The sequence below is a fragment of the Acidithiobacillus ferridurans genome (assembly GCF_003966655.1).
Taxonomy (GTDB): Bacteria; Pseudomonadota; Gammaproteobacteria; order Acidithiobacillales; family Acidithiobacillaceae; genus Acidithiobacillus; species Acidithiobacillus ferridurans.
Genome location: NZ_AP018795.1, coordinates 2127672 through 2184604 on the forward strand (window position 1 = coordinate 2127672; position 56933 = coordinate 2184604).

Annotated in this window: 53 protein-coding genes, 1 tRNA gene, 1 other RNA gene and 2 pseudogenes (1 of these 57 only partly in view); 43 read left to right on the top strand and 14 right to left on the bottom strand. The window is 58.2% G+C overall.

Annotation, left to right across the window (positions count from 1 at the left end):
• The first annotated feature begins 24 nt into the window (after nt 1-24).
• Nucleotides 25-627 (top strand): peroxiredoxin, encoded by a 603-nt coding sequence (locus AFERRID_RS10950; RefSeq protein ID WP_113526659.1) that lies wholly within the window; start codon nt 25-27, stop codon nt 625-627.
• 98 nt (nt 628-725) lie between these two features.
• Here AFERRID_RS10950 and AFERRID_RS10955 read toward each other — a convergent pair whose 3' ends face one another.
• The gene (locus tag AFERRID_RS10955) at nt 726-1451 is read right to left on the bottom strand and encodes a hypothetical protein (RefSeq protein ID WP_113526658.1); all 726 of its coding nucleotides are present in this window, start codon (nt 1449-1451) and stop codon (nt 726-728) included.
• Nucleotides 1452-1555: 104 nt separating this feature from the next.
• Between AFERRID_RS10955 and AFERRID_RS10960 the strand changes: the two genes are divergently transcribed.
• The 9 genes from AFERRID_RS10960 to AFERRID_RS11000 all read left to right on the top strand — a co-directional run bounded on the left by AFERRID_RS10960 (nt 1556) and on the right by AFERRID_RS11000 (nt 8328).
• Nucleotides 1556-2416, top strand: coding sequence for a PHP domain-containing protein (locus tag AFERRID_RS10960; protein WP_113526657.1), 861 nt, complete (start codon nt 1556-1558; stop codon nt 2414-2416).
• A gap of 99 nt (nt 2417-2515) precedes the next feature.
• Complete coding sequence (locus AFERRID_RS10965; RefSeq protein ID WP_126605191.1) at nt 2516-3556, top strand: AI-2E family transporter; 1041 nt, start codon at nt 2516-2518, stop codon at nt 3554-3556.
• Between the two features lie 105 nt (nt 3557-3661).
• Nucleotides 3662-4084, top strand: coding sequence for a hypothetical protein (locus tag AFERRID_RS10970; protein WP_172959370.1), 423 nt, complete (start codon nt 3662-3664; stop codon nt 4082-4084).
• A 53-nt stretch (nt 4085-4137) separates the two neighbouring features.
• Nucleotides 4138-4605, top strand: coding sequence for a hypothetical protein (locus tag AFERRID_RS10975; RefSeq protein ID WP_126605192.1), 468 nt, complete (start codon nt 4138-4140; stop codon nt 4603-4605).
• Nucleotides 4598-5365 (top strand): 23S rRNA (guanosine(2251)-2'-O)-methyltransferase RlmB, encoded by a 768-nt coding sequence (gene rlmB / locus AFERRID_RS10980; protein ID WP_126605193.1) that lies wholly within the window; start codon nt 4598-4600, stop codon nt 5363-5365. The genes AFERRID_RS10975 and rlmB overlap by 8 nt, the downstream gene beginning before the upstream one ends.
• A complete protein-coding gene (locus tag AFERRID_RS10985; protein ID WP_225981974.1) occupies nt 5362-6162 on the top strand; it encodes a TatD family hydrolase in 801 nt (266 codons plus the stop codon). The genes rlmB and AFERRID_RS10985 overlap by 4 nt, the downstream gene beginning before the upstream one ends.
• Nucleotides 6159-6917, top strand: a complete 759-nt coding sequence (locus AFERRID_RS10990) for an MBL fold metallo-hydrolase (RefSeq protein WP_126605194.1) — start codon at nt 6159-6161, stop codon at nt 6915-6917. The genes AFERRID_RS10985 and AFERRID_RS10990 overlap by 4 nt, the downstream gene beginning before the upstream one ends.
• Nucleotides 6918-7005: 88 nt before the next feature.
• A tRNA-Ala gene (locus tag AFERRID_RS10995) sits at nt 7006-7081 on the top strand.
• A 137-nt stretch (nt 7082-7218) separates the two neighbouring features.
• Nucleotides 7219-8328: an FIST signal transduction protein gene (locus AFERRID_RS11000; protein WP_126605195.1), complete on the top strand. Its 1110-nt coding sequence runs from the start codon at nt 7219-7221 to the stop codon at nt 8326-8328.
• Nucleotides 8329-8499: 171 nt separating this feature from the next.
• Here AFERRID_RS11000 and aroF read toward each other — a convergent pair whose 3' ends face one another.
• The 9 genes and pseudogenes from aroF to AFERRID_RS11045 all read right to left on the bottom strand — a co-directional run.
• Complete coding sequence (gene aroF / locus AFERRID_RS11005; protein ID WP_126605196.1) at nt 8500-9549, bottom strand: 3-deoxy-7-phosphoheptulonate synthase; 1050 nt, start codon at nt 9547-9549, stop codon at nt 8500-8502.
• Between the two features lie 30 nt (nt 9550-9579).
• Nucleotides 9580-10470: a sugar phosphate isomerase/epimerase family protein gene (locus tag AFERRID_RS11010; protein WP_126605197.1), complete on the bottom strand. Its 891-nt coding sequence runs from the start codon at nt 10468-10470 to the stop codon at nt 9580-9582.
• A gap of 64 nt (nt 10471-10534) precedes the next feature.
• A complete protein-coding gene (locus AFERRID_RS11015; protein ID WP_126605198.1) occupies nt 10535-12019 on the bottom strand; it encodes a UbiD family decarboxylase in 1485 nt (494 codons plus the stop codon).
• Between the two features lie 55 nt (nt 12020-12074).
• On the bottom strand, nt 12075-12527 hold the full coding sequence (locus AFERRID_RS11020; protein WP_126605199.1) for a VOC family protein: 453 nt from the start codon (nt 12525-12527) through the stop codon (nt 12075-12077).
• A gap of 31 nt (nt 12528-12558) precedes the next feature.
• Nucleotides 12559-13437 carry a hypothetical protein gene (locus AFERRID_RS11025; RefSeq protein ID WP_126605200.1) on the bottom strand — a complete coding sequence of 293 codons (879 nt, stop codon included), beginning with the start codon at nt 13435-13437 and terminating at the stop codon, nt 12559-12561.
• A 62-nt stretch (nt 13438-13499) separates the two neighbouring features.
• The gene (locus tag AFERRID_RS11030; protein WP_126605201.1) at nt 13500-14144 is read right to left on the bottom strand and encodes a YceI family protein; all 645 of its coding nucleotides are present in this window, start codon (nt 14142-14144) and stop codon (nt 13500-13502) included.
• Between the two features lie 33 nt (nt 14145-14177).
• Complete coding sequence (locus AFERRID_RS11035; RefSeq protein WP_225981975.1) at nt 14178-14408, bottom strand: CDGSH iron-sulfur domain-containing protein; 231 nt, start codon at nt 14406-14408, stop codon at nt 14178-14180.
• 103 nt (nt 14409-14511) lie between these two features.
• Nucleotides 14512-15003, bottom strand: a complete 492-nt coding sequence (locus AFERRID_RS11040; RefSeq protein ID WP_126605202.1) for a MarR family winged helix-turn-helix transcriptional regulator — start codon at nt 15001-15003, stop codon at nt 14512-14514.
• A gap of 103 nt (nt 15004-15106) precedes the next feature.
• Nucleotides 15107-15777 (bottom strand): annotated as a pseudogene (locus AFERRID_RS11045) (IS110 family RNA-guided transposase); the annotation flags it as partial.
• Between the two features lie 218 nt (nt 15778-15995).
• Between AFERRID_RS11045 and AFERRID_RS11050 the strand changes: the two are divergent.
• The gene (locus AFERRID_RS11050; RefSeq protein WP_126605204.1) at nt 15996-17303 is read left to right on the top strand and encodes an IS701 family transposase; all 1308 of its coding nucleotides are present in this window, start codon (nt 15996-15998) and stop codon (nt 17301-17303) included.
• A 197-nt stretch (nt 17304-17500) separates the two neighbouring features.
• Nucleotides 17501-21007 carry a thiol reductant ABC exporter subunit CydD gene (cydD, locus tag AFERRID_RS15700; protein ID WP_232027537.1) on the top strand — a complete coding sequence of 1169 codons (3507 nt, stop codon included), beginning with the start codon at nt 17501-17503 and terminating at the stop codon, nt 21005-21007.
• Here cydD and AFERRID_RS11065 read toward each other — a convergent pair.
• Both AFERRID_RS11065 and ygfZ read right to left on the bottom strand, forming a co-directional pair.
• On the bottom strand, nt 21004-21351 hold the full coding sequence (locus AFERRID_RS11065; RefSeq protein ID WP_126605205.1) for a hypothetical protein: 348 nt from the start codon (nt 21349-21351) through the stop codon (nt 21004-21006). The genes cydD and AFERRID_RS11065 overlap by 4 nt on opposite strands.
• Before the next feature lie 3 nt (nt 21352-21354).
• The gene (ygfZ, locus tag AFERRID_RS11070) at nt 21355-22320 is read right to left on the bottom strand and encodes a CAF17-like 4Fe-4S cluster assembly/insertion protein YgfZ (protein WP_126605206.1); all 966 of its coding nucleotides are present in this window, start codon (nt 22318-22320) and stop codon (nt 21355-21357) included.
• On the opposite strand from ygfZ, the gene AFERRID_RS11075 reads away from it, so the two are divergent.
• Nucleotides 22304-22834 (top strand): hypothetical protein, encoded by a 531-nt coding sequence (locus tag AFERRID_RS11075; RefSeq protein ID WP_113526791.1) that lies wholly within the window; start codon nt 22304-22306, stop codon nt 22832-22834. The genes ygfZ and AFERRID_RS11075 overlap by 17 nt on opposite strands.
• Here the strand turns inward: AFERRID_RS11075 and nadB are convergent.
• Entirely contained in the window at nt 22779-24368 is a 1590-nt protein-coding gene (nadB, locus tag AFERRID_RS11080; RefSeq protein WP_113526648.1) for an L-aspartate oxidase, read from the bottom strand. The two genes, AFERRID_RS11075 and nadB, sit on opposite strands and share 56 nt — an antisense overlap.
• A gap of 115 nt (nt 24369-24483) precedes the next feature.
• Here nadB and rpoE point away from each other — a divergent pair, with 115 nt between their 5' ends.
• From rpoE to AFERRID_RS11200, 24 genes and pseudogenes are all read left to right on the top strand, one after another.
• The gene (gene rpoE / locus AFERRID_RS11085) at nt 24484-25110 is read left to right on the top strand and encodes an RNA polymerase sigma factor RpoE (protein ID WP_113526647.1); all 627 of its coding nucleotides are present in this window, start codon (nt 24484-24486) and stop codon (nt 25108-25110) included.
• Nucleotides 25107-25769, top strand: coding sequence for a sigma-E factor negative regulatory protein (locus AFERRID_RS11090; RefSeq protein ID WP_113526646.1), 663 nt, complete (start codon nt 25107-25109; stop codon nt 25767-25769). The genes rpoE and AFERRID_RS11090 overlap by 4 nt, the downstream gene beginning before the upstream one ends.
• 182 nt (nt 25770-25951) lie before the next feature.
• Nucleotides 25952-27378 (top strand): annotated as a pseudogene (locus AFERRID_RS11095) (Do family serine endopeptidase).
• Between the two features lie 104 nt (nt 27379-27482).
• Nucleotides 27483-29285: a translation elongation factor 4 gene (gene lepA / locus AFERRID_RS11100; RefSeq protein ID WP_126605207.1), complete on the top strand. Its 1803-nt coding sequence runs from the start codon at nt 27483-27485 to the stop codon at nt 29283-29285.
• Between the two features lie 66 nt (nt 29286-29351).
• A complete protein-coding gene (lepB, locus tag AFERRID_RS11105) occupies nt 29352-30143 on the top strand; it encodes a signal peptidase I (protein WP_113526643.1) in 792 nt (263 codons plus the stop codon).
• Between the two features lie 205 nt (nt 30144-30348).
• Nucleotides 30349-30660 carry a DUF4845 domain-containing protein gene (locus AFERRID_RS11110; protein WP_225981976.1) on the top strand — a complete coding sequence of 104 codons (312 nt, stop codon included), beginning with the start codon at nt 30349-30351 and terminating at the stop codon, nt 30658-30660.
• Between the two features lie 60 nt (nt 30661-30720).
• Entirely contained in the window at nt 30721-31401 is a 681-nt protein-coding gene (gene rnc / locus AFERRID_RS11115; RefSeq protein ID WP_113526641.1) for a ribonuclease III, read from the top strand.
• Nucleotides 31394-32308 (top strand): GTPase Era, encoded by a 915-nt coding sequence (gene era, locus AFERRID_RS11120; RefSeq protein ID WP_126605209.1) that lies wholly within the window; start codon nt 31394-31396, stop codon nt 32306-32308. The genes rnc and era overlap by 8 nt, the downstream gene beginning before the upstream one ends.
• Nucleotides 32298-33065 (top strand): DNA repair protein RecO, encoded by a 768-nt coding sequence (recO, locus tag AFERRID_RS11125; RefSeq protein WP_113526639.1) that lies wholly within the window; start codon nt 32298-32300, stop codon nt 33063-33065. The genes era and recO overlap by 11 nt, the downstream gene beginning before the upstream one ends.
• Entirely contained in the window at nt 33062-33787 is a 726-nt protein-coding gene (pdxJ, locus tag AFERRID_RS11130; protein ID WP_113526638.1) for a pyridoxine 5'-phosphate synthase, read from the top strand. Before recO ends, pdxJ begins: the two co-directional genes overlap by 4 nt.
• Entirely contained in the window at nt 33784-34173 is a 390-nt protein-coding gene (gene acpS / locus AFERRID_RS11135; protein WP_113526637.1) for a holo-ACP synthase, read from the top strand. Before pdxJ ends, acpS begins: the two co-directional genes overlap by 4 nt.
• Nucleotides 34174-34176: 3 nt before the next feature.
• Complete coding sequence (locus AFERRID_RS11140; protein ID WP_113526636.1) at nt 34177-35499, top strand: UDP-glucose dehydrogenase family protein; 1323 nt, start codon at nt 34177-34179, stop codon at nt 35497-35499.
• The gene (rfaE1, locus tag AFERRID_RS11145) at nt 35480-36451 is read left to right on the top strand and encodes a D-glycero-beta-D-manno-heptose-7-phosphate kinase (protein ID WP_225981977.1); all 972 of its coding nucleotides are present in this window, start codon (nt 35480-35482) and stop codon (nt 36449-36451) included. Before AFERRID_RS11140 ends, rfaE1 begins: the two co-directional genes overlap by 20 nt.
• Nucleotides 36441-37223 carry an ATP-binding protein gene (locus AFERRID_RS11150; protein ID WP_225981978.1) on the top strand — a complete coding sequence of 261 codons (783 nt, stop codon included), beginning with the start codon at nt 36441-36443 and terminating at the stop codon, nt 37221-37223. The genes rfaE1 and AFERRID_RS11150 overlap by 11 nt, the downstream gene beginning before the upstream one ends.
• Complete coding sequence (gene hslO, locus AFERRID_RS11155; protein WP_126605210.1) at nt 37216-38058, top strand: Hsp33 family molecular chaperone HslO; 843 nt, start codon at nt 37216-37218, stop codon at nt 38056-38058. The genes AFERRID_RS11150 and hslO overlap by 8 nt, the downstream gene beginning before the upstream one ends.
• A gap of 109 nt (nt 38059-38167) precedes the next feature.
• Nucleotides 38168-38531: a transfer-messenger RNA gene (ssrA, locus tag AFERRID_RS11160) on the top strand.
• Nucleotides 38532-39092: 561 nt separating this feature from the next.
• Nucleotides 39093-39371: a type II toxin-antitoxin system TacA family antitoxin gene (locus AFERRID_RS11165; RefSeq protein WP_126605211.1), complete on the top strand. Its 279-nt coding sequence runs from the start codon at nt 39093-39095 to the stop codon at nt 39369-39371.
• A gap of 90 nt (nt 39372-39461) precedes the next feature.
• Nucleotides 39462-40511 carry a Fic family protein gene (locus AFERRID_RS11170; RefSeq protein ID WP_113526633.1) on the top strand — a complete coding sequence of 350 codons (1050 nt, stop codon included), beginning with the start codon at nt 39462-39464 and terminating at the stop codon, nt 40509-40511.
• Nucleotides 40512-40861: 350 nt separating this feature from the next.
• Nucleotides 40862-43672 (top strand): type I restriction endonuclease subunit R, encoded by a 2811-nt coding sequence (locus AFERRID_RS11175; protein WP_113526632.1) that lies wholly within the window; start codon nt 40862-40864, stop codon nt 43670-43672.
• Between the two features lie 79 nt (nt 43673-43751).
• Nucleotides 43752-44051 (top strand): KilA-N domain-containing protein, encoded by a 300-nt coding sequence (locus tag AFERRID_RS11180; protein ID WP_113526631.1) that lies wholly within the window; start codon nt 43752-43754, stop codon nt 44049-44051.
• 2 nt (nt 44052-44053) lie between these two features.
• Entirely contained in the window at nt 44054-45712 is a 1659-nt protein-coding gene (locus tag AFERRID_RS11185; RefSeq protein WP_126605212.1) for a type I restriction-modification system subunit M, read from the top strand.
• Nucleotides 45713-45717: 5 nt separating this feature from the next.
• Entirely contained in the window at nt 45718-47310 is a 1593-nt protein-coding gene (locus AFERRID_RS11190) for a restriction endonuclease subunit S (RefSeq protein ID WP_126605712.1), read from the top strand.
• Nucleotides 47307-49103: a restriction system-associated AAA family ATPase gene (locus AFERRID_RS11195; protein ID WP_126605213.1), complete on the top strand. Its 1797-nt coding sequence runs from the start codon at nt 47307-47309 to the stop codon at nt 49101-49103. The genes AFERRID_RS11190 and AFERRID_RS11195 overlap by 4 nt, the downstream gene beginning before the upstream one ends.
• Nucleotides 49103-50161: an HNH endonuclease gene (locus AFERRID_RS11200; protein WP_126605214.1), complete on the top strand. Its 1059-nt coding sequence runs from the start codon at nt 49103-49105 to the stop codon at nt 50159-50161. The genes AFERRID_RS11195 and AFERRID_RS11200 overlap by 1 nt, the downstream gene beginning before the upstream one ends.
• A 423-nt stretch (nt 50162-50584) precedes the next feature.
• On the opposite strand, the gene AFERRID_RS11205 is transcribed toward AFERRID_RS11200, so the two are convergent.
• Nucleotides 50585-51406, bottom strand: coding sequence for a UDP-2,3-diacylglucosamine diphosphatase (locus tag AFERRID_RS11205; RefSeq protein WP_113525719.1), 822 nt, complete (start codon nt 51404-51406; stop codon nt 50585-50587).
• Nucleotides 51407-51606: 200 nt separating this feature from the next.
• Between AFERRID_RS11205 and AFERRID_RS11210 the strand changes: the two genes are divergently transcribed.
• The 6 genes from AFERRID_RS11210 to AFERRID_RS11230 form a co-directional block, all read left to right on the top strand.
• The gene (locus AFERRID_RS11210) at nt 51607-51852 is read left to right on the top strand and encodes a DUF2934 domain-containing protein (RefSeq protein WP_172959371.1); all 246 of its coding nucleotides are present in this window, start codon (nt 51607-51609) and stop codon (nt 51850-51852) included.
• 146 nt (nt 51853-51998) lie between these two features.
• Nucleotides 51999-53183 carry a glycosyltransferase family 4 protein gene (locus AFERRID_RS11215; protein ID WP_225981979.1) on the top strand — a complete coding sequence of 395 codons (1185 nt, stop codon included), beginning with the start codon at nt 51999-52001 and terminating at the stop codon, nt 53181-53183.
• Nucleotides 53184-53216: 33 nt separating this feature from the next.
• Nucleotides 53217-54431 (top strand): glycosyltransferase, encoded by a 1215-nt coding sequence (locus AFERRID_RS11220; protein ID WP_126605215.1) that lies wholly within the window; start codon nt 53217-53219, stop codon nt 54429-54431.
• A gap of 572 nt (nt 54432-55003) precedes the next feature.
• Nucleotides 55004-55417, top strand: a complete 414-nt coding sequence (locus AFERRID_RS15705; protein WP_232027540.1) for a hypothetical protein — start codon at nt 55004-55006, stop codon at nt 55415-55417.
• Nucleotides 55418-55497: 80 nt separating this feature from the next.
• Nucleotides 55498-56439, top strand: a complete 942-nt coding sequence (locus tag AFERRID_RS11225) for a hypothetical protein (protein WP_232027541.1) — start codon at nt 55498-55500, stop codon at nt 56437-56439.
• Between the two features lie 14 nt (nt 56440-56453).
• Nucleotides 56454-56933 carry the 5' portion of a c-type cytochrome gene (locus tag AFERRID_RS11230; RefSeq protein WP_126605216.1) on the top strand. The gene runs 162 nt beyond the window's last position, so 480 of the gene's 642 nt are visible here — the first part of the coding sequence; it begins with the start codon at nt 56454-56456; its stop codon lies beyond the right edge, outside the window.

The following is a 56933-nucleotide window of genomic DNA, read 5'->3' on the forward strand; positions in this document are numbered from 1 at the left end:
TCGTTTCAACAGAGGAGAAACCCAATGGCCGTATTAGTAGGAAAAGCTGCCCCCGATTTTGTAGCCCCCGCAGTCATGCCAGATAACAGCATCAATGAAAAGTTTCAGTTTTCTCAGCATATTAAGGGAAAATATGCGGTTCTGTTCTTTTATCCCCTCGATTTTACCTTTGTCTGCCCCTCGGAAATTCTGGCGTTCAATCACCGCCTGAACGAGTTCAAATCCCGCAATACGGAGGTCATCGCCTGCAGCGTGGACTCCCATTTCACCCATCTGGCCTGGAAGAACACGCCGGAAGAGAAGGGCGGTATCGGCCATATCCAGTTGCCTATGGTCGCCGATCTCTCCAAGAGCATCGCCCGCAACTACGATGTCCTGATCAACGATGAAGTTGCCCTGCGCGGTTCCTTTTTGATCGACCGTGAAGGCATCGTGCGTCACGAGGTGGTCAATGACCTGCCCCTGGGCCGCAACATCGACGAAATGATCCGGATGGTGGACGCACTGCAATTCTCGGAAGAACACGGCGAAGTTTGCCCTGCCCAGTGGCAGAAGGGTAAAGCAGGCATGAAGCCGACCAGCGAAGGTGTCGCCGACTTTCTGGCGCATCACGGCAAAGAGCTCTGACTGCCGGTCACTGTTGAGGTCCCCGGTCTGGACGGACGCGGGGATGTGCCGAAGTGAGAAGAGCCCGGACGCCAGTCGTCCGGGCTTTTTTCCGGGTCTCAGTGCAGGCCGTGTCCGGCCCCTTCCGCCGCTTCCATCATCACCGCCCTTACCGCGTCGGGAAAATCCCCCTGTGCCATCTGCTGTGTTCCCTCCTGAAAGAAGCGGGGGGCATCGGCGGGCAAGTGGTGAATGATGGCCGCAAAAGCCTTGCGCATTTCCACAGGGTCATGGGCACGCGTCGCGGTAATCCCCCAGTTCAGCAGCAGGATGCGCCAGGGGCGGTGCGGGTCTGCGCCTTCCAGATCGGCAGCGTAGTCCGCTGCGGCGGCTTCTTTCACCTCGCCCGTCAAGCGAGCGAGGGGCCGCAGTTCGGCGGGCTCGGCGCGGCCGTTGGCCAGAATGGCCAGACCGTTGACCACCGGTTCCAAGGTATGGATGAGGCCGTGTTGATGGCATACCCACGCGGCGATACTGACGGTGATCATTTCCAGGGCGGTTTTCGCCGGGCGTTCACCCAGACGGTCGGCCCAGGTGGCGAGATCCATCAGCAAACCGATGGCAAGGTCACCGACGCGCTCCGCTTCGTCGTCGGGCAGGGTAGGATCCCAGGAGGCCACATCCGTCGTCAGCACCTTGAAAAGCTGGCGCAGGGCGTCCACGATGAGCGGCGGGGTGATCTGTTCTCCGGTGGCAATGCCGCTCGCCGCAAAGGCACCGAGAACGGGTTTGGCGTATTGTTCAAAGCGCTGTTGTGCGCCCGCTATGTCCAGAATGAGAGCCACTGCTGCCTCCGATATGCCCCGATGAAGTTGAGCATGTTATGCTAGCACGGAATGTCGCCAGGTTTTGCAAAGGGCGACTCCCCATTTTATCCAGGAACTTCCTCATGGCGCAGCAATATCCTGTTTCTCCGGTCGATTTGCATATGCACTCCATGGCCTCCGATGGCACCATGACGCCTGCTGGCTTGGTGCAGCGGGTGCATGGGGCGGGAGTGCGTGTCATGGCACTGACGGACCATGACAACACGGCGGGGTTGGAGGAGGCCGCGTTAGAGGCCGAGGCACTGGATATCCGACTCATCCCCGGCGTGGAAATCTCCAGCGAATGGGAAACCCAGGGCATCCATATCGTCGGTCTCTTCGTTGATCCGAAAAACAGCGTCTTACAGGAAGGACTGAGCCGGATCATGGCGTTCCGCGACTGGCGCGCCATGGAGATCGACCGCTTGCTGGCAAATGCCGGTATTCCCGGCGCAGAAGCCGGAGCGCGGGCGATGGCGGGCAGTCGGATGGTGGGGCGCAGCCACTTTGGGCGCTGGCTGGTGCGCGAGGGGCGTTGTGCAGACGCGAATGAGGCCTTTGGCAAATATTTGGGGCGTGGTTGCAAGGCCTATGTGCCCAGTGACTGGATTCCCATGACCGAGGTGGTCGGCTGGATCCATGCAGCGGGCGGATATGCCGTTCTCGCCCACCCCGGTCGCTATAAGCTCAGCGGAACCAGATTGCGCGCTCTGCTCAGCGCATTTCGGGACGCGGGCGGCGTCGGTCTCGAGGTCTGTACCGGCAGTCAGGCAGCCGGTGATCGTGAGCATCTCGGGCGCCTGGCACAACAGTTGGGCATGGCCGGTTCCGTGGGTTCCGACTTTCATGGTCCGGACGCCGGCCACGCGGCCATCGGCCATCTGCTACCCCTGCCCGACGGTGTGGAGCCAGTCTGGGAGCGCGCCGGTATTCACCTTTACTAAGCGGCCAATCCTGCAAGGGTTTTTGGGCGCTCCGCGCATTTTCAACGGCAGGGTACTGTGGTAGCTTTGCTCTCCATTGCGGATTCACATCAGGGGAAGATGGTGCAAAACAGTCAAAAGTCAACCAGCTACGCCAATTTGGGCACGTTCGTGTTGCTGCTGGTCTACGCTGGCGCCGCATACACCCTCAGCCCCTTCGCAGGTCCCCTGCTGATGGGGGCGGTGCTGACGACGGTGGGCTGGCCCTGGCAATTGCGTCTGGAGCGTGCCTTCCACATGCCGCGCTGGCTGGGTTCCCTGGTCCATGCCCTGGTGTGGGTGGCGATCATCATCATTCCGGCGGTCATTATTGTAGATTCGGTCCTGCCCCAGTTGGCACTGCTGATTTCCCGCTGGCAGTCGGGTGGTCCCCTTGTCGTCGTGCCGCCGGAGGTGATGAAAATTCCCTATGTGGGTCACTGGTTGCTCGGCCACCTGCGCGGGCTGAACGGTGCCTACCTCTCCGCGCTGGTGAGCACGCATTCCGGCATCATCACCGATTCTCTGAGCCAACTCTGGATATTCACCCTGCACACGTTTTTTGCCGCGCTGACGGTGTTTGCGCTGGCCCTCCACGGTGAACGTCTGACGGAGGCGTTGCGCCTTGGGGCCGGACAAATATGGGGCAGTGATCGCGGCAATCGTTTTTTGGCCGCCAGTCGGGATGCGGCGCGCTCGGTGCTGATCGGCCTCATCGGTGTAGGTGTGGTAGAGGGCATGTTTATCGGTATTGCCTACGCCGTTGCCGGACTGGGTATGTGGCCCCTCTGGCTGGTTGCCACGGCGCTGATATCCCCTATCCCTTTCGGGGCGACGGCGGTAGTCGGCGCTGCCACCCTGTGGCTCGCTTTTACGGGGCATTGGTTTGCCGGTCTGCTCGTCCTGATCTGGGGGCTGATCGTGATTACCGCAGCGGACCTGGTGGTTCGCCCGCTGCTCACCGGTTCGCAGACGCAAGCCCCTTTCTTTCTGGTGTTCTTCAGCATCCTTGGCGGCGCCGAGGCGTTCGGTCTGATTGGCCTGATTATCGGACCCATTCTGGTGCTGCTGGCGCGTGGCGTGTGGCGCGCATGGGAGCGGCGCGTTCGCCTTCAGGAGTAGCTGGCCAATCTGGGTGATTGGGGAACTGTACAGGCTTCCCGTCTATCCAACCAATGGGTATTATCTTTACGACGGCTATCACTGCAGTTACATCAGGAGCGAATCATGGACTACTCAATGTTGGATCAACAATACAATCAGTTGCAGCAACAGACCCAGAATAACCTACAGGCCTTGCAGCAGGTGGCCGGACGGGTGAACGCCATGGCGCCCGATAATATCACCGGGCGCGAGATCAGTATGGAATTGCGCGGCCTGGCCATGAATTTGCAGCAACAGCAACAGAATGTAGGGATGATGCTGCAGCAGATGGCGCAGCATATCCAGCAACTGGAAATGCAGATGCAGGCGATGGGACAGGGTGGAATGAACCCCAATATGGGACAGCAGCGTCCCTGGAATGCACCAATGCAGGGGCAGCCAGGTATGGGGAGCGGTTTCCTGGGTAATGTCATGACCGGTTTGGGGTTGGGTGCCGGCTTCGCGGTGGCGGACAATATCGTTGATGATATCTTCGACAGCTTCTAGGTCGAAATGTGGATTGCTCGTTTTGACGGTTTTCTGCAGATAGCGTCCTGCCCATGACGCTACCGTTGCCGGTCTATCTGGATCTGGAATCGCGGATTCTTGCCTGGGCCGCAGGGCAGGGGTGGAGGTTGCAGCGTACCGGCCCTTTGCGGCGGGATGAATGGCCGCTGCCGCGCCTGGAGTTTCTGCGCGAGGGGAGGTTGGCCTCGGACGAGTGGGACGTTGCGTTGGCTGCCTGTCCCCTGTTCGCAAGGGCTGCCTCCGGGCAACGGGAGGCATGGAGTCCTGAAGGCATCAGGATTAAATTTTATCAGGCCCCGACTGAGTTTCTGGGGTTTGCGCAGATCGCCCACACCGGACCGGCTGGGTTTGTCGCTGCCTGTCGCCAACTGCCCGGCTGGGATGAGGCACCGGCACCCGACGAGGTAACTGCATTTGCTCGCGTCGGACTGCCTTATATACCACCCTCCCGGCGTCCTCTGGAAGGGCTTGCGATGTTGGCTGGAGCTGCGTGTGAGTAAAGAATCCCTTTATGGAATCCATGCGGTCAGCGCGGCACTGGATGCGGAAGAGTTGCTGGAACTCTGGGTTGCCGTCGAGCGGCGGGCAGATGAGCGCATTGCACTTTTGGTGCAGAAGGCTGCAGAACAGTGTCTGCCGGTGCAGGAATGGCGGAGTTCGGCGCTAGGACGGAAACTGAACACCGGCCGGCACCAGGGCGTGGGCGGTTTGCTGCGCGACTTTCCCGGACAAGATTTGGAGACGATCCTCGCGCAACTGAACGACCGTGGTTTTTTGCTGGTGCTGGATGGTGTGCTCGATCCCCATAACCTTGGGGCATGCCTGCGCAGTGCGGAGGCAGCAGGGGTCGACGCGGTGATTCTGCCCGGGGATAACGCCTGCCCGGTCAATGCTACCGTACGCAAGGCGTCCGCCGGATCGGCGTCACGCGTTCCGGTCTGTACTGTGACTAATCTGTCGCGCACTCTGTCCTCGCTGCAGGAGGCGGGATTCTGGCTGGTCGGGATGGCAGGGGAGGGTTCCCGGAGTCTTTATGCGCTGGACCTCGATATGCCGCTGGTGATGGTGATGGGGGGTGAGGAGAAGGGCTTGCGCCGCCTTACCCGGGAACATTGCGATTACTTGGCGCATATTCCCATGATGGGAGCCATCGAAAGCCTGAACGTGTCCGTAGCTACCGGGATCTGCCTCTTCGAGGCGGCCCGGCAGAGGCGGAATCTGTCCCCCGCGCGGCCTGCCGGGCAGGAAAAATCCGCTTGAACCCGCTGGAAGGCCATTCCTATATGCTGGTAGATTCGCATTGTCATCTGGATTTCGAAGATTTTGACGCAGACCGATCTGAGATCCTGGCCCGTGCCCGGGCGGCGGGCGTGGGGGAAATGCTGATCGCTGCCGTCGTCGAGGCGCACTGGCCGCGGGTGCAGGCCCTTGCCGCCGGGCACGCCGGCGTATGGGCGGCAGTGGGAGTACACCCCAACGAACCGGTTGGGGCAGGGCCGGAATGGGAGCGTCTGCTGGTCGCGCTGGCCGCCGATAAGGTGGTCGCCGTCGGGGAGACCGGGCTGGATTATTACCGCAGTGAAGGGGACTTGTCCTGGCAACGGGAACGCTTTGCCCGGCATATAGCGGCGGCCAAGGCCACAGGAAAGCCGTTGATCGTGCACACCCGAGCGGCGGCGGCAGACACCCTTGCCATGCTGCGCAGTGAAGATGCGGCGGCCGCCGGCGGCGTCATCCATTGCTTTACCGAAAACCAAGATTTTGCGCGGGCGGCCCTGGATATGGGTTTTTATATCTCCTTTTCCGGCATCGTGACGTTCAGGAAGTCCGTCGAATTGCAGGCGGTGGCCAAGATGCTGCCGGCGGATCGCCTGCTGGTGGAGACGGATGCGCCTTATCTGGCTCCCGAGCCGCGGCGCGGCAGGCGCAACGAGCCGGCTTTCGTGGCCCATGTCGCGGCCTTTCTCGCAGCGTTGCGGGGCGAGGCGCCGGAGGCCGTCGCCACGCAGACCACCGCCAATTTCCACGCCCTGTTCAGACACGCGGTGGCGTCATGAAGGTGGTCTTCCTCGGTACGGGATCCAGTGCCGGAACCCCCGTAATTGCCTGCCACTGCCCGGTTTGTCGTAGCGACGACCCGCGCAATCACCGCCTGCGGGCCAGCATCCTGGTGCGGGATGAAGGCGTTGATCTGCTGGTGGATACCGGTCCTGACCTGCGTCAGCAGATGCTGCGTGCCGGCGTGCAGTCGCTGACGGCCGTGCTCTATACCCATTTTCACGCCGATCATATCAACGGGGTGGACGATCTGCGCGCCTTCAATTTTGCACAGGAGGTGGTGATCCCCTGCTATGCGGATCAGCGCACGGCAGCGGAGCTGGAGAGCCGTTTCCGCTACTGTTTTCTGCCGCCGGATCTGGCCTGGGCGAAACCTTCCCTGTCCATGCACCGGATCGTATCGCCGCAGACCTTTGGCGGGGTTCGAGTGACGCCCATACCCGTGTTGCACGGTGATCTACCCATACTCGGGTACCGTTTTAATGATGTGGCGTATCTGACGGATCTGAAAACGATTCCAGACGCCAGCCTGGATCTGCTGCGGGGTTTGAAAGTGTTGGTCCTGGATTGTCTTCGTTATGAATATCACCCCACCCATCTGCATGTCGAAGAGGCCCGGTACTGGGCGCGCCGGATCGGCGCGGAACGAACCATTCTTACCCACATGACCCATGACGTGGATTACGCGACATTGGCGACGGAGTTGCCGGAGGGCGTCATTCCCGCCAGTGATGGTATGGTCCTGGACCTTTAGCATCGGCATCTGCAGGACCGGCGCGTGCAAAGAGACACCCAGAAAAGGTTTGACATCATCCGCATGAATCCATATATTACGCCGCATCGGGGCCATAGCTCAGCTGGGAGAGCGCTTGAATGGCATTCAAGAGGTCGGCGGTTCGATCCCGCCTGGCTCCACCAAATCAAAAGGCTGACCAGCCTTTTTTTCTCCCCGAAACGCAAAGCATGCATCTCACCTGTTCCTGACAGGACGCAATTCTTACAGGTAAAACTGATGGCGATATGGTGGCTGATTCTTTTGCTGACGAGGTTTTCCCTTGCAAGATGATCGGCTTTTTCCCTATGGCCATGCCCGCGATGTAGATTGGCGCGAGGCATTGTTCCGCGCTGTGGAGATGGCTGGTCCGCGGGTGCGGGGCGGTACGCTGGGCTTTCTCTACGTCACCGATAGCTTTGAGTCCGATTTGCCGGATATCCTGAGCGCTGTGCGGGAGCAGACCGGGGTGCCCCACTGGACGGGATGCGTGGGGAGCGGCATCTGCGCGACCGCGCAGGAATACCTGGACGAACCGGCACTGGCTTTTATGGTGACGGATTTTCCCGAAACGGAATTTCACCTCTTTGCCGGTATGGACGCTTACCGGACCGGCAAGAGTTGGCCGACCGGACCGGGTCGTCCGCCCTACTTTGCTATTGTTCATGGTGACTCTCAGACACCGGATCTGCCGGATCTGGTCCGTGATTTTGCCGGGCAGATGGGCAGCGGTTTCATTACCGGGGGAATATGCAGCAGTCGCACCGACGGCGCGCAACTGGCGGATGAAGTCGTGCATGGCGGATTGAGCGGGGTGACGTTCAGCGAAAATATCGCTGTTGCTACCCGTCTGACCCAGGGCTGCAGTCCCATCGGTCCGACTCATCACATCAACGAAGCCCGCAACAATGTAATCTCCCGTCTGGATGACCGTCCGGCGCTGGATGTGTTTAACGACGAGACCGGCGACATCCTCTCCCGGGATTTGCAGCGGGCGGCGGGCTTCATTTTTGTTGCGATGCCGGTGAAGAATGATGACTGTGGCGACTACATGGTGCGTACCCTGGTGGGCATTGACATCGAGCGCAAGCTGCTGGCGATTGGCGAATATGCAGAGGCCGGTCAGTCCCTGATGTTCTGCAAGCGGGATAGCGGCACGGCGCGCGAGGATCTCGAACGTATGCTCTCGGACATCAGCCGCCTGGCGGGCGGAAGGAGGATCCGTGGGGGTCTGTATTTCAATTGTGTGTGGCGCGGTCAGAACCTGTTTGGCCCCGATTCTGCGGAATTGCGGATGATCCGGGCCGGTCTGGGTGACTTCCCGTTGGTGGGTTTTTTTGCCAATGCCGAGATTTCTCATGATAAAATATACGGTTATACAGGAGTACTCTAGTTTAGACATTCAGCCCGGCCCCGCCGGATTTTTTATTGCCACTTTCTCCGGAAAAAATGCTTGGCACTGTGACTGTGCCGTGCGGCCGACCCTTGAAAAAAAGGGTCGGCCAATGAGAAGCGTTTTAGGCTTCTCGGAATCACTGATGCGTGATCTGTAACCTTTACATTTTTATGATGCCCTGGGCAAATCGATAAGCGGCTGTCCGTAAGCCCGTCCAGATGCCTGAGCCACAGCCGCCACCTGTCGAGTTAAGGCATGGAGCTCTTGTGGCGTGAGCGCCTGCTCTCCATCGGACCATGCCTGTGCGGGGTTCGGATGGCACTCAATCATTAGCCCATCTGCGCCAGCAGCGATAGCTGCCAAACTCAGGGCCGGCACCATCCATGCCGCACCTCCCGCATGACTTGGATCCGCAATCACTGGCAGATGTGTTTCCCGTTTCAGGTAAGGAATAGCACTTACATCCAACATGTTACGATAAGCAGGTTCGAAGCTTCGAACCCCACGCTCGGCGAGAATAATATTCAAATTTCCTTGCGCAGCGATATATTCTGCCGCCATGAGCCATTCCTTGATAGTGGCAGAGAGTCCACGCTTCAAAATTACCGGGACCTGCAGTTGCCCAACTTCTTTCAAGAGCCGAAAGTTTTGCATGTTGCGGGTACCGATCTGGATTACGTCTACACCATATTTTAAAAAAAGATCAATATCGCGAGGATCCATAAGTTCCGTTACCACCGGCATGCCATAGGGACGGGCGGCATCTACCAAATATTTTAGGCCATTTTCTTCCATGCCTTGGAAAGAATATGGACTAGTACGCGGTTTGAATGCCCCTCCGCGCAATAGACTGGCACCAGCAGCCATTGCGCCAGCAGCAGCCGCAATCATCTGCTCTGGCGTTTCCACAGAGCAAGGTCCCGCGATGACCTGGATGGCATCACCACCGATAGGAATATGCCGCACCGATACCACACGATTGTCAGGATGAAATTCTCGCGATGCGAGCTTGTATGGTTTATGAATTGGTAGAACATGCTCTACGCCAGGTAACGACTCAATGAGTCCATTAGGGGCTACGTCCTGGTCGCCTATGGCTGCAATGGCTAGCTGCCTGCGGATCCGTGACTCTATCGCCCGCAGGCCGAGGTCTTCAACACAGGACTTGATAGCCGCAACTTGCGCCTCATCGACGTTGGGTTTAATCATAATCAGCATGGCATTTCCTCCTGACCTTAAATTTGCGAATCAATTGGCAACACGGTGATCGTGATCGCCGCAGTCGATACAAATAGCACCGAATTCCTGTCTAGCTTCAGTAAGGTGGTGAATAGCCGCCTCCTTATCTGTTCTCGGCGTCAGGAAATCCTCCATGGCATAATCTCCTCCGTAGCCAATTCCCTGTAGCAACGACACGAGTTCCCACCAATCCACCATACCTTGTGTCAACCCTGTCCATTCCCATGCCCAATCCTCCTTGGTTTGTTTCCATCTCATGTTTTTGACATGCACGTTAGCGAGATACGGGCGGATAAGATTGATGCCGAACTCCCAGTCCTCCTTTCCCTCAACCATCATATTGGCAGGATCGAAGGTGATGCCGATGGACTCTGGATCGAGATCTTGCACTAAAGCATAGGCACCACTAAAGCTGCTCATCACTGTACCCCAGTGCAGTTCTAACAGGAGTTGCACCCCTGCCCGAAAGGCCTTGCGCTCCAATATTCTCAGTTTCCGCCTTAATGCGCCCATCAGAGGTTGCGGATCCTGACTTGCGTCATACGACGGAATGATCTCATTTATATGCGCACGTTTGACTACTGCCGCATGACATCCGCGTGGTAGTACAATGCGCGCCTTAGGCACCTCCATGAGCTGTGCTACGCGTATAAGGCGATCTACGGATTCATCGTCTTCCATGGGAAGGTAGGATGTAAGGACCGGGACATCAAGCCCGATATGCTGAATCCGGCGCCGAAGAAATTGGCCGCTGGTGAGCAGATCGTCCAATGCTATATGATGATCATCATTGACACGCAACTCGATGCCTTTAAATCCGGACGTTGTGGCAATTTCTAAAACCTCATCAAAGCTAAATTGAGGCAAAATTGCCGTACAAAGATTCATGCCAGTCCACATGGGTTGTCTCCCTAACGTAGCGGTACCATAAGAAATTAAAGTTAGTTACATGTGATAATACGTGTCACGACTCTGTATCCATATCCACCTCCATAAATGGTGCCCGTCGAAACCGCTCCCGTAATGCAAACGGGACAGTACAGTCGAAAATGGTCTTACAAGAAATCCCGTCTTCCAGGATAGATGGGCTGAAATCTGGTGATTGCGAAGGATCCAGGGGATGGCATCGTACCCCTTGAATAAACACGGTGCTGACGTCGCCTTGGTAGCGCGTGGTCATAGCCCATAGAACATCATTACTGTTAAAAATGTCGACGTCTTCGTCGACCAGAATTACATGCTTGAGCTCCGAGAAGGCAGCGAATGCGGTGAGCGCGGCTTGGCGCTGGCGCCCTTCGTCACGGATGGAACCCTTTTTGAATTGCAAGATGGCTAGGTACTTTCCGCCCCCAGCAGAGTGAGCGTAAACATTTAGGAGGCGTCCTGGCATACTATTTTCCACCAAACGTAAAATACTTGCTTCCGTAGGGATCCCGGCGAGATTGACGTGCTCTTCCCCAGGGCCAACGATAGTTTGCAGAATGGGGTTAAATCGGTGGGTTACCGCCGTGACCCGAATCACCGGACAGGACTGGGCCTGGCCTAGATAACCAGGAAATTCAGGCATGGCGAAACCTGTTCCCGTATTGATGTCTTCCCGCATGCGCTCTCCTGGTAGAATCTCCCCTTCGATAACGATCTCTGCACGGGCAATGGCCTTGGCGGGCACCGATACGCAATCAACCAGCTCCACAGGCCTTTGTCGTAAGCCTCCGGCTATGGTTAATTCGTCAAAACCCAAGGGCGTAGTAGGTGGCTCGAAACAAGCAGCGAGATAAATGGCCGGATCGAGCCCCATACTAATGGAGACTGGCAACGGCTTTCCCTGTCGCTCAGCCTTAATGCGGAACTGGTCGATGTGGCGGCCGGGTACGAAGTAGACGGTGAGCCGGTCAGAGCCTTGTACACATAGCCGATGAATCGTGACGTCCGCCTCTCCAGTCTCCGGATCTTCCGCACGCAAAAGCCCAAGGTTGAAATACGGTCCAGCGTCAAACAAGGTGTTGGTTGGAGCCGGCAACAAGCTTCTGATATCCAGTGGCGCACGATGCACAACTTCCTGACAAGGCGCCCCTTCTGGGAAAGAAACAGTCATTGGGGCGATACGGCGGTCCAAGGCGCGAAGCAAGGTAAATGGAAGCTGTTCTACCGTGCTGCCTAACAATAAGGCAGTCCGTTCCCTGCTGGCCAACATTCCGACCAGCACCCGAACGTCAGGGTAGCCTTTGACATTTTCAAAGAGCATGGCGGGGCCGATTCTGGTCGGCGGCGCAACCGGGGTACCAGCCCCAATGCGTTTGTAGATCCCCGCCAATTCGGCATGGGCATCGACAGCTTTAGATGTAGTGCTGAGATGGCCCGGTAGTGTTGAGAGAAATGCCAAAGCATCTCGCAGATCCCGGATATTTTGGGCCGACGATACGGTTGTTGACGACAAAGTTCGGTGCATAATCTGTCTCCTGAGCTTACTGTTTATTTGATTATATTCATTTTCCCATGCGGGCTTACCCGGACAATTTCCGCCCATCAGCGAGCGACAGGAGATTTGGATAGGCCACATCGCGTCCAAAGGGATTCGGCCATGGTCCCCACTCGGATTGGGGGACATCCACCCCCAGTTCCACAATATGGTCATCGGGATCGACAAGGTAAAAAGCCCGCATGACTGTATGGTCCACGGGCTCTAATATTCGCGCCCCGGCGGCCCGGCAGCAGGCATAAATCGCGGCCAGACTTTGTTCGTCCTCCACGTCGAGACAAAAATGCGAGAAACCGGAGACCGGGAATAGCGCCCCAGTTTCCATCAAGGCCAAATCGTGGTGGTGCAAGCCCGCAGTGTAGAATTTCATGCCGGGCCGCTCGCCGACGGCGCGTAACCCCAGGATTCCGCGATAAAAGCGGTCAGAGACATCCAGACTGCGGACCGGCAGGGCTATGTGGTTGATGCCATGTAACATTACTTCACCTCGTTTTCCTGAAAACTATCCACTAATAACCGCCGCCACTCGCCATATAGGTCTGTAGAGCCATCCACCCGGCTACGGCCATGGGCAGGGAACTGATCAATCCTGGCGCAAGCACCGTCCAGTGACCGGAATGGCCTCGGTGCTGAAGAATGCTGGCAACACCTGCTCCCGCGGCAAGCGATACGAGTAGCCATACCATGACAACCATTGAAGCACCCGCGTAGAAGCGCAAATCCACCATTAGGGTACCCAGGATCAGCACTCCCACATCGGCACTCGGCGAATCCCAACGCGAACTGCGTACCAAGAGGGAAAAAAGAAGAGCCACGGCCAACACAACGGCCAGCGCTGCCCCAAACTGAGCCAGCAGGATACTGCCCAACAATGGCGCGACGAGAGCTAGCCCGACAGCCCCGACAAGCAGCGTGATTCCTGCGGGTTTTTGATCTCGGTGGTCAGGGGTGAGGGCAAACCACAGTACGGACCACAGCACCGCTACCGTCAGCCAAGCAACGAAGGCGGCGAGCACGGTTTCCTGGCGCAGGACTGGCCACAGCAAAATGAAAGCAGCGGCTCCTGCGATCAACCCCCTCGCCCCATAGCGCCACCATTGGTGTCTACGGTGATCGGCAATAGCCGCTACTGTCCCGCCCACGAGGGCTAGCCAGGGCAACCAGGACAACACGGTACGTGGCGGGAAGGAAAAATCGCGATAGGTCAGTGCATAGCCAACTAGAAAACCAGCCAGTATGGCCGCCGCCCAAAATGTAGAACGCCAGCCGGGATATTTGCAGGTTTTGTAATACGCAGCGACCACCATGAGCATGGTGACAGCAGCGGGAAACAGGGCACTATCCAAAATCAAGGACCGAACGAAACTGGATTGCCAGAGATTCCACATAAAGATTGCCTCCCAACGGGAAGGAGGCGCCGGCCTTGCTGGTCGGCACCCCAAAAGGCCGCTCAGCCAGCCGTGCGAACACCCTCGATGTTCACATGCAGGTGCACCCGGTTGGCGATCATGCCCGCATAGGCATCCATGCCGAAGTCGCTGCGCTGGATGGTGGTGGTGGCCTCATAGCCGGAGAGATAACCACCCCAGGGCTTGGGCAACGCCGGCACCGGCCCGGCACCGATTTCCCGCACCTGGAAGGTCACCGGCCGCGTCACGCCATGAATAGTCAGTTTCCCATACAGTTGTCCGCTCTCCTTACCCGTGGGTTGATAGCGTGTACTGACGAATGTGATGTTCGGAAACTCCCGGACATTGAAAAAGTCCGGACCCCGCAAGTCGTGATCCCTTAGGGCGAAATTGGTATTGATGCTGGCTGCGGGAATGCGGATATCCGCTTTGTCCCCTGCAGGACTTGCGGGATTGAAGGTATAGCTGCCGGACAGCTTGTCGAAACGGCCTACCACCACCGCCACCCCGGCATGGCCGATGGTGAACCACGCCAGAGAATGGTCCGGATCAATCCGGTACGAGCCAGCCGGGCTGGCGTCCAGTTGGTGGTATGTCGCTGCGTCAGCGAGTGACACCAATGATGTGGACAATGCGACGGAAAGGATGGCGGTCCTCAGTGCAATGGAAACTTTGTTCTGTAACATGGCAATGCTCCTCTATCAATTCGGGAGAAACGGTCACTCAGCCGCTAGGCTTTTATGAGTGCCGTCGCAGAAGGGGCGGTTGGCGGATTGGTGACAGGCACAAATGGCCACCGTTCGCGGCTCGGCGATATCCACGGCGAAGGGCTCCACGCCGCTACCCTGGTGCGTCCCATCGCAGAAAGGCAAGTTTGCGGAGCGCCCGCAGGCGCAGAAATAGTGGCTGCCTGGTTCCAGGCTCATCACGTAAGGTGTCGGGTTCATCATGACCTCCATAAAATTAAGCATCTCATCTGATACGCATCCATATAGTTACAATGCGTACTATATAGATAGCACAACAAATGTTCGTATGCAAACTATGTGGGATTTACTCCTGAAATCGGCTTCGCAGTGCGCGTAGGGTACGGCGCACCTGTTCCAAATCACCCGCATCCACATTCGCGAAGACCCGACTGAGATAGGCGATATGGGCTGGGAATACTCGGGAAAAAATGACTTCGCCTTCGGGGGTCAGAACGGCACGGAAACTGCGTCGATCACCCACCGGGACCTCCCTACGAACCAAGCCTTTTTCATCGAGGCGATCGATGATACCAGTCAGGGTTCCCTTGGTGATTAAGGTTTTTTGGGCAAGCTGGGTGAGGGGCATTCCCTGGGTGTTGCCTAATGTTGCGATGACGTCAAACTGCGCTGGCGTGAGGCCCAGTTGCCGGACGTGGGCGGCGGAGTAGGCGGAAAAGGCATGGTAGGCTTGGGCAAGCTCTCGCAGGACGGCGAGAAAAGGCTCCTGGGTTGTGGCCTTCGGCGTAGCCGTGTAAGAAAGCAACATCGTTGATTCCCCGGTCGTTCCGTCACGCATCCTTATCCTCACCATGATGTTTCCAGTTAGAAAGTCCTATATAGAACTATTTGGGACGGACGTCAAAGGGAGCCGTAGGAGAATGTTCGGTGTCAGCAGAGGTCGTTGTCACGACTGGCCCCACTCCAGGGAGTGCCACCAGGCGTGTGACCATCTCATCCTTGAGCATGTGCATAATCATATGGTCGTACTTTGCCAAACGGTCTTCTAATGCCAGCAAGTGTCCGCGCAATTCGGCCAAGACCTCCACTGCATCCAGGGGAAATTCTCTGCTTCCACAACCTCAAGGAATCTCTTGGAAAAAGTGGAAGCGCCTTTGGCTAGAATGATACCAAACTCTTGGAGTAGTCCACGAATTTGGTTGATTAATGCGGTGCGCTCTGTATTGATAGATGCCCGCACCCGATGAACCATTAATGCACTCTGCTGCGCTTCTGTTTTGACCGCTACAAAGCGCATGTGTGGGCGGCTGACCGCTTCGCAGATAGCCTCGGCATTGTTGAGATCGTTCTTGCCGCTCTTGCGATAAGGAGCCACGAAGTGTGGAGCCATAATGCGCACATCGTGGCCCAGCTTGATCATTTCGCGTGCCCAGTTATGAGCACAACCGCAGGCTTCCATGCCAATCAAGCAGGGTGGCAAATTCACCAATGCCTCCATCAATTTGCGCCGACTAACTGCCTTGCGCAGCACAGGTTTGCCAGCGGCGTCTACGCCATGAAGCTGAAAAATATTCTTGGCAAGGTCAATACCCAATATCTTGATCTCTTTCATGATGTAAATCTCCTTTGCAGAATGAATCCCTCAGAATGGCATTGGACCACGCCTTAGGGAAGGAGAGGTTCATCCCATTATTCGACCCGGCTCCGCCGGGTTTTTTGTCGCCTTTCTTCCGGCGAAAGTGCTTGACACGGTGATGGGGCCGTGCGGCCGACCCTTGTTAAAAAGGGTCGGCCAATGAGAAGCGTTTTAGGCTTCTCGGAATCACACCCATGCCCTTTCATCGTCTCGTTGCCCTCCGCCTCTCAGAGTGGATTTCCTACTTTCTGACGGTCGTGCCGCCCCGCTCGCGGCGCAGCTTCCTCGAACTGCTCTGTGGCTGCCTGGTCTCGCCCGAAGGCTGGGTCACCCGCGCCCTCAGCAGCATCTCCCTCCGCTGCCACTGGACCACCTATTACAAACTTCTGGAGCGCGAGTCATTGCGCACCCAGGCGTTGGCCATTGCCCAGGTACGATGGATCCTGCAGTCCTTGCCCAGGCTACTGATCGTCGAGATGGTCATTGACGATACGATGGTCCTGCGACACTCTACCAAGGCCCCCGGGGCGGCCATCCGCTTCGATCACAGCCATAAACACAATCGCCCCAGTTATGTCCTCGCCCAGAATTGGGTGGGCCTGGCGTTGACCCTGCGTACCCGATCCGGCAAAGCCATTTCCTTTCCCATCCGCTTGCGCTTGGTACCCAGCACCGGCAACATCCACAAGCTGAAAATCGCTGGGGCATTACTGCGGGCTTTTATACCCCACATTCCTGTACCCGTCCGTCTGCTGACGGATGCTTGGTTCATGCGGCGGCGCCTGCTCTTGCCCCTGTTGCGTCAGCACGGCCAGTTCATTGGCCAGGTGCGCAAAGATACCGTGCTGCTCCAGGACCCGCCGCCGAAAACATCCAAACGCGGACGTCCCCGGATATATGGAGATAAGTACACACCGGAAGAGATGGCCGCACTGCCCACCGAAACCGTCTCTCTGCATGTCTATGGGAAATGGCAAAAGGTCCGTCTCCAATCCATCATCGCCAATGCACGATTCATGAAAGGCCATCCGGTCCGGGCTGTCTGGAGTGCAATCTACGACGAAAAGCATCGTCGATGGTCTCCCACCCGCCTCTATCTCGCTTCCGAGACCCACTTGACCGCCAGCGAAATCGTCTCCCTCTACAGCAACCGCTGGCAGATCGAACCAATCTTCCATAACCTCAAACGCTGGTGGGGCATCAATAATCTCTGGCAGCAAAAACGCACGGTTTTGGAACGCTGGATGCAAATCCGCTGCATCGCCTGGTCCATGGTGCAGCTCCTCGCCGAAACCCTAGCTGAGGACTTCCCCATGGCCGCCATAGCGCCCTGGCGCATCGCCACCCCCGTCACCGCAGGTCTCATGGCCCAATGGCTCCATCTGCAATTTCTGCGGGTTCCCTTCTGGAAGGGTTTCGACCCGAAGTCCGGGAAATTCCAGTGCCCCACCCCCGCCTTTTGGGCCGACGCCGATGACCCGCCCTGCAAAAAGGCCGCCTGACTCACTTCTGACCCAAATTTACCAAGCCATAACGCCACCCAGAGGGGCTGGCGAGGAGGCTGTATGTCTAAACTTCAGCAGGAGTACTTACCCTGTTTCTGGATACACCCACTTCCTGAACCGTCAGTGGACTTTCCGCCATGGTGATCAGGCGCCCGCTCTGTGCTAGAGTACACCGCTTATATTAGAGGTTGATAATGGCACAGATACCGGCGCAGCGGATGGATCAGAGGTTGATGCAGGAAGGGCGGCGCACCCGGGGCACGCTCTATTTCGGCATCGGACTGGGGCTGGCGGCTGGCCTGCTAATCATTCTCCAGGCCTTTCTGTTGGCGCACATCGTCGATGATGTCTCTTTTCATGGCTGGAATCTGGCGGCCGTGATGCCGCTGCTCTGGGTCATGCTCGCTCTTTTCGTCGTGCGTGCGGGATTTTCCTGGGCGAGCGAACTGGTTGCCTTTCGCGCCAGCGCGCGTATCAAGACCTACCTGCGCGAGCGCCTGCTTTCCCACCTTCTGAACCTGGGACCGGTGGCCGTGGCGGGTGAGCGCAGCGCCGACATCGCCAGTACCATGATGGAAGGTGTTGAGGCGCTGGAGCCTTACTTTTCGCGTTACCTGCCGCAAATGGCCTTGGTCAGCCTCATACCGCTGGCCATCCTCGTGTTCGTTTTCCCCGCAGACTGGATCAGCGGCCTGATTCTCCTCGTCGCCGGGCCGCTCGTGCCTTTCTTCATGGTGCTGGTGGGTTACAAGGCGGAGGCCATCAACCAGCGTCAGTGGCGCAAGATGCTGTTGATGAGCGCCCATTTTCTGGATATGGTGCAGGGCTTGACCACGCTGAAAATCTTCGGCCGCGCCAAGGACGAGATCGAGATCGTCGCACGTATTTCGGATGACTACCGGCGCACCACCATGGCTGGGTTGCGGGTGGCCTTCCTGACGTCGGCGGTGCTGGAATTTTTTGCGAGCGTGTCCATCGCGCTGGTGGCGGTATCATTGGGTGCGCGTCTGCTGGAAATCCCTCCCCCGGTCACCTTTTATACTGCCTTCTTTGTCCTTTTACTGGCACCGGAGTATTTCAACCCTCTGCGTGGCCTCGCCACCCATTATCATGCGCGGATGAGCGCCATTGCCGCCGCCAGACGCATCTTCGACATCCTCGACATGCCGCTGCCGGCACAGGGTACGCAGATGATGGCGTACCCAGACACCCAGTCCGTCAGTCTCTCGGTGCGCGACCTGCATTTCTCCTATGAGGAGGGCCGGGTGGCGCTGGCGGGAATCAATGCCGAGTTCCCGGCGGGCAAGGTCACCGCGCTGGTGGGCGCCAGCGGGGCGGGCAAGAGCACCCTCGCCAGTGCGTTGCTCGGCTTTGTGCAACCGGATTCGGGAGAAATCCTGATCAATGGCCGGATCCCTTTGGCCGTCCTGGATCGGGAAAGCTGGTGGCGGCAACTGGCCTGGGTACCGCAGAATCCCCGCCTGTTTCACGGTACCATCGCCGAAAATATCCGCATCGGCCGCCCTGATGCGGATATGGCCGCCCTGCGGGAGGCCGCGAAAAATGCTCACGCGCTGGAATTTATCGACGCTTTGCCGCGGGGCTTCGATACCTCGGTGGGTGATCTGGGGCAGGGCCTTTCCGGCGGGCAGATTCAGCGTGTCGCCCTGGCCCGCGCCTTTATCAAAAACCCACCGCTCTTCATTCTGGATGAGGCTACGGCGAGTCTGGACATGGAGAATGAATCGCTGGTCCTGGACGCCATGCAGCGGCTGATCCAGGGACGAACGGCGATCGTTATTGCGCACCGCCTGGCGATGGCAGAGCGCGCCGATCACATCCTGGTCATGGACGCCGGGAAAGTGGTCGAAGCCGGCACCCATGATGCACTTTTGGCGGCCGGCGGTGTCTACGCAAGGCTGGCGGCCGCCTATCGGGGGAGCATGCGTGATCTTTACCGGCTGCTGAAGCTGTTTGGGCCCTTTAAGTTCTGGATGCTGGGGGGCGCCTTTCTGGCGCTGCTGACCATTCTTTCCAATTTCGGTCTGCTGGCCCTTTCCGGCTGGTTCCTGGCGAGTGCGGCGCTGGCCGGACTGGGTGGTTACGCCACCATGAATTTGTATAACTTCTTCCTGCCGGCTGCCGGGGTGCGCGCTTTCGCGACGATTCGGGTCATCTCGCGTTGGCTGGAGCGCATTGTCACCCATGAGGCGACGTTCCGTCTGCTGGCCCAGTTGCGCACCTGGTTCTACACCCGCCTCGAGCCGCTCGCGCCCGCCGGGCTGCAAGATTATCGTTCCGGCGATATTCTTTCGCGCCTCGTCGCCGATATCGATACCCTGAATAACTTTTACCTGCGGGTGTTTACGCCGTTTCTGGTGGCCGGGGTGGCGACGCTCACAATGGCGGGCGTCTTCGCTTTTTTCTCCTGGCGGTTGGCCATTGCACTCTTTCTTTTCCTCGCAGTTACCGGTCTGCTTCTACCGTTCCTCACGGAGCGGCTAGGTGCGCGCAGTGGCGCCGAGATGACCGGCATCCAGTCGGACTACCGGGTACAGGTGGTGGACGGCATGCAGGGCATGGCGGAACTGTTGACCTACAATGCCGGACCAGAGATTCTGCGACGCACGGGTACACTCAACGATGCGCTGCTCCGGCGGCAGGCCCGCATGGCGCAGATCGCCGGTTTCGGCAGCGCCGGCATGGGATTCATGGGCAACTTGGCGATTTGGGTTGTCGTGGTGCTGGCCATTCCTCTGGTCCATGGCAAGGTCCTGGGCGATTCGGATCTGCCCCTCCTTGCCCTCGGCGTGATGGGTTCCTTCGAGGCCATCGCCGCCTTGCCGCTGGCCTTTCAGTTTCTGGGGCAAACCCGCGCGGCCGCGCGCCGTATTTTTGAGGTGGCGGATACGCCCTTGCCTTTTCCGGATGCACCGGGACCCGCACCGCAGGTGGGTCGGCCGGATCTGGAGCTCAAGGGTCTGCACCTGCGCTATCCCGGCGCTCAACGCGACGCCCTGGCAGGCGTGGACCTCAGCGTGTCGGCGGGCACACGGGTTGCGATCCTGGGGGCGACCGGGGCTGGCAAGAGCAGCCTCGCCAACCTGCTGCTGCGTTTCTATGACTATCAGTCGGGCCACGCGTGTCTGGGCGGCCATGAGTTGCGGGATTTCCCGGCAGACAATCTGCGCGCATATTTCGCTGTCGTATCTCAGCGCTCATATCTCTTTCACAGTACGATCCGCGACAACCTGCTGGTGGCCAAGGGCGAGGCGGAGGAGGATGAGCTCTGGGCGGCGCTGGCCACGGCACAGCTTGCGGAGTTCGTGCGCAGTCAGCCCCAGGGCCTGGATACCATTGTCGGCGAAGGCGGCGTGAAACTCTCCGGTGGTCAGGGCCGAAGAGTGGCCATTGCCCGGGCTATTCTCAAGGACGCTCCGTGGCTGATTCTGGATGAGCCGACCGAAGGGCTCGATCCGGTGACCGAGATGGAGTTCCTCAAAGATCTGCGCCAGATCATGGAAGGTCGCACCGTGCTCTATATTACCCACCGTCTGGTGGGTCTGGAGCACATGGACTGCGTTCATATTCTCGACGAGGGGCGGATCGTGGAGTCGGGAACCTATGGGGAGCTTTTACAGCGGGATGGACAACTCAGCCATTTCGCCACGTTCCGGCAGGCTATTCCGGAGGTTCACTAATTCTGGCGGCCGCCGCGGAAGCCGGAGAGCAGTTTCCGTTCCGTGGCCCCAGCTTGCCGCACGCTGGACTGGCAGGCTGCGCCGGAGGGATTTCGTATGCACTTCCACTCGTCATTCAGCACCGCGGTGCCCGCTTTTTGCAACTGTGCCTGGCTGCTGCGGCTCCGAGGGGTGCTGGTTATCCACGACACCCCGTAACCGAGCGCCGAAGAGAGCAGTGTAGCCACCAGAAACACCAGCATCATACGGGTGAAACCGCGTTCTAGCCCCTGCTCGTCAAGGTAACGCCTGCTGTACCAAGCGAATAGCGGATAACTGACAGTACCCGCGACCAGCCCCCACATAGGTCATTCCTCGCTGGCGATGTCCAGAGGCAGGGTGTAGGGAAGTCTCCTCAGAGTCAGAGGCGTGCCGCCCGGCGCCCCGGCCATCAACGACTCCCCGGCGTTGGCAGCACGTAAAACGGCCAAGGCGGCAAAACCGCCGAGGGGATCCTGTGCGGCGTTGATAACGATGCCGATGCTCTGTGCACCCATGCTGGTGCAAAAGATTTCTTCGCCCGCCCGCAGTGGCGCCGACGCCGCGACCCGGTAGGTCTGGTTCTTGAGTTTGCCGAGATAGTGGGAGCGGGCGACGATCTCCTGCCCAGGATAGCAGCCCTTCTTGAAATTGATGCCCCCCAGCACCTCCAGATTCAGTTCCTGGGGAATGACTTTTTCCGTGGTGGCGCGGCTGATCATGCCGACACCCGCCTGTATAGCCCACCGGCGCCAGTCCTCCGCGGCGTCAGCCCGCGCGCCCGCTGCCCCCAGCTTAGCGCTCAGGGCCTCCAAACGGGATGCGGGCAGAATGATCAGGAAGGCCTCCGCATCCGCCCAGGGCAGGCGGGTAATGATGCTGTCGTCATGAACCACCCCGCTGTTGCCACTTTTTCCCAATGCGACACCCAGGGCGCGGCCGAGCAGTTCCCCCGCACCGTTGCCATAGACGGCCAGCAATGTGAATTCCGGCTCCCCCCGTTTGATCTCCAGCTTGGCCATCATCCGGAACTTGCGCAGACGCTCGATGACCGTATCGGCCATATCGTCGGCCAGACTCAGCCAAAAGTCGTTGCCATCGCGTTGCACGTAAAAATTGGCGATCATACGTCCTTTGGCCGTGCTGTAGCTACTCCATTGTCCGTGACCACTGGCCAGGGTCCGCAGATCGTTGGAGAATTGCCCCTGTAAAAACTTTTCGGCATCCACGCCACTGGCGTGAATCAGGCCCAGTTCCGTATGCAGGGGGACAAAGGTAATGACGGCTGAAGACATGCGGATCGACTCCCGTTTGCAGAAACAGTATGGCCCCGATCATACCCGCATGGCCGACGGCGACAAAGTCCTGCCGGATCTATTCTTCGGCAGTGCCGGGCGACAACGCTGGTTGCAAAGTATTCCCTGCATCCTGGCTTTGCTTTGCGCGGGCTTGACGATGCCGCAGGACTGGCGCTGGGGCCTGGTGCTGCTCGTCGTGCTGCTGGCATGGCTGGTCTGGCGCTGCCCCTGGAGTCTGCGCACGAATCAGGACATGCCGAAGGCCTTGTTGTCCGGCAGGGACGGCGGTCTGCAGGTACGGATGGACAGCGGCAGCGTGCTACCCGTTCATCTGCGCGCCCGGCCATTTCTGCACCCGCGCCTCGGCATGATCCCCCTGCGGAGCGGCGATGGCCGTCGCGCGGTGCTGATTGGTCTGTTTGCTGCCGGGAACGATCCCTGGCGACGCTGGCGCCTCAGGCTGCGCCAGGAATGGGACGCAAAAACGGAGACTGCTGATCCCGCTGGCTGATACTGTCCGCCGCGACGGCACGGCGTTGCGGGTGATCACTGTTGAAATGACAGCCACGGGATTCTTCGCGCAGCAGCGCGGCACAGGTGAGGATTTCCGCACATTGGTAGAGGTTGCGTAGTTCCTGATACGGCTGCGGTCCACACCGGCTGTCGCTGATACGCGTGCTCCGTTCATCCCAATACGCGCAGGCGGCGCGCAAGCCCTCGTCGTTGCGGACGATGCCGGCCGCCTGCCACATATTTGCCTGCAGGTTCTGCCGCAGGGCGCTGATGTCCGTCTGGTGTGCGGCAGTGGTTGTGCACCCCGGCGATCGCCCCGGCATTTGCCGCGGTCTGTCGGGCAGGCGCCCTTGCCCTTCCAGGTCCGCAACAATGGCCGCCGCACCCACCACACATTCCAGCAGTGAGTTGCTGGCAAGACGATTAGCGCCGTGCAGTCCGGTAGAACTGACCTCGCCCGCTGCATAAAGGCCCGGAATGGTACTGCGCCCCGCCCCATCCACGACCACGCCACCACAGGTGTAATGGGCAGCAGGAACCACTGGAATTGATTCCCGTGTAAGATCATAGCCTTGTGCGCGGCAGTGTGCAAAGATGGCGGGGAAATGTCGGCGCACCAAGGTGGCCGGCTGTGCGCTGATATCCAGAGTGACATAGTCGAGTTGATGCTGCTTCATCTCCGCATCGATGGCGCGCGCGACGATATCCCGCGGCGCCAGCTCGGCACGCGGGTCGTAACGCTCCAGAAAAGTGCTGCCATCCGGTAGACGCAGGACGGCACCCTCGCCCCGTAAGGCTTCAGACAACAGGAAAGGTTGGCTACCCGGCTGGTAAAGCGTCGTGGGATGAAACTGGATAAATTCCAGATTGGCAATTTCCGCACCCGCCCGCCAGGCCAGCGCGATGCCGTCTCCGGTAGCCACCAGCGGATTGCTGGTGTGCAGATACAACTGTCCCGCCCCGCCGCTGGCGAGCACCACTGCCCGTGCCGTCCACAACTCGGGCTGGTCGCCCTTTGGGGGGAGCACCCAGGCGCCTTGGCAACGGTCCCCGGTGAGCCAGAGATCGCTGGCATAGTGTCCCTCGGCCATGTGGATGGCGGGCTCCGCCAGCACTCGGCACAGCAGGGTGCTCTCGATAACGTGGCCCGTGGTATCGGCGCTGTGCAGTACCCGACGGGCCTGGTGTCCACCTTCACGGGTGAGATGCCAGCTTCCATCCGGCTGGCGGTCAAAGGGTACCCCCCAGTCGATTAATTGGCGCACGGCGTCCGGACCCCGACCAATGATCTGCCGGACTGCCTGCGGGTGACACAGTCCCGCTCCGGCTCCCAGGGTATCTTCGACATGCAGGGCAATGCTGTCGTGGTCCATATCCATGACCGCGGCGATGCCGCCCTGCGCCCTGTCACTGGCGGAATCTTCCGCCCGCCCTTTGCTCACGAGGCCGACACGGCCGAGTCGGCTGAGCCCCAGAGCCGTGCTGAGTCCGGCGGTGCCGGAGCCGATAACCAGAAAGTCGAAAGAAGGCATTTAGGATCCTGAGAAGGTGTCGGGTGCGGGCGTTGCGAGAATTGGAATGGGTCATGATACGATGGTCGACGGATAAGGTGAATAACGGCACCCCAAGAAGAAAGGAAACGGCCGAATGGGTAAAATCATGGGACACAGCACGGCGGGTGGTCAGGAACATGGCGCACCCAGTGACCTGCTCCTCGTCCAGCGCGTACAAAAGGGAGAAAAGGGGGCATTTGATCTCCTGGTACGCAAATACCAGCACAAGGTGATTTCCCTGGTCGGGCGTTTTGTGCGCACGCCGGAGGAGGCCGAAGATGTGGCCCAGGAAGCCTTTGTCAAAGCCTACCGCGCGCTTGCCAATTTTCGCGGCGATAGCGCGTTTTACACCTGGCTGTATCGTATCGCCGTCAATACGGCAAAAAATCACCTCGTAGCCCAAGGCCGGCAGGTTCCCATTGTGGATGTGGAAACGGAAGATGCGGAACAATTTGCCAGTGGCGATGGACTAAGGGAGTACGATACTCCGGAAGGGTTGTTACTCAGTAGGGAGTTAGCGGAATATATCAACAAGGCATTGACGGCGTTGCCGGAAGATTTGCGCATGGCGGTCACCTTGCGGGAGTTTGAAGGCTTGAGTTACGACGAAATTGCCCAGGTCATGGAGTGCCCGGTGGGGACGGTGAGGTCCAGGATTTTTCGGGCGCGTGAAGCAATTGCCAGGGTTCTGGCCCCTTTGTTGGAGCAGGAAAAGTCATGAACGATGAAACGCAAAAAGAACTGATGGCGTTCATGGAGGGCGAGCTCAGTGGGCTGCGCGCCAGCCGTCTTGCCGCACGTATACAGCGTGAAAGCGGTTTGCGTGAGGCTTGGGAGTCTCAGTACCGCGTTTCTTTTCTTCTGCAAAATGATGGGAAAGGGGTTCGCCTGGCATCGGCTGGTTTCGCCGATCGGGTAGCCTGGGCGATCGTGAACGAACCCGGCATCCTCGCGCCGCAACGCCCGCTGCGGCAGGGTAGTTCAAGAAGTTTCTGGGTGAAGACCGGTTCTGTCGCTGCGGTGCTGGTGGTATCAGTGACCCTGGTAGGTCTCCTGCCCCATCAAGGAGTGGGGCCATCCGTTGCTGGCGGCGGATCTGGTCATTATGCGCAGACCGCCGTGCTGAGGGGGTTTTCAACCCGTGGCGAAGAATTTCATCTGAGCCCCGTAGCGGATTTTGCGTCGCCGCCTGTCGGCACAAACGTGGTTATCCAGAGAGATATTCAACGGTTGTGGGTGCCCGGTGGTGGTAACTACCTCGTTTCCTCGCGGATTCCTTCCGCCTACGCTTCGGGGCAGTCTGATCTGGAAAGTGCGGCCTATACGCCCGCGGCGGGGATCAGTGCGGCTTCCATGGCTTTTCCTGCAGGTTATCCCTAGAATCAGCATTGGTCAGAACGTGTGCCGATACGTATCGGCACGGTGGCGCGATGCCTGTTGCCAAGTGCTGCAGATACCGAGATGATAGATACGGTCTTGAATTGAGCAGCAAATCGGATGGTTGGGGAGGGGTCTTGAAAAATTGTGTGCTGGGTGGACAGCGCCTTGTGGTGGCGCTTTGTATGGGTTTGGGATGGAGTATCGGGGCGATGACGCCTGCTTGGGCGGATTCCGGTGCCAGCGGCCAGGCGCTGGTGGGGCTGCCTGATTTTACGCCCATCGTCAAACAGTATGGACCTGCAGTAGTGAACATCAGCACGACGGAGACCAGGGTGGCGCGTGGTACGGCCTCCCCTTCCCGCCGAACTCTCCCCTGAATCAGTTTTTCGCCCCCTTCTTTGGCGCACCGGGGCAACCTGGAGCGCCTGGTGGCGGAGCCGGACAGAAATATCAGGTGCAATCCCTGGGGTCCGGTTTTGTCGTCAGCTCCGACGGCTATATCGTGACTGCGGCGCATGTAGTGAAAGGGGCGCAGAAGATCATCGTCAGTCTCACCAATCACCATCAATACGCGGCTCACCTGGTGGGCCTGTCGGCGCGTATGGATGTGGCGTTGCTCAAAATTGACGCGAAGAATCTGCCGGTGGTACAGATTGGTGACTCCAGCAAACTGGAAGTCGGACAGTGGGTGCTGGCGGTGGGTTCGCCCTTCGGCTTTGAGAACAGCGTCACCCAGGGTGTGATCAGTGCGACCTCGCGGCCTTTGCCGGATGATCCCTACATCCCGTTCGTTCAAACGGATGTGCCGATCAACCCTGGTAACTCCGGTGGCCCGCTATTCAATATGCGCGGCCAGGTCATTGGTATCAACGACCAGATCTATACCAATAGCGGTGGCTACATGGGCTTGTCTTTCTCCATCCCCATCAATGTCGCCATGGATGCGGTCAAACAGTTAAAACTGCATCAGAAAGTGCATTTTGGCTGGCTCGGGGTCATGATTCAGGATGTCAGTATGGATCTCGCCAAGTCCTTCCACATGAAAGAGCCGGTAGGCGCGCTGGTGTCACAGGTTGTGCCTGGCGGCCCGGCTGCCAAGGCAGGGTTGCGTCCGGGAGATGTCATCGTCTCCTTTGACGGTCAGGCCATCTATAACTCTGGCCAACTACCGCCGCTGGTAGGGGTATTGCCCGCCGGCTTCAAGGCGAAGCTGGGGGTTATCCGTGATGGCAAGCCCATGAGCCTCAACATCGTGGTGGAGAGCCTGCCCGGCAACCTGGAGAATACGGTGGAATCCGCCGCATCCAGCGGTCCGGCGCAGGAAGGTGAAGTCAAACGACTGAATGTGCAGGTGGGTCCGCTGACCGCGGAGGCACGTAAGCAACTGCACGTGAATACTGGTGTCCTGGTCCTCGGGGTTGGTGTGGGGTCGGCGGCGGAAGCCGGTATTCGTCCCGGTGATGTGATCTTGCAGGTGGCTCAACAGCAGATTACCAGTGCCGCCGACTTGCAGAAGCTGGTGGCTGCCTTGCCGGCGGGTCAGCCGATCCCGGTGCTGGTGCGACGTGGTGAGGGGAGTTTCTATCTGGTGCTTTCGCTGCCGCATTGAAGCAGGCGATCACCGCGAAGGGCTGGGCGCTTATACCAGCCCTTTTGGTATTGCATCCGGCGGGGTGGTAGTGTCCGCCCGGCGCCCAGGGATTGACAGGCCAGATGACTGAACAGCAGCATATTCGCAATTTTTCCATTATTGCCCATGTGGATCACGGAAAATCCACTCTGGCGGATCAGTTCATCCGTCTTTGCGGGGCGTTGACCGAGCGTGAAATGTCCAGTCAGGTGCTGGATACGATGGATATCGAACGCGAACGCGGCATTACCATCAAGGCACAGAGTGTGCGCCTGCAGTTTCGCGCCGCAGATGGGCAGGAGTACCAGTTCAACCTCATCGATACGCCGGGCCATGTGGATTTTTCTTACGAAGTGAGCCGTTCCCTGGCTGCCTGTGAAGGCGCGCTGCTGGTCGTGGATGCATCGCAGGGGGTGGAGGCGCAAAGCGTCGCCAACTGTTATACGGCGCTGGAACACAACCTGGAGATCCTGCCGGTCTTGAATAAAATCGATCTGCCGGCTGCCGATCCGGAGCGGGTGCGCAGGGAGATTGAAGCAATAGTCGGGCTGCCTGCTGACGATGCCGTAGAGGCCAGTGCCAAGGAAGGTACCGGTATCCGGGAGATTCTGGAACGGGTGGTGGAACGCATCCCGCCTCCCCAGGGCGACTCGGACGCTGCGCTGCAAGCCCTCATCATCGACTCCTGGTTCGACAATTATCTGGGGACGGTGGTATTGGTGCGGGTGATGAACGGTTCCATCCGTCCCGGTCAGCGCATCCTGACGATGGTGGGTCAGAAACCTTATGTGGTAGAAAAGGTTGGTGTTTTTACCCCAAAATCGCTGATGGTCCCCGCCCTGGAAACGGGGGCGGTGGGCTTTGTCATTGCGGGCGTGCGGACCATTGAAGGCGCCCGGGTGGGAGATACCCTGACCGAGCAGGACCGCCCCGCCAGTGCGCCTCTGCCCGGTTTTCGCGAGGTGCAGCCACAGGTATTCACCGGGCTCTATCCGGTGGACTCGGCGGATTACGAAAACTTTCGCGAGGCGCTGCAAAAGTTGCGCCTGAACGACGCGGCCCTGCAGTTCGAGCCGGAGACTTCACAAGCCCTGGGTTTTGGTTTCCGGTGCGGATTTTTGGGGCTTTTGCATATGGAAATCGTGCAGGAGCGTCTCGAACGCGAGTACCAACTGGAACTGATCAGTACGGCACCCACCGTGATCTATGAGGTGCTTACCACCGACGGCCAGGTGCTGAAGATTTCCAATCCCGCCGAATTGCCTCCGGCACAGAAGATTGCGGATATTCGCGAGCCGGTGATTACGGCGAACATTCTGGTGCCGGAAACGTATCTCGGCCCGGTAATCGCTCTTTGTGAAGAGCGGCGTGGACGACAGAAGAATATGCAGTTCACCGGTGGGCAGGTAATGTTGCGCTATGAGTTGCCGCACAATGAGGTGGTCCTGGATTTTTTTGATCGCCTCAAATCAGTGAGCCGGGGTTATGCCTCCATGGACTATGAATTTGCACGTTTTGAGAGTGGGCCGCTGGTGAAAATGGACATTCTCATCAACGGGGAAAAGCTGGATGCACTGTCCTGGATCGTGCATCGTGATGTGTCCGAACGGCGCGGTAGGGAACTGGTGGTTCGTTTGCGTGATCTGATTCCCCGACAGATGTTCGAGGTGGCTATCCAGGCGGCGATCGGCGCCAGAGTCATCGCCCGGGAGTCGGTCAAGGCCCTGCGCAAGAATGTGCTGGCCAAGTGTTATGGTGGCGATATTTCGCGCAAACGTAAATTGCTGGAGAAGCAGAAGGAAGGCAAAAAACGCATGAAGCAGGTTGGTCATGTGGAGATTCCCCAGGAAGCTTTTCTGGCGGTGCTGAAAAGTGACAAGAGGTAAAACGCGCACCGCGCAACTTGTGCGGAGGCTGATTTTGGGCGCATTCACAATGAAGGACAGGTACTGATGGATTTTACCTTGGGATTGTTTCTGGCGGTTGTGCTTTCCGGCCTGATCTGGCTGGGCGATCTGCTGTTTTTGCGAAGGAAACGGCCTGCGGGAGCCAGGGAATCCGTCGTTGTCGAGTATGCCCGGAGTTTTTTTCCGGTATTGCTGATTGTTTTTTTGATCCGTGCATTTCTGTTTGAACCCTTTCAGATACCGTCCGGATCCATGATACCAACCCTGCGGGTGGGCGATTTCGTGCTGGTCAATAAATTCCAGTGGGGATTGCGGCTACCGCTGATCCACACACCCATTACCCGTGGCAGTCCGGTGGAAGCGGGTGATGTCATGGTGTTCCGTTATCCCAAAAATCCGCGTGTGGACTACATCAAGCGGGTCATCGGCCTGCCCGGCGACACGATTGAGGTCAGGGGAGATGCGCTCTACATCAACAACAAGCTAGTGCCACAAAAATTTATCGGTACTTTTAATTACCGGCCGGAAGGACAGGGCGCCGAGGGTATGGTTATCCCTACCAAAGAGTATGAGCAGGAACTCGGTGGCCATAAATTCCATATTATTGAATTTGCCACGCCCGAAGCCCAGATGAATTTCGGTCCCTACAAGGTGCCGCCTCATTCTTATTTCATGATGGGGGATGACCGGGATAATAGTAATGACAGCCGTTTCTGGGGCGTGGTGCCGGAACGCAATATCGTTGGGAAGGCAATGTTCGTGTGGTTCTCCTGGGATGCCGAGAATTGGTCCATCCGTTGGAACCAGATCGGCCGCGCACTGGATGGGGCTTCCTGAGTCCGGAGGCTGCACTTGCAAAATCCCTGTTCAGGACTAAGTAGGGAAGAGGGATGAATGCAGAGATCCGGGAGGGTTCGAAATGGGTAACCCCATATCAGAGCAACAAGCCATAAGGACTTGTTCAGGCCAGCGTAGCGGGTGGGCGCGGTCCCTGATCACGCGGCGTCCGGATGAGGCAGGGCTTTCATTGGTGGGTGCGATCTTGTGGCTGTTGATCTTGGTCTTTGTCGTCGCCTTTGTCGTGAAGGTGATGCCGTCCTACTATGATTACTGGTCTCTGAAAAATATCGTCAACCAGCAGGAGCAGCAGTCCGTGCCGGGAGAGTCCGCTGCCCAGATTCGCCGCGACCTCAATGCCCGCCTGGAGGTGGCCATGATCCATATCCCGCAGAAAGGCATCCAGATCGAAAAAGCGGGTGCCGGACCGGTGCTGATCACCGTCAGTTATGACAAGATCGTGCCATTGGTTGGCAATGTCAGTTTGTTACTGCATTTTGACGCCGCAGGGCATTGAAAACCTTTTTGGTATACCATGCAGTTTTTTCCTGTTTTTAATGACTGAGTCGATGGGTTTATGGATGCTTTAGAATCTCTGCAACAATCGGTCGGCTATCATTTCCGTGAGCAGCCCCTGCTGTTGCAGGCGCTGACACATCGAAGTGCGGGCGCTCGACACAATGAACGGCTGGAGTTTCTTGGGGATGCGGCACTGAATTTTGTGGTAGCGGCAAAGCTCTTCGCCCGCTTTCCCAAGGTGAGTGAGGGGGATCTGTCGCGGATGCGGGCACGGCTGGTTCGGGAGGAAACCCTGGCGGAGATCGCCGGAAAAATCGCTTTGGCCGACTCCCTGATCCTCGGCCCCGGAGAAATACGCAGCGGCGGCGCCCGGCGGGACTCCATCCGCGCCGATGCCTTGGAGGCGGTGATTGGCGCGGCTTTCCTGGATGGCGGCTTTAGCGCGGCGGAGCGTATCGTGGCACAACTGGTCGAGCCCTTGATGACGGATGACCTGGGTGGCGAAGAGTTGCGCGATCCCAAAACGCGCCTGCAGGAATTCCTGCAGGGACAGGGACGTCCTGTTCCTGTCTATACGTTGGTGGCGGAAAAAGGACAGGCCCATGAGCGGCGTTTCGTGGCGCGTTGCAGTGTGCCTGGCGCCGAAGCTACCGAAGCGGAGGATGGCAGCCGGCGGAAAGCCGAACAGCAGGCGGCGGCGCTGATGCTGGTACAACTGCAGGTTGCCGTGCGTGGATGAGATCAAGAGTGGCGTTCCTGACGAAGGGTACCGCAGCGGATATGCGGCGCTGCTCGGGCGTCCTAATGTGGGTAAATCCACCCTGCTGAATCATCTGGTCGGGCAAAAAATCAGCATCACGGCGCCGCGTCCGCAGACTACCAGGGATCAGATTCTCGGGATATTGACCCGCCCCGACGGACAACTGCTCTTTCTGGATACGCCGGGTGTGCATGGCGGCTATCGCAGCCTGAACCGGCACTTGCTGCGGGCCACCCGAGGGGCGCTGGAATCTGCGGATCTGGGCGTGCTGGTGGTAGAGGCGCTGCTGTGGACCCATGACGACGCGGAGGCCCTGCGCTGGTTGCAGCGGGCCGGTATTCCGCTGGTGGCCGTGGTAAACAAGGTGGATCGGATTGCGAGCAAGGGGCGTCTGTTTCCCTATCTGCAGGCATTGGCGGAGCGTGGAGAATTCGCGGCGATCATACCACTCTCGGCGCGCAGGGCGGCGGACGTGGAGCGTCTGGCTGATGCCCTGGTGCCGCTATTGCCACCGGCTCCGGCGGCTTTCCCGGAGGATCAGGTCACCGATCGCAATCTGCGGTTTATGGCGGCAGAAATCATTCGCGAGCAGATATTCCGGCAACTCGGTGCGGAACTGCCCTACGACACGGCCGTTGCCATTGAAAGCTATCAGGTGGAAGGCGGCCAGCAGCGCATAGAGGCGACCATTTATTGCCGGAAGCCGGGGCAGAAAGCCATTATTCTGGGCGACGGTGGCAGCCGTCTGCGGGTGATCGGCAGCCGGGCGCGGGAGGCACTGCAGCAATTGACCGAAGAGCGGGTCTGGCTGGGATTATGGGTCAAGCAGAAGGAACAGTGGTCGGAAGACCATCATATCCTGCGCGAGTTGGGGTATGACGACTGAACCCGGTGATCGCGCCTGGGTGCTGCATCACTACCCTTACGGAGATACCAGCCTGATAGTGGAATTGTTTACCCGGACACAAGGCCGGCTGGGGGTGCTGGCCAAAGGTGCCCGACGCGCGCGTTCTGCGCTGGCGCGGATCGAGGCGGGACGCCCCCTGTGGGTGCGCTGGCTGGGACGGGGGGAATTACCGGTACTGGCGCAGGCGGAAGAACTGGGTCCGTTTCTGCCACTCAATCCCCTACAGAATCTCAGCCTTTTTTATGTCAACGAGCTGCTGTTGCGGCTGACGCAGCGTGGAGATCCCTTCCCCGATCTCTTTCAAGTCTATGAAGAAACCATCGACGCGTTGCGCAGTGAACCGGGAGAAGGCTGGTATCTGCGGCGTTTCGAACGGCGCCTGCTGGAAAATCTGGGTTGGGCACCTGATCTAGCGCGTTGCGCGGAGTGTGGCCGGTCTCCCGATGCGGCATCTTCAGAACACTGGTTATACCAGGCCGCACGCGGTGTATTCTGTCCGGCCCATGCGCCCGATGCTGCGGTGACCATCGAGGCGGCGGCCCTGGTCTGGTTACGGGGGGCGATGCAGACACGCCATATGCCAGTCTGGAATTCCTCCCTACGGCGTTGTCTGGAACAGGAGTTGCGGATCCATCTGGGCGGACGCCCACTGGAGAGTCGCCGCCTCCTTACGGCATACTTGCGCAGAACACCGCCTGCGATGACGATACAGAAAAGGGAGGAGCACAGCGAATGATTGCCTTGGGGGTGAATATCGATCACGTCGCGACGTTGCGGCAGGCGCGCGGCACCCGTTACCCGGACCCGGTGGAGGCGGCCTTCGTCGCCGAACGCGCTGGCGCCGACGCCATTACCGCGCATCTGCGCGAGGATCGACGGCACATCGTGGAGCGGGATGTGGAGATTCTCAGCCAGACCCTGCGTACCCGCCTCAATCTCGAAATGGCCGTTGAGGAAAGTGTCTTGCGTGTGGCGGAGCGCCTATCCCCTAGCGAATGCTGTCTGGTGCCGGAACGCCGTGCGGAGCTGACCACCGAGGGTGGACTGGATGTTGCCGGACAATTGTCTCGTATCAAAGAGGCCTGCCAGCGTCTGGCCGCCGCCAAGGTCAGAGTATCGCTGTTTGTCGACCCCGATCCTTTTCAGCTGGAGGCGGCGATGGAAACCGGAGCGCCCGTGGTCGAGCTGCATACGGGCCGTTATGCCAATGCCGTTGATACGGCGACGCGCGCTGAAGAACTGGGCCAGATCACCAGCGCGGTAAGCTTTGCCGATAGCCTTGGCCTGCGGGTGAATGCCGGGCATGGGCTCGATTACCACAACGTGCAGGCAGTGGCAGCGATCCCCCATATCCGGGAGTTGAATATCGGCCATGCCATCGTCGCCCATGCCGTATTTGTCGGTATGGCGACGGCGGTGGCGGATATGAAACGACTCATGCTCGAGGCGCGTGGATGATCGTGGGAATGGGGACGGATATCGTTGCCGTCGAGCGGATGGCCCGTCTCCATGCCCGCTTCGGGGAACGTCTGGCCGAGCGTCTGCTGGGGCCTTTGGAGGTGGCGGACATGCCGACGGAAGCCGCGGCCGGCGCCGCTTTTCTGGCGCGGCGTTTCGCGGCCAAGGAGGCCACATTCAAAGCCTTGGGTAGCGGCATGACCAATGGGGTGCGCTGGATGGACGTGCAGGTGGGCCACGATTCGGGCGGACGTCCGCAATTGGTGCTGGGCGGTCGCGCGCAACAGATCCTACAGGGGCTCGGGGATGGCGTGCGCAGTTGGTTGTCCATCAGCGATGAACGTCGCTATGCCATGGCGGTCGTGGTGCTGGAACGGGGAGGGTAGGCGATGAAGGTAACGGTGGTGGGAACCGGATACGTGGGGCTGGTCACTGGCGCCTGTCTGGCGCAGGTGGGTAATCAGGTGCTGTGCGTGGACGTGGACGCCGACAAGGTGGCGCGGTTGCAGACCGGAGATGTGCCCATTCACGAACCGGATTTGCCCGCCATGGTACAGGAAGGCATTGCCGGCGGGCGCTTGCGCTTCACTACGGAGGTTGCCGAGGGCGTAACCCATGGGGATTTCCTGTTCATCGCCGTGGGGACACCGCCCGATGAAGACGGTTCTGCCGACTTGCGTCATGTGTTGGCGGTGGCCGGCGACATCGGCCGACATTTGCAACGGCCGGTCACGGTGATCAATAAATCCACGGTACCGGTAGGCACTGCAGAAAAAGTCCGCGCCCGAATTGCTGCTGTTTTGCAGGACCGGGCGGCGGATATTGTCTTCGATGTGGTCTCCAATCCCGAGTTCCTGAAGGAAGGAGCGGCGGTGGCGGATTTCATGAAGCCGGACCGGATTATCATCGGTGTGGATAACGTGGCGGCAGCGGAGCGGATGCGCGTCCTCTATGCCCCGTTCAACCGCAATCATGACCGCCTGATCATCATGGACCCGCCTTCCGCGGAACTCACCAAATATGCCGCCAATGTCATGCTCGCCACCAAAATATCGCTGATGAATGAACTGGCGGGACTGGCGGAGCGGATGGGAGCGGACATCGAACAGGTACGGCGCGGAATTGGCGCCGATCCCCGCATCGGTTATGACTTCATATACCCGGGTTGCGGCTATGGCGGATCGTGTTTCCCCAAAGATGTGCGGGCATTGGAACACAGTGCGCGGCAGTATGATTTTGATGCGCCTCTCCTGGCTGCGGTGGAGAAGGTGAACGATCGTCAGAAGGGGCTTCTGGAGCAGAAAGTGGTGAGCGCTTTGGGCGAGGATCTTACGGGCAAAACCATTGCCGTGTGGGGACTGGCTTTCAAACCCAACACCGATGACATGCGCGAGGCCCCCAGCCGGGTACTCATGGAAGCCTTATGGCGGCGCGGTGCGCAGGTGCAGGCCTATGATCCGGTGGCCATGGAGGAAGCCCGACGGATCTATGGAGGAGAACACGCCTTGCGGCTCTGCTCGGACCCCTACATGGCCTGTGAAGGGGCCGAAGCGCTGGTGATCTGTACCGAGTGGCAGCAATTCCGCAGCCCCGACTTTGTACAGATGCACAGCCTGCTCCGTCGGTCTCTCATCGTCGATGGGCGCAATATTTACGATCCGGCGGTCGTGCGTGCCGAAGGGTTTGCTTATCATGCCATTGGACGCCCCTGATATGGCCGGGGATTTGCACAGTCTGGCGCGGGCGCAGGTGGCTATCGTCGGTGACGTGATGCTCGATCGTTACTGGTTTGGCAAAGTCGAACGTATCTCGCCCGAAGCGCCGGTGCCGGTGGTGCAGGTGCGGCGAGAAGAAGAACGTCCCGGCGGCGCCGCCAACGTCGCCCTGAATGTGCTGGCGCTGGGGGCGCAGGCACGCTTGCTGGCCCTGGTAGGGGATGACGGAGCGGGTGAGCGTTTGGGAACGCTGCTGACGGAAGCCGGGATCAAGACGTTGCTGATTCCTGACAAGGCCTGTCCAACGACGGTGAAGTTGCGCGTCATTGGTCACCAGCAGCAGCTCCTGCGCATGGATTTTGAAGCGCAGCCCAGCCAGGCCCACAGCGACGCCTTGCGTGAGCAGGCGCCGGCCTTACTGATCAACGCCAAGGCGTTGCTGCTGTCCGATTACGGCAAGGGCGCCTTGCGGGAAGTGGAATATCTGGTGGCACTGGGGCGCAGTCTGGGTATTCCAGTGCTGATCGACCCCAAGGGTAGGGATTATCGCCCGTACCAGGGGGCGACCATCATCACCCCCAATCTCGGCGAATTTCAGGCAGTGGCGGGCACCTGGGCGAATGAAGCGCAGTTCCGCGCGTTGGGTGAGCAGTGGCGGGTATCTCTGCAACTGGAAGCACTGCTGGTGACGCGCGGTGAAGAAGGAATGACCCTTTTTATGGAGAATGCCATCCATCACCATCCGGCTCAGGCCCGGGAGGTTTTTGATGTAACGGGTGCTGGAGACACGGTCATCGCAACTCTGGCGACGGCCCTCGCAGCGGGCTGGGCGATGGATCGTGCGGTGGAACTGGCCAACCGCGCAGCAGGAATCGTCGTTGGCAAGCTGGGGGCGGCCGTCGTGACGGTGGAAGAGTTGGCCGCGACGGAATCCATGCGTGAAGGCTGAGATGGTGACGACTCTGCCGCGGCTACCCGTACCGAAGCTTTTACAGCGCAGGACCGGCCGGGCGGTTGCCGATTTTCGCATGATTCAGCCGGGGGATCGCGTCCTGCTTGGTCTGTCCGGTGGCAAGGACTCCCTGACCCTGCTGCACCTGTTGCGGACCATGCAACGGCAATCCCCGGTGCCATTTGACTTGGGCGTGGCCACCGTCGACCCCATGAGTCCGGATTATGATCCACAACCGCTGGTACCTTACCTGCGGGAGCTGGGTATCCCGTATTTTCTGGAGCGACAGAATATTTATGAGCGTGCACAAAAGCACCTTCTACGGCCTTCTTATTGCAGTTTTTGTGCGCGCATGCGGCGAGGCGTTTTGTATCGCTGCGCGCGGCGCGAAGGCTATCAGGTCCTGGCGTTGGGGCAACATCTCGACGATTTCGCCGAAAGCTTCTTCATGTCCATGTTTTATAATGGCGAGTTGCGCACCATGAAGGCCCATTACCGAGTGCGGGAAGGCGACTTACGGGTGATTCGCCCGCTGGTGTACTGCCGGGAAAGACAAACGCGCCAGTTCGCCACGGAGCAAGCCCTGCCGGTGATTCATGAAAATTGTCCGGCCTGTTTCGGCAAACCGACGGAGCGCCAGCACATGAAAGAACTCCTTGCCACGCAGGAAGCATACGATCCCCGGCTGTTCAAACAACTCCAGCGTGCCTTGCTGCCGCTGATGGGGCAGGGACTGGAAGGTTTGGAATTTGAGGAAACACATGACTGATTTTTCGCAGAGTTTTTATTGGGAGACCTTGCCATTGCGAGGGGCGCGCTGTCGCCTGGATGATATTTACGCGCGGGTGCTACGGGATTTCTCCGGACCAGAAGGCGTGGCTAAGCTGCTGGGCGAGGTGTTGGTGGGTCTGGCGCTAATGGCTACCACCCAGAAAAACTATGAACGCTTGATCATGCAGACGCAGAGCAAGGGGCCGTTGAAACTGCTGGTGGCGGAGATGACGGCGGCGGGTGGCATGCGGGCTTATGGTCGCTGGGAGGAGGGCGCTACGGTGGATTTCTCGAACCTGCCCGATGCCCTGCTCGCCATCACTGTGGACATGGGAATGGATCGGTATCGCTATCAGGGTTTGGTGGCATTACGGGAAACACTGACGGCATCCCTGAACGCCTATTTTACAGAGTCGGTGCAGTCGCCCGCCTATTTCCGATTGGCGGTGGACGTGGCGGCGCAGCAGGCCGGAGGTTATTTCCTGCAACGGCTACCAGGTGTACTCCGTGTCGAGGATTGGCGGGTGGCTACCCAGTTTATCGCCATCGGATCGGACCAGTCTCTGCTGAAGGCGCAGCCTGAGCAGTTTCTTCCGGAGATTTTCCCGGAGGAATCGGTGCGTTTGCATACGGAGCAGCCTTTGACCTTTTCCTGTTCCTGTTCCCGTAAGCGGGTGGAGCGGATGCTGGTGTCGTTGGGGCAGGCGGAAGCGGAAGAAACGTTGGCCACAGAAGGTGCGGTCATCGTCACCTGTGAATACTGCCATGAGGTCTATCGTTTTGCGGATACGGATATCGCGCTGCTGTTTGCTGCGGGCAAACCGCTGCATTAGCACAGTTTGTAGCATAGTCAGGCGGATGGTTCTCCTGTAGTATCGGGGGCGGACGAGAGATTTGGCTTGCGCAACTTTTAGGTCGTATTCTTGTCCAACGAAGTGAATAGGGGGCGACCGGCTTCGACGCAGGTCGCGAAGCCTTCGGTGCATGCAGAGCTGCGGTTCGCTCTTAAAACTGGTCGCAGATTCATAATTGCCAACGACAGCAATTACGCTCTCGCTGCTTAAGCAGTGAGCCCTCTGCCCGGATTTGTCTGTGGATCCGGAGCTGAAAGGCGCGCGGAGGGTCATGAAACACGGAATCGTGCGCATTCTAGTCTGTGGGGTGCGTGCTAAATTAAAGCAGAATCGCCATGTCGTCATCCTGTCTGTCGGAGGGCGGTGCGGTTAAAGCCAAAAGACAAACTACGCATGTAGATCCGGTGGTCTAGGTACTGCGGACGCGGGTTCAATTCCCGCCGCCTCCACCAATCACGGTAAGTAAGCCCCTGATATTTAGGGGCTTTATTTTTTTACTCTTGGCCGCGTCTTACTTTTCGTCTTACCCTTGGTTCTCGGTAGGTATCACCCCCACCCAAAGAAAAACCCCTGCATCCGAAGATCCGGCATGACGCGGCACGGGGCGATATGGTCGGCGGTTTTCGGGTCCAGGTGTCACGGTGGCCGGAGATACGCGATATTCAGCGGCCAGCCCGTCAGCCCGTCAGCCCGTTTCGCGCCGCATTCCACTCTCTCCTGGCTATTTCTCGCTCCGACCTCGCTCCCTGGAACTGGCCCGAAGACCGCAAAGACCGCAACTCATCACCATACAGATCAATGGCTTACGAGCTTACGAATCAAGCGGTTGGATCGCAGCATCGGGTGGCAAAGGAAACGCCGTCGTTGCGTTTTGTCGGTAGTTATCGATCGCTACCGACAGATTGCAACACGGATGTATGTGCCTGGATGAGGACCAAGGGGAGAAACACCTTGTCGGGACAGTGTCCGGACGACTACAGTAAGGGCATCCAAGATCAGTCCGGAGGGGCACCGTGAGCACCCTGAATCTTTCCAAGACCGAACGCATTGACGTTCGTGCCAGCACGCCGGTCAAGCAATTGCTGCAAGAAGCCGCACGCGCCTGCCATAAGAACGTCAGCGAGTTCCTGCTCGACGCAGGCGTGACGGCGGCCGCGCAGACGCTGGCAGATCGTCGTCAATTCGTGCTGGACGACACGCGGTGGCAGGCGTTCCAGGAAGCGCTGGACCGTCCGGTGCAAAGCAAACCGCGCCTGAAAAAATTGCTGCGTGAGCCCGGGGTTCTGGATTGAGCGGTGTGAATGGGTGTAATTGGGCGTCTAAATGGATGCACCTCAGAAAATGGGTGTAAATGGGTGTGTTTTTGGTGTAAAGTGTGGTTCATGCTGAAAACCGTCACCCTCCAGATTACCCCCGAAATCCTCAGCCTCATCGCCAGGATCGACGAGTTCAAGGGCGCCTGGCGCGCCCTGGGCACGCTCGCGCCCGATCGACTGTCGGCCCTGCGCCGGGTGGCCACCATCGAGAGCATCGGCTCCTCCACCCGCATCGAAGGCAGCAGGCTGTCCGACCGGGAAGTGGAGCAGTTGCTGTCGAACCTGGAAATCAAGTCCTTCGCCACCCGCGACGAGCAGGAGGTAGCTGGTTATGCCGAGCTGATGGACTTGGTATTTTCGTCCTGGCAGGGCATCCCCTTCACCGAGAACCACATCAAGCAGTTGCACCAAATCCTGCTGCGCCACAGCGAGAAGGATGCCTGGCATCGCGGCAACTACAAGACCAACTCGAACAGTGTCGCCGCCTTCGACGAAACCGGCGCGCGGATCGGTATCGTGTTCCAGACAGCCTCGCCCTTCGATACGCCCCGCCTCATGACGGAGTTGGTGGCCTGGGTGAACCAGGAGCGCGAAACGGCCCGGCTACATCCCCTGTTGATCATCGCCCTGTGCGTCGTCGTGTTCCTGGAGATCCATCCCTTTCAGGACGGCAACGGACGGCTCTCCCGGGTGCTGACCACGCTCCTGCTCCTACAGACCGGGTACGCTTACGTGCCGTACAGCTCGCTGGAGAGCGTGGTCGAACAGAGCAAGGAAGCCTATTACTTGGCGCTGCGGCAGACGCAGGGCACGATCCGCACGGAGTCGCCGAACTGGCAGCCGTGGCTGGTTTTCTTCCTGCGCTCGCTGGCTGAACAGGTTCGGTGCCTGGAGAAGAAGGTCGAGCGCGAGAAGATCGTGCTGGCGGCCATGCCGGAACTGCAGCTACAGATCGTCGAGTTCGCCCGGGAGCACGGCCGCGTCACCATCGGCGAGGCCATCAAGCTGACTGGGGCTAGTCGCAACACGCTGAAGCAGCATTTCCGTGCGTTGGTCGAGCGCGGCACGATGAACCAGCGCGGCAGTGGCCGAGGGGTCTGGTACGCCCTGCGCTGACAGTAACGGACGCGGGTTCAATTGCGCGTTTGGAACTGAACCTGGATCGACGCTGAGCGCAGCAAGGCCTTCGATGCACTGGCGGTCAGCACCTTGGTCTATGCCCCCGCTAGCGCCTGACCCACCTGCCTGAGGTTACCCATATGGCCCCAACGGATCGCGTCCGGATCGTGGCCGATCAAGCTCGACCAAGCAATCGCGGGTATCTCAAGGTGGTCGCCAATACGGCCGTCTGGTAGACTGATAACGATTTAAAACGACTTTGAGATATCCTTGAACGTCAATGCCATGAGTACTGAACCTTGGGTTACCGCAATCGGTGTTGCTCGGTATTGGGAGGGCGGTAACTCATGACCAAATCCGAGGCGCAAACCCGGTCAGAGATCATTGACCAACAACTCTCACAAGCTGGCTGGAATGTCAAAGACCCCACGCAGGTCGTCGAGGAATTCGACATCCTCACCGCCTTGCCCGAAGGTGTTGCCGAAGCACGTACCCCCTATGAGGGCCACCAATTTAGCGACTATGTCCTGCTGGGCAAAGACCGCAAGCCACTGGCAGTGATCGAAGCCAAAAAAACCAGCCGCGATGCCGCCATCGGCCGCGAGCAAGCCAAGCAGTACTGCTACAACATCCAGAGGCAGTTGGGCGGTGAGTTGCCGTTCTGCTTCTACACCAATGGCCACGAAACCTATTTCTGGGATCTGGAGAATGCCCCGCCGCGCAAGGTCGTCGGCTTTCCCACTCGCGACGATCTGGAACGCTTCGCCTACATCCGTCGTAATCGCAAGCCACTGACGCAGGAGCTCATCAACACCTCGATTGCCGGCCGTGATTACCAGATCCGCGCCATTCGCTCGGTACTCGAAGGCATCGAACAGAAAAAGCGCGATTTCCTGCTGGTGATGGCCACCGGCACCGGTAAGACCCGCACCTGCATTGCCATGGTCGATGCACTGATGCGCGCAGGTCATGTCGAAAAGGTGCTGTTTCTGGTCGACCGCATTGCACTGCGCGAGCAGGCGCTGGCGGCCTTCAAGGAGCACATGCCCAACGAGCCGCGCTGGCCGAATGTGGGTGAAAAGCTGATTGCCACAGATCGCCGCATCTACGTTGCCACCTACCCGACGATGCTCAACATCATTCGGGACGAGGCGCAGAGCCTGTCCTCGCACTTCTTCGATTTCATCGTCGTCGATGAAAGCCACCGCTCCATCTACAACACCTTCGGCGAGGTGCTCGACTATTTCAAAACCATCACCCTGGGTTTGACGGCCACACCGACCGACATCATCGATCACAACACCTTCCGGCTTTTCCACTGTGAAGATGGCCTGCCGACCTTTGCCTACACCTATGAAGAAGCCGTGAACAACGTGCCGCCTTACCTCTGCAATTTCCAGGTCATGAAAATTCAGACCAAGTTTCAGATGGAAGGCATCAGCAAGCGCACCATTTCGCTGGAAGACCAGAAAAAGCTGATCCTGCAGGGTAAAGAAATCGAGGAGATCAACTTTGAGGGCACCCAGCTCGAAAAGCAGGTGATCAACAAGGGCACCAACACCCTGATCGTCCGCGAATTCATGGAAGAAGCCATCAAGGACGCCAACGGCGTGCTGCCGGGCAAGACCATTTTCTTCTGCGCCACAAAGGCCCACGCCAGGCGCATGGAAGAAATCTTCGACAAGCTCTACCCGCAATACCACGGCGAGCTGGCCAAGGTGCTGGTGTCCGACGATCCACGCGTCTACGGCAAAGGCGGCCTGCTCGATCAATTCACCAACAACGACCTGCCGCGCGTCGCCATCAGCGTGGACATGCTCGACACCGGCATCGACGTGCGCGAGATCGTCAACCTCGTGTTCGCCAAGCCAGTCTATTCCTATACCAAGTTCTGGCAGATGGTCGGACGCGGCACGCGTTTGCTGGAAGCCAGCAAACCCAAGCCCTGGTGCTTGGAAAAAGACGTGTTCCTGATCCTCGACTGCTGGGACAACTTCGAATACTTCAAGCTCAACCCCAAGGGCAAGGAACTCAAGCCACAGTTGCCGTTGCCGGTGCGGCTGGTGGGCCTGCGACTGGACAAGATCGAAAAGGCCAATGACAGCGGCCATGCCGAAGTCGCTGCGCGGGAAATTGCCAAGCTCCGCCAGCAGATTGCCGCACTACCGAAAGAATCGGTGGTGATCCAGGAAGCCGCCGCCGCGCTGGCGCGGCTGGACGATGACAACTTCTGGATCAGCCTCAGCCACGAACGGTTGGAGTTCCTGCGCGCTGAAATCAAGCCGCTGTTCCGTACTATGTCCGAGACCGACTTCAAGGCCATGCGTTTCGAGCGTGACCTGCTGGAATATTCGCTGGCCGTTCTGAATCAAGACATGGAACAAGCCGAAACTCTCAAGGAAGGCATCGTCGAACAGATCAGCGAACTGCCGCTTACGGTCAGTTTCGTGAAGCAGGAAGAAACCCTGATCCGCGCCGCTCAGAGCAACCACTACTGGGGTAAAACGGATACTGGCGAGATGGAAGATGCCCTTGACGAGCTGAACATGCGCCTTGGTCCGTTGATGAAATTCCGTGAGCAGCAGACCGGCCCCGGACCAACGCACCTCGACCTGAAAGATGAAATCCACCGCAAAGAAATGGTCGAGTTCGGCCCCCAGCACGAAGCGGTCAGCATCAGCCGCTACCGCGAGATGGTCGAAACCATGATCGCGGAACTGACCGCGCACAGTCCCATCCTGCAAAAGCTCAAGAATGGTCAGGATGTCTCGGCTGACGAGGCCCTTGAACTGGCTGAACTGCTCCATGCTGAACACCCCCACATCACCGAAGATCTGCTGCGCCAGGTCTACAAGAACCGCAAGGCCTGCTTCATCCAGTTCATCCTCCACATCCTCGGCATCAAGACCCTGAAGAGCTTCCCCGAAACGGTCAGCGAAGCCTTCGACCAGTTCATCGGGCAGCACACGCACCTTTCCAGCCGTCAACTGGAGTTCCTGAACCTGCTCAAAGGCTTCATCATCGAGCGCGAGAAGGTCGAGAAGAAAGACCTTATCAATGCGCCGTTCACGGTCATCCACCCACAGGGGATTCGTGGCGTCTTTAGCCCGGCCGAAATCAACGAAATCTTACAGCTTACGGAACAGTTGGCGGCTTGATGAATTGGCACCAAAACGAAACCGCAGATGGTCGCAGATTATATCCGTGTCGACTTCGAGACGGTTGAATGGAGAGGCCATGAAGCAGAACTCTAAAATATCGGTAAAAGGCACAGAGATAACGGTCTATTCGGATGGCGACCTTGATTTCATTTCCCTGACCGACATGCTCCGTGCCAAGGACGGAGATTTCTTTATCTCGGACTGGCTGCGGAACCGGAACACCGTCGAGTTCCTCGGAATTTGGGAACAGGTGCATAACCCTGCGTTTAATTATGGCGAATTCGCCACAATTAAAAGTCAATCCGGTCAGACCGCCATTCACCAGATGAAACTCCTGCTTGCCGATAGAAACGTCAAGCAGTTGGAGGAAAAATAACCATGCTACAGAACAACCCCGAACTCAAAAGCAAGATCGGCCAGCTCTGGGACAAATTCTGGAGTGGCGGCATCAGCAATCCGCTCACCGCCATCGAGCAGATCACCTACCTGTTGTTCATGAAGCGGCTCGACGAGCTGGACCAGAAGCGTCAGGCCGATGCCGACTGGACGGGCGAGAAGTACGTCTCCAAATTCGAAGGCAACTGGATTCCGCCCGAATACCGCAATCAGCCGGAGCCGGAAAAATTCGCTATCGACAAGCGCAGCCTGCGCTGGAGCGAATTCAAGCGCATGCAGGCCGAAGGGATGCTGCAGCACGTGCAGACCAAGGTCTTCCCCTTCCTCAAGGACCTGAACGGCACCGAATCCAATTTCACCCACCACATGAAGAACGCCGTGTTCATCATCCCCAAGCCGGCCCTGCTGGTGGAAGCGGTGAAAACCATCGACGACATCTTCGAGATCATGGAGAAGGACTCACAGGAAAAAGGCCAGGCTTTTCAGGACATCCAGGGCGATGTCTATGAGATGCTGCTGTCCGAGATCGCCACCGCCGGCAAGAACGGCCAGTTCCGCACCCCGCGCCACATCATCAAGCTGATGGCCGATCTGGTGCAGCCGCAAATGGGCCACCGCATTGCCGATCCGGCCTGCGGCTCTGGCGGCTTTTTGCTCGGTGCCTACCAGTACATCGTCACGCAACTGGCCATCAAGGCCGGTACCAAAGGCCTCACACCTGATGAAGACGGCTTCGTGCGCACTTCGGTCGCTGCCTCCCTGACCAAAAAAGCCCAGGCGATTCTATCCAGCTCACTCTGGGGCTACGACATCGACGCCACCATGGTGCGCCTGGGGCTGATGAATCTGATGATGCACGGCATTGACGAGCCGCACATCGACTACAAGGACACCCTCAGCAAGAGCTACACCGAGGAATCCGAATACGACATCGTAATGGCCAATCCGCCCTTTACCGGCAGCATCGACAAGGGCGACATCAACGAAAACCTGCGACTGGGCACCACCAAGACCGAACTGCTGTTCGTCGAGAACATCTACCGCCTGCTCAAAAAAGGCGGCACCGCCTGCGTGATCGTCCCGCAGGGTGTGCTGTTCGGTTCCGGCGGAGCGTTCAAAAGCCTGCGCCAGTTGCTGGTGGAACGTTGCGACCTCAAGGCCGTCATCACCCTGCCCAGCGGCGTGTTCAAGCCTTATGCCGGGGTCAGTACCGCCATCCTGCTGTTCACCAAGGTCTGGGGGCCAAAGGACAAAGTCACCCAACCCGCCACCGAACACGTCTGGTTTTATGAAATGGCCGCCGACGGCTATTCGCTGGACGACAAGCGCAGCAAGCAGGAAGGCTTTGGCGACCTGCAGGACATCATCGCCAGCTACCACGCCCGCAACCCCGCCACCGACACCGACCGCACGGCGAAATGCTTTATGGTGCCACGCGCCGAGATCGAGGCCGAGAGCTACGACCTTTCGCTCTCCCGCTACAAGGAAGACGTGTTCGAGGAGGTGCACTACGACGCGCCGGGCGTGATTCTGGAGCGACTGATTCAGGCGGAGGTGGGTGATGTGGACGAAGCGGAACTCGCCAAGGTGCAGAGCGGCATCGTGCGCGAGTTGCTGGAGTTGAAGAGGATGGTGGGATGACCCCAATGAAGCAAACCCCGCTGAGTCAACTTGCTATCGTTTCAGCAGGGCAGGCAGCACCTAAGGACGATGAATTTTCTGACCACGGAATACCGTTTGTTCGTGCCGGCAGCTTGGATAGCCTGCTATCGGGGAAAAGCGAGTCTGATCTTGAGCTTGTCAGCGACGAAACAGCAAAGCTGCGGAAGCTGAAAACTTACCCAAAGGGCACAATTCTGTTTGCAAAGAGTGGCATGTCTGCCACCAAGGACAGAATTTACGTACTTGATAATCCTGCTTATGTCGTCAGCCATTTGGCAACGCTGATCCCGAACGGTAGTGCTCACGCGGACTACCTTCGTTTGGCCCTAAAGCGCTTCCCGCCTTCGGTGCTGATTAAAGACCCTGCCTATCCGGCAATCAGTCTCGGTGACATTCAGAGCTACGAAATTCCTGTGCCTGAACAGCGCGACGACCAAATCCGCATTGCCCATCTGCTCGGCAAAGTGGAAGAACTGATCGCCCAGCGCAAACAATACCTGCAACAACTCGACAACCTGCTCAAGAGCGTGTTTCTGGAGATGTTTGGCGATCCAGTGCGGAATGAGAAGGGGTGGGATATTCATCCCTGCGAAAAAGCAGTTTTTGATATTTCTTCAGGTACGAGCTACGGGGGTGAAGACAGGGCCTTCGCGAGCCCTGACGAAGTCGGAGTGCTAAAAATTAGCGCAGTAACGAAGGGCACGTTTGATCCGACTGAGTTTAAAGTTGTTAATCCAGCACAGATAACGAAGGCAGTTCGGTTTGTTAAGCGTGGGGATTTCCTGTTTAGTCGCGCAAACACAGTCGAGCTGGTGGCTGCATGTTGCATTGTTCCTCATGATTACAACCAGCTATTCCTACCAGATAAGTTATGGGTTCTGACGCTCAATACAGAATTTATTAACGCACAGTTTTTCAATTACTTGCTGAAAAATGAGCGATATAGAGATGTGGTAAGAAGTCTGGCAAGTGGCGGACATGATTCGATGCTGAATATTTCTATGAAGAAGTTCATGACGATTGATGTGCCATGCCCGCCGGTTCGCATTCAGAAAAATTTCTCTGCCGTCGTCGAAAAAATCGACGGCATCAAATCCCGCTACCAGCAGAGCCTCACCGATCTCGAAGCCCTCTACGGCGCACTGAGCCAGCAGGCATTCAAGGGCGAGCTGGATCTGTCGCGCGTGCCCATGCCAGGCATACAAACTGAGGAAGAGAAAAGCGTGGCAGCAGAACCCTTACACACCCCCGCCGAACAGGGCCTGGCCATCAACTTGCCCGACACCGACAACTTGCTGGCGGTGCTGGAGAGCGCTGAGGCGCGCGAGGGTTTAATCTCGCAGTGGCTCGAGGCCTACTGCGGCCAACTGGGCAACGCACCGTTTTCGGTGCAGCACCTCATGGCGGCGGCGCAAACCCGGCTGGCGGAACTGCACCCGGATAACGATTTCGTACTGGGCGCCCACGACTACGAGCACATCAAGGCCTGGGTGTTCGAGGCACTTGCCGCTGGCACGCTGTCGCAGGCGTTTGATGACGCAGGCAACCGCATCCAGCTCAAGGCCGTGCAGGCATGAAACTGTTGCGCCTCAAGATCACCGACCCGGCGGGCTTTCGCAGCCTGCCCTGTGGTTTTGAGCATCACTTTCGCACTGAATGGAGCTTGCAGGACGAACTGGCCCAGCCCGACGGCTTTGCGCCCTTCGTCTGCGCCGGCCCCAATGGCAGCGGCAAGTCCAATCTACTCGAAGCGCTGGCGGCAATCTTCTTTCAGATAGAAATTCTGCGGGGGCGCCGCAGTTTTCTACCCGAGGAGTTGCAGAACGCCGATCAGGAGTTTTCGCCGGTGGCGTTTGAGCTGGATTACCTGATTCAGCTCCCCGCAGACTATGTGCAACCGGGCAGCCCCGACTGGGCCAAAGTGTGCCTGAGAAAGAAAACGGGTAAACGGTTCGCATTTTATTGGGAGGAGGGCTGGACCGATTTCAATACAGATATATACCGAGATCCAAGTGTTGATCCTCTTGCTCTCTTGACGCCCCAGTATGTGCTGGGTTATTCGTCGGGCGAGAACGAAATCCTCAGTTTGCCCTTCTTCAAGTTGCGTTTCGTGCAGTTCGACGAATACTGGAATGTGCTGACCCAGCAACTGCCGTACCCCGGCCACCCGGAAACACGGATGGCTTACCACCTCGACAATGGTTTCAGCCAAGCCATATTGCTGTGCAATCTGCTGTTTCAAGACGAGGCCACGCTTCAGCCCTTCCACGAGGATGTGGGCATCGAGGTATTGCGGGAGTTCCGCATCATCATCCGCCGCAGCGTTCTGCTTGCGCCCGAGCAATTGGCCGCCTTCGCCAGCGAGGACCAGAATCAGCGCCAGTCGCTTGATGACATCGTCAAGAGCAACCCCGCCTTGCGCGCAGAAACGGACGACGCAGGCAGCACCCGTTACCGCCTGAACCTGATGTATGTGCTGGAAGGCGACGAGAAATCCTCTCTGGTGGTGAGCGCCCTCAAGCGCTGCGCGAGCCTGCATTACCTTGATGAGGCCACGGATACGCTGGTGCTCGACTACTGGGTGAATGACGACACCCGGCAGGCGTTCCGCGAGAACTTCGATGGTTCGCCGCTGGCGCTGTTCCAGGCCTTTCAGGTGTTGTTGACACTCAATCTATATTCCGTGAGCGATGCGCTCAAGGCCGATCTGTATCAATCCACCAGCCACTACGTCAGCGAAACGGTGCCGACGCTGGCTTCCGATGAACGCATCATGTGTTTCGAGTTTGTGCGCTTCAGCAAGCAGGGTGTTGAGCAGTCGATGATGTTGAAAGATTTGTCAGACGGTGAGCACCAGTTGCTGCACAGCCTCGGCTTGTGCCTGCTGTTTCGAGAGACCAACAGCCTGTTCCTGCTCGACGAGCCAGAAACTCATTTCAATCCCGATTGGCGCTCCAATTTCATCACCCGCCTGCGCCAGTGCCTGCCTGGTACGGGCAATGTGGGGCAGGAAATGCTGATCACCACCCATTCGCCGTTCCTGATCTCCGACAGTAAGCCGGACAAGGTGCTGGTGTTTGCCAAGGACAAAACAAGCGGCGCGGTCAGCATCAGCCGCCCGGATTACAACACGCTGGGCGCCTCGATCAACAAGATCACCATGAACACCTTCGGCAAGCGCGAAACCATCGGTGGCCATGCGCAGATCGAGTTGGAGAAGTTCCGAGCCCGCTTTGAACAGGGCTCCGAAGACAAGGAAGCGTTGATCACGGCGATTCACCAGCAACTCGGCGACTCGGTGGAAAAAGTGCTGCTGATCAATACCATCCTTGGCAGCGATCAGTCGGGCACTGGGGAGGCGCAGGACTGATGCTGTTTCCGTACACCTATGTGCCACACAAAATGGAAAAGATGCAGGCGTTCATCGACTTCATCTTTTACGAGGTGTGGTGCAAGGCCCCGGCAAGGGTCCCCTTTGGCCTGCACCTGTTCGACGCCAACGCAGAGTTGCGCGAAGTGATGGAAGCGTTCTATTACTCCGACGCGCAAGGTGCCGATTTCTTTTATGGCCATGTGGAACGAATCTACGGTCTGTTTTCGGCACTGTCCCCCTCCCAGATCAACCAGTTTCAGCAGTGGTATCAGGGCAATAACGATCTAGAAAAAGTGTGCGCCAATGATCCGGCTACACACCTCGTCCGGTACGCCGACATCGCTGTTCCCCACAAAGACCTTGCCGAGCAACTTGCCGTCTTTTTCAAGGGCTTGTACTCACAGTCGCTGCTGGACCTCGCTGCACTGCGCGCCAAGATCGGTGACATTGACGATCACTATCAAACCTTTGTGTCCACCAATAAGGAAGGAAAATGCCCGTTTTGCGGCATCGGCGATATCAGAGGCACGCATCACAGCAAACGGGAGGCCTACGACCATTACTTGCCCAAGGCGCTGTACCCATTCAACTCGATCAACTTTCGCAATCTGGCCCCGGCCTGCCATGAATGCAACAGTACTTACAAGTTAAGCAAGGATCCCGCGCGCAACGATGCCGGGCGGCGCAAAGTCTTCTACCCGTACGCTGCTGCGGGCCAAGCCATTGATATCCAGGTGACCTTGCGGCACTCAGATATCGACAATCTGACGCCGGCGGACATCATGCTGCAATTCGGCCCTGCTGACATTAGTCAGGAAATCGACACCTGGAAGGACGTGTACGGCATTGACGAGCGCTACAAAGCCAAACTCTGCGGAGAAAATGACGGCAAGTACTGGCTGACCCAGGTGCTCGATGAATGCCAGGCTTACGATAAACAACCCGACGACATCTTGAACATGCGCGCCCAGCAGGCGCAAAGCCGACCGTACGCCGACTGCAATTTCCTTAGACAGCCTTTTCTCGAGGCGTGCCGGCAGATCGGCGTTCTTTGAGAATTTCTGCAGTAATCGGCACCAGTGCTCATAATCTCGGGAGGCCAGTTGGCACATGGTCAACGGTCCGCCACCAACGACATGGCGTAATAAAATGATATTTATGGACTTTATTTTTCGTCCCAGCCTTTGTCTATCTTCTGGTCTTACTCTGGGATTTTGCCAGTCTGGCTGGTGCAGCCTATCTCCAATCGGCCGGTGACAGGTGTAGGCGGTTCGTGAAAGTCGCGTTATTGACGTGGCGGGTCGGACAAGGTCATCGTCGCTCAGCACCGGATTTTTCAGATATCACGGGATGGCGGCGTTCGCCTCCAGCCTCGATGAGCTCGACAGCCTCACCGTGAGTTGGCGAAGTACGTCGTGTCACGTGATTACCTAACTGTGGCCGATGTGCTCCGGCTGGTTCCGAGACATATGGGTACCTCAATGCCGGGGGACCTGGGATTCCCCATCCCAATGCACCAGTTCCAGGCGCCCCGTTGCGTGTTCCACGAGCGCCGTGCAACTCTCCACCCAGTCGCCGTCGTTGTGATACAGGATGCCCTCGATTTCCTTGATCTCCGCATGATGAATATGGCCGCAGATGACCCCTTCGTAGCCCTCCCGGCGGCATGCCTGCGCCAAGACCTGTTCATAGTCGCCAATGAACTGCACCGCCTGTTTGACGCGGCGTTTGATGGTCGCGCTCAGGGACCAGCGGCTATGCAGACCGATGCGGCGTACTGCCCATTGATACCGGCGATTGATGAAAAGGAGCAGCGTATAGCCGTGATCCCCGAGCCGGGTAAGCCAGGGGGCGTACCGCATCGTCACATCGAATTGATCCCCATGGATCACCCATAGGCGGCGGCCGTCGACTGTCTCGTGAACGCATCTGTCCACGATCTGGATATCTCCCAGCAGGATACGCTCCCCCTCTACGGGGACGAGATCGGAAAGCATTTCAAAAACCGGGTCATGGTTGCCCCGTACATAGCGCACCTGCACCCCATGCCGGGCGAGACGAAGGATCTTTTGTACCACCGTATTGTGCGTGGGCGGCCAGTACCAGCGGCGCTTGAGTTGCCAGAGGTCGAGTATGTCTCCCACCAGATACAGGTATTCGCAGTGATAATGACGCAGAAAGGAGAGCAACGCCTCCGCCTGGCAGCCTCGAGTGCCCAAATGAACATCGGAAATAAAAATGGCGCGGCAGGAGACACCGAGCGGCTCCTCAGCATTCTTCGGCGGAGTGTGCGACGGCATGAGACCCCCTGGTCAGGTCGAGGTTGAGGATTTTTGCCCCGGTAGTATAGCCGCAAACCTGGGAAGAGATGCACTAGGTCGACATCAGACCGAGCGCAGGTCAGGTATTCCGCAGACGTTCACGAAACTGTCACATTCGCTCGGTATGATTCACGATGACACTTTGCTGTCGCCCATCTACGGATATTCAGGAGAATGCCATGACCTCCATGCACGAAACACCGGATAGCCATGAACAAGCCCCGTTCAGTCCCGTTCCGCTCCCCGAAACGCCTGCTTCCGTAGTCGCACCGATGGTGAGTGACCCCGAGCTTCGGCATCGCCGGATCGCCGAGGCCGCCTATTTTCTGGCGGAACAGCAAGGATTTCCGGCCGACCAGACGGAAGCCTGTTGGTTCGCCGCCGAACAGGACATAGACCGGGAAGGGCTTGCCGCTGGCCAGTAGGGTGGTGACGCTCAACAGCACCCGTCCGTGGGTAAGAAACCTTTCTCACAGTAGCTTGGAGGGCACGCCTTGCGCTGGTATGGGCAGGTACTGAATATGGCCGTAGCGCATGGAATGGCGGGAGCAGCTCTGATGGAGATGCTGGTATGCACGCCGATCACGGCTGTCCGGTTCTCGCCCGAGACCAGCGGCGCATGACGGAAACCGCGATGCGGATCACCCTGGTTACGGAGACCTACCCGCCCGAGATCAATGGGGTGGCCATTACCCTGGGGCGCGCCGTCGAGGCCTTGCAGGCCCGAGGTCATGAGGTCACCCTCATCCGTCCACGGCAGGCGGGGGAATCCCCGAGTCCGGGCCTCATGCCCGCGCTGCCCCTCTTTTTTTACCGCCAGGTGCGCATCGGGTGTGCCACCCCTATCATCCTGCAGCGCTGCTTGCGGGATTGGGGCAGCGAGATCGTCCATATTGCTACGGAAGGTCCTTTGGGCCTCGCCGCCCTCATCGCCGCACGGCGTCTGCACATTCCCGCGGTAACCAGCTTCCATACCAATTTTGATCAGTACGCCGCACATTACGGGTTATCCCTGCTGGGCCACGGGGCGAGAATTTATCTTCGCGCCTTTCATAATGCGGGCAAACTCACGCTGGTGCCCAGCCAGAGCACCTTGGATCGTCTGCAGGCCCAAGGATTTCAGCAAGTACGCCGTTGGGGTAGAGGCGTGGATACCGTGCGTTTTCATCCCCAATGGCGGGACGATGCGCTGCGGGAAAGCTTGGGCCTGGGGCCGGAGGGCCGACTCTTGCTGTATGTGGGGCGACTGGCTCCCGAAAAGAATCTCACGCCGCTCATCACCGCCTTTCGCACGCTGCGCAGGAACGGTCTTAGAGCGGTGCTCGTGCTGGTGGGCGACGGTCCCTTGCGCCCAGGGTTCAGCCGCCTCTCCGAGGAAGGCATTCTCTGTATCGGCATGCAGCGGGGCATGGATCTGGCGCGCTGGTATGCCAGCGCCGATCTGTTCTGCTTCCCCTCCTGCAGTGAAACCTTCGGGAATGTGGTGCTCGAAGCCGAAGCCAGCGGCTTGCCGATCCTCGCTTATGATTGCCCTGGGGTAAACGAACAGGTGAGTGATGCTGTTCATGGATTGCTCCTGCCCCCGGGCAGTGACTGGGCCCCCATGTTACAACTCCTCAGCAAAGATTCCGGTCTCCGCCAAAAGTTCGGTGCGGCCGGTCGTCTGCGGGCCGAATCCCAGAGCTGGATGCACAGTTTCGACGTGCTCGAAGCCGCCTATCGCGAACAACTAGGATCCGAACTCGCTCCGCCGTGATGACACTTGAATCACTTTCGCAAGGATACTCCGATGCGCATACTGATGCTCTCCGATACCTATATCCCCCGCATCAGCGGGGTCGCCACCTCGATTCGCAGCTTTCGTAGCGGGCTGCAGGGACTTGGACACACGGTGGATCTGCTGGTCCCCGATTATGGGTCTTCCGTGCCGAGCGATGATTCCGGCATCATGCGTGTGCCGGCTTGGAAAACGGGTTTTTATCCCGAAGAGCGATTGATGCGGCCTTGGGCACTCCTGCGCATGACCCGTGAGCTGGCATCCCGTGGCTATGACCTGCTGCATGTCCAAACCCCCTTTGCCGCCCATTATATGGGTACCCATCTGGCCCGTAGGCTGGAGATACCGGTCCTGAGCTCCTACCACACCTATTTTGAGGCCTACATCGGTCACTATTATGCAGGCATACCCAAAATCCTGCGTCTCGCCCTGGCCCGGATCCCCTCACGTCAGCAGTGCCAGGCGGTGGATGGTGTGATCGTGCCCTCCATGGCCATGGCGACTGTGCTCTGGGGCTACGGCGTCAATACCCCGATCCGGGTCATCCCCACCGGCATTGATCTGACTGCCCAGACAACGGGGGACCGGTCCGCCTTTCGCGATCGCCACGGCATCGCGGCAGACCGTTTGGTGCTGCTTTATGCCGGGCGGATCGCTCCCGAAAAGAACATCGCCCTGCTGGTGGAAGTGGTCGGGCACCTGCGCGCGATTTTTCCGGGTATCCTCTTGCTGCTGGCGGGCGACGGCCCTTTCAGGGAATCCCTGGAACAGCAGGTCGTCGAAAAGGATTTGACGGAGCAGGTTCGTTTTCTCGGCTATCTGGACCACGACACGGCCCTGCGGGATGCCTATGCCGCCGCCGATCTTCTGGTGTTCGCCTCGGAAACCGAGACGCAGGGCATGGTATTGCTTGAAGCCCTGGCGGCGGGGCTACCCCTCGTCGCCATTGCGGCCATGGGTGCTGCGGACTTTGTGACCAGTGGCCGCGGCACACGAGCCGCACCGGCCCAAGCGTCCGGTTTTGCCGAGGTCTGCGCCGGCATTTTGTCCAATGACGTGCTGCGCGCGCGGATGGCGCAGGAAGCCAGAGAACTGGCCACCCAATGGGCCGAGCCGGCCATGGCTGAACGCCTGCAGGCGTTTTACGCTGTTGCCGTCGCGGGCGGCAAGTCTGCTTCGAACCCCGCGGGTACATCATCCGTCCCTCATCGCACCAGCTCCAGATGATCATCCAGATATGCAACGGATACCGCGCGGTCCTCCTCCCGGTCCTCATGATTAGTTAGCGGTTTTTCGAGTTGGTGCCCAAGCACGAATCCCAATATTAAATGATGTGTCCATAGAATAATTTATTAATCATTTATCTAATTGATTATTATCCTATTTAATAGCATGGCGAATCTGTTGCGGATCAATCCTGTCGATTGGTTGACATTCGGCTGAAAAAGAATTACATCTGCAGCATACAAAACGATAAACGCATGTTAACATATTCGTTACATGCATCTGTTCGGCATCGAGTACTGATGGAGATGGGTTTTCCATACGCTCTGGTCCCAATCAGGCGGAGTGCCTGTGCGGTGGTCGCAGGACTGCGTATTGCGGTCAAAGGCGAGCAGCGCGATGGCCGTAGTTCTTTTGTGAATATGTATCAGTTAGTTACCATGTTTGTGAATGCTAACAAGGCAAGTCGCAGTTCGTAATATTTGGGATATTTCGATGTCGGGGGATTTATCTTTCGGCGCGAATTGCTAACGAAGTGGCAACAAAGGCAGAAACATCAAAAAGGGAGATCAAATATGAAAATTCAGTCGCGGAGCAGCATGCAGTGGAAGCACAAAATTCGTTGGGCTACATGCGCTACATTTATGGTTGGGGCGGCCGCATGTTCGGGCAATGCGCTGGCATTGCCGACATTCGCCCGTCAGACTGGCTGGTCGTGCGCAACGTGCCATACATCCTATCCTCAACTCACCCCCATGGGTCGTATGTTCAAGCTGCTGGGATATACCAGTAATAATGTTCAGCGGCAGCAGAAGCTGGAAGCAAAGTTTGGAAAAAGCACCGCACTTCTGCTGATGCGTGTGTCACAGTTTTCGATTTTTTTTCAGGCGAGCTATGCCAATGTGGCCGGGGCCAGGAGGCCTTTAATGGGGCGGGGGTATCCAACCCGCCGGGTAACCAGAATGACATTCAATTTCCGCAACAGGTGAGTTTATTCTATGCGGGGGAAATCACCCCCCATATCGGTGCATTCCTGCATCTGACATACAGCGGCCGAGGCGGTTTCGGTATGGATGACAGCGACATCCGTTGGGCGCACCCATGGAACCTGGGTCCCGATCAACTGCTGATCACCGGTGTCGAAGTGAATAATACACCGACCGAGCCGGACATCTACAACACGGTACCAGACTGGTATGCGCCATTCTCGAGTTCCAAATATAGTGCCATCCGGCAGATACCCACCACCTTTATCGAAGGGGCGCATGGCGCCGGTTATCCTCTTGCGGGTATCGGCACTTACGAAGCCTATATTTTTGGGCAGGATAAGGCCAACTGGCTCTACTTCGAGGCGGACGGATACACCAACGCGGACGGTATTGGTGTACAGCCGAACTCCGGAGGAGCATTCGGATATGCTAATGACGGCAGAATGCAGGGTGTCGCCCCCTATGTTCGTCTGGCCTATCAGCGCGACTGGGGTAACTGGAACTGGGAAGTCGGTACCTATGGGATGTGGAGTCGCCTGTACGATAGTCCCAACACCAAAGGCGGTCCGGTAGACAGTTTCGATGATTATGATCTGGATAGCCAATTGCAATGGCTGGATACGGCGGACAACAGCAATGTCACGCTGCACGCGGACTGGATACACGAGGACCAGACATTTGGTCCAGGTACTACTCTTTCAAGTTCTACAACTGGAAATCTCAATTCCCTCAATATAAATGGTTCCTACTGGTACCATGATCATTATGGTGTATCTGGTGGATATCTGGACACCTGGGGTTCTGCCAACCCTGATCTCTGGGGAACGAGCTATTCCGATAACGGATCTCCGGATACCAACGGAGAATGGATCGAGGCGTCTTATTTGCCCTGGTGGAACACCAGATTCTCGTTGCGGTATACCATGTTTAACCAATTTCGCGGGCTGACGAACAGTACGGCCACGAGTTTCGGCGCTTCGGCATACAATACGCTTGAGCTGCTGACCTGGATATCATTTTAAGGAGGGGGTGGGCTATGTATCTTGTATTATCATCGAATCGTTTCGCTCCTTCCAAAAAGAAGGGTGTCATTCGCAGTGCCGCCGTAGCGTTGGCGATATGGAGCGCCGGTCCAGCACTGGCGCAGGTGCCACAATCTGTCCATCAGTCATGTATGATCTGCCACGGCCAGACCGGCGAAAATACCATCTATCCGATGGTTCCGCGCCTGAGTGGTCAGCAGGTGCAATATCTGGCATGGCAACTGAAGCAGTTCAAGGCGCATACCCGTGCGGATCAAAATGCGCAGATTTACATGTGGCCTGTCGCGCAGGCCATGAGTCAGAAGGAAATCCAGTCAGTTGCGAAGTATTATGCGGCGCAATCGCCCATGCACAGCGCATCCTCGCCACGTCCCGGAGTCTCCGCGGGTAAGCAGATATTCCTGCAGGGCATCGCTGCGCAGGGTGTTCCCGCGTGTATGGCCTGCCACGCCGTGAACGCGACAGGTCGAGGG

What these genes read in the sequence shown, in the direction of transcription:
- AFERRID_RS11205 (WP_113525719.1), bottom strand. Translation starts at nt 51,406, where the DNA reads ATGCCGTCGCACACTCCGCCGAAGAATGCTGAGGAGCCGCTCGGTGTC.
- AFERRID_RS10965 (WP_126605191.1), top strand. Translation starts at nt 2,516, where the DNA reads ATGGTGCAAAACAGTCAAAAGTCAACCAGCTACGCCAATTTGGGCACG.
- AFERRID_RS10970 (WP_172959370.1), top strand. Translation starts at nt 3,662, where the DNA reads ATGGACTACTCAATGTTGGATCAACAATACAATCAGTTGCAGCAACAG.
- nadB (WP_113526648.1), bottom strand. Translation starts at nt 24,368, where the DNA reads ATGCCTTCTTTCGACTTTCTGGTTATCGGCTCCGGCACCGCCGGACTC.
- AFERRID_RS11030 (WP_126605201.1), bottom strand. Translation starts at nt 14,144, where the DNA reads ATGTTACAGAACAAAGTTTCCATTGCACTGAGGACCGCCATCCTTTCC.
- aroF (WP_126605196.1), bottom strand. Translation starts at nt 9,549, where the DNA reads ATGCTGATTATGATTAAACCCAACGTCGATGAGGCGCAAGTTGCGGCT.
- AFERRID_RS11210 (WP_172959371.1), top strand. Translation starts at nt 51,607, where the DNA reads ATGACCTCCATGCACGAAACACCGGATAGCCATGAACAAGCCCCGTTC.
- pdxJ (WP_113526638.1), top strand. Translation starts at nt 33,062, where the DNA reads ATGATTGCCTTGGGGGTGAATATCGATCACGTCGCGACGTTGCGGCAG.
- lepA (WP_126605207.1), top strand. Translation starts at nt 27,483, where the DNA reads ATGACTGAACAGCAGCATATTCGCAATTTTTCCATTATTGCCCATGTG.
- recO (WP_113526639.1), top strand. Translation starts at nt 32,298, where the DNA reads ATGACGACTGAACCCGGTGATCGCGCCTGGGTGCTGCATCACTACCCT.
- AFERRID_RS11175 (WP_113526632.1), top strand. Translation starts at nt 40,862, where the DNA reads ATGACCAAATCCGAGGCGCAAACCCGGTCAGAGATCATTGACCAACAA.
- AFERRID_RS11040 (WP_126605202.1), bottom strand. Translation starts at nt 15,003, where the DNA reads ATGCGTGACGGAACGACCGGGGAATCAACGATGTTGCTTTCTTACACG.
- acpS (WP_113526637.1), top strand. Translation starts at nt 33,784, where the DNA reads ATGATCGTGGGAATGGGGACGGATATCGTTGCCGTCGAGCGGATGGCC.
- AFERRID_RS11215 (WP_225981979.1), top strand. Translation starts at nt 51,999, where the DNA reads ATGCACGCCGATCACGGCTGTCCGGTTCTCGCCCGAGACCAGCGGCGC.
- AFERRID_RS11050 (WP_126605204.1), top strand. Translation starts at nt 15,996, where the DNA reads ATGCCCTTTCATCGTCTCGTTGCCCTCCGCCTCTCAGAGTGGATTTCC.
- AFERRID_RS11010 (WP_126605197.1), bottom strand. Translation starts at nt 10,470, where the DNA reads ATGTGGACTGGCATGAATCTTTGTACGGCAATTTTGCCTCAATTTAGC.
- cydD (WP_232027537.1), top strand. Translation starts at nt 17,501, where the DNA reads ATGGCACAGATACCGGCGCAGCGGATGGATCAGAGGTTGATGCAGGAA.
- AFERRID_RS11015 (WP_126605198.1), bottom strand. Translation starts at nt 12,019, where the DNA reads ATGCACCGAACTTTGTCGTCAACAACCGTATCGTCGGCCCAAAATATC.
- AFERRID_RS11220 (WP_126605215.1), top strand. Translation starts at nt 53,217, where the DNA reads ATGCGCATACTGATGCTCTCCGATACCTATATCCCCCGCATCAGCGGG.
- rnc (WP_113526641.1), top strand. Translation starts at nt 30,721, where the DNA reads ATGGATGCTTTAGAATCTCTGCAACAATCGGTCGGCTATCATTTCCGT.
- AFERRID_RS10950 (WP_113526659.1), top strand. Translation starts at nt 25, where the DNA reads ATGGCCGTATTAGTAGGAAAAGCTGCCCCCGATTTTGTAGCCCCCGCA.
- rpoE (WP_113526647.1), top strand. Translation starts at nt 24,484, where the DNA reads ATGGGTAAAATCATGGGACACAGCACGGCGGGTGGTCAGGAACATGGC.
- rfaE1 (WP_225981977.1), top strand. Translation starts at nt 35,480, where the DNA reads ATGCCATTGGACGCCCCTGATATGGCCGGGGATTTGCACAGTCTGGCG.
- ygfZ (WP_126605206.1), bottom strand. Translation starts at nt 22,320, where the DNA reads ATGTCTTCAGCCGTCATTACCTTTGTCCCCCTGCATACGGAACTGGGC.
- lepB (WP_113526643.1), top strand. Translation starts at nt 29,352, where the DNA reads ATGGATTTTACCTTGGGATTGTTTCTGGCGGTTGTGCTTTCCGGCCTG.
- AFERRID_RS11090 (WP_113526646.1), top strand. Translation starts at nt 25,107, where the DNA reads ATGAACGATGAAACGCAAAAAGAACTGATGGCGTTCATGGAGGGCGAG.
- AFERRID_RS11200 (WP_126605214.1), top strand. Translation starts at nt 49,103, where the DNA reads ATGCTGTTTCCGTACACCTATGTGCCACACAAAATGGAAAAGATGCAG.
- AFERRID_RS11180 (WP_113526631.1), top strand. Translation starts at nt 43,752, where the DNA reads ATGAAGCAGAACTCTAAAATATCGGTAAAAGGCACAGAGATAACGGTC.
- AFERRID_RS11035 (WP_225981975.1), bottom strand. Translation starts at nt 14,408, where the DNA reads ATGATGAACCCGACACCTTACGTGATGAGCCTGGAACCAGGCAGCCAC.
- AFERRID_RS11190 (WP_126605712.1), top strand. Translation starts at nt 45,718, where the DNA reads ATGAAGCAAACCCCGCTGAGTCAACTTGCTATCGTTTCAGCAGGGCAG.
- hslO (WP_126605210.1), top strand. Translation starts at nt 37,216, where the DNA reads ATGACTGATTTTTCGCAGAGTTTTTATTGGGAGACCTTGCCATTGCGA.
- AFERRID_RS11170 (WP_113526633.1), top strand. Translation starts at nt 39,462, where the DNA reads ATGCTGAAAACCGTCACCCTCCAGATTACCCCCGAAATCCTCAGCCTC.
- AFERRID_RS10975 (WP_126605192.1), top strand. Translation starts at nt 4,138, where the DNA reads ATGACGCTACCGTTGCCGGTCTATCTGGATCTGGAATCGCGGATTCTT.
- AFERRID_RS11020 (WP_126605199.1), bottom strand. Translation starts at nt 12,527, where the DNA reads ATGTTACATGGCATCAACCACATAGCCCTGCCGGTCCGCAGTCTGGAT.
- AFERRID_RS10990 (WP_126605194.1), top strand. Translation starts at nt 6,159, where the DNA reads ATGAAGGTGGTCTTCCTCGGTACGGGATCCAGTGCCGGAACCCCCGTA.
- AFERRID_RS11140 (WP_113526636.1), top strand. Translation starts at nt 34,177, where the DNA reads ATGAAGGTAACGGTGGTGGGAACCGGATACGTGGGGCTGGTCACTGGC.
- AFERRID_RS10960 (WP_113526657.1), top strand. Translation starts at nt 1,556, where the DNA reads ATGGCGCAGCAATATCCTGTTTCTCCGGTCGATTTGCATATGCACTCC.
- AFERRID_RS11195 (WP_126605213.1), top strand. Translation starts at nt 47,307, where the DNA reads ATGAAACTGTTGCGCCTCAAGATCACCGACCCGGCGGGCTTTCGCAGC.
- AFERRID_RS11025 (WP_126605200.1), bottom strand. Translation starts at nt 13,437, where the DNA reads ATGTGGAATCTCTGGCAATCCAGTTTCGTTCGGTCCTTGATTTTGGAT.
- AFERRID_RS15705 (WP_232027540.1), top strand. Translation starts at nt 55,004, where the DNA reads ATGAAAATTCAGTCGCGGAGCAGCATGCAGTGGAAGCACAAAATTCGT.
- AFERRID_RS11065 (WP_126605205.1), bottom strand. Translation starts at nt 21,351, where the DNA reads ATGTGGGGGCTGGTCGCGGGTACTGTCAGTTATCCGCTATTCGCTTGG.
- AFERRID_RS11185 (WP_126605212.1), top strand. Translation starts at nt 44,054, where the DNA reads ATGCTACAGAACAACCCCGAACTCAAAAGCAAGATCGGCCAGCTCTGG.
- AFERRID_RS11075 (WP_113526791.1), top strand. Translation starts at nt 22,304, where the DNA reads ATGACGGCTGAAGACATGCGGATCGACTCCCGTTTGCAGAAACAGTAT.
- AFERRID_RS11225 (WP_232027541.1), top strand. Translation starts at nt 55,498, where the DNA reads ATGGATGACAGCGACATCCGTTGGGCGCACCCATGGAACCTGGGTCCC.